Raw genomic sequence first — 57,671 nt, forward strand, 5'->3', positions numbered from 1 at the left:
GGTGACTGTCGTGTCGGTGCTTTGAACTTTCACTACATCTACACGTTCCTGGCTGATGCGATCATTATTGGTGCTTATTTGTAGACGAACTGTTTCGCCGCTCAGGCTAGGGGTAACGTAGAACCCTTGGGTCACATTGCGGTATTCGGTGTTGCTTTGAATGCGCCCATAACCGTCGGTACTGGTGCTGGTGACCGGGATGCTTTGGCCAACCTGGATAAGCGCGGCCTGGCCTTCGCTGGCCTGAACCTGCTGCATGCCGCCTTCGCGGTTGCTGGTGCCGTAGCGGATGACGTGGGCGTTGCCGCGGGTGTCCTGGAAGTTGCTGTCGTTGTTGTCGACGCTGATCAGCAGGCGCTTGGGCGCGGTGTCCAACTGTTGCAGCAGGCTGCGCAGGTCGTCGATGCGCTCGGGGCTGGCATTGACGATCAGCTTGTTCTCGAAGGCGCTGACGGTGCCGTCCTTGCCGATGAACGATTGCGCAGCGGGCAGCAGTTCGGCGCTGCTGCGGTACTGCAAGGGGAGGACCTCGGTGGCGGCGTGAGCGCTGAGGGTGGCAGCCAGCAGCAAGGAAGTGAAAAGCGGGCGTAGCGGCATGTCCATGATCTCCGCAGTGGGTATTAACATGATGGCAAATTTGCCCAGGTTGTGCAGGTTACGCATCGAGGGGCGGCATCCTGCACTTTTGAGCGGTGGCCGCTGTAAGACAAATTCCGTAACATCGCGCCCCTCGATTGCCAGCCCGTCCGCCTGGACCGCCTCACAGGAACTTCATGAAACCCGTACGACTGCGCGCCGACCTGCTCGCCGGCCTGACCACTTCGTTCGCCCTGGTGCCCGAGTGCATCGCCTTCGCCCTGGTGGCGCACCTCACACCGCTGATGGGCCTGTATGGCGCTTTCATCATCTGTACCCTGACTGCACTGTTCGGCGGCCGTCCGGGCATGATTTCTGGTGCTGCCGGATCGATGGCGGTGGTGATCATCGCGTTGGTGGTGCAACACGGGGTGCAGTACTTGCTGGCCACGGTGCTGCTTGGCGGGGTGGTGATGATCTTGTTTGGCCTGCTGCGCCTGGGCAAGCTGGTGCGCCTCGTGCCTTACCCAGTGATGCTGGGCTTCGTCAACGGCCTGGCGATCGTCATCGCCCTGGCTCAGTTGGAGCACTTCAAGCAGGGCGGTCAGTGGCTCAGCGGTTCGCCGCTGTACCTGATGGTCGGCCTGGTGGCCCTGACCATGCTGGTGGTCTACATACTGCCCAGGCTTACCCGTGCCGTACCGCCCGCGCTGGTGGCCATCCTGGGGGTAGGCCTATTGGTGTACCTGCTGGGTTTGCCGACCCGCACCCTCGGCGACATGGCGCACATCGCCGGTGGCCTGCCGCAAGTGACGCTGCCAGATGTGCCATGGAACCTTGAAACGCTCAAGATCATCGCCCCCTACGCGGTGCTGATGGCCATGGTCGGCCTGCTGGAGACCCTGCTGACGCTCAACCTCACCGACGAAATCACCGAAAGCCGTGGCTTCCCAGACCGTGAGTGCGTGGCCCTGGGCGCCGCCAACATGGTTTCGGGCCTGTGCGGTGGCATGGGCGGCTGCGCGATGATCGGGCAGACGGTGATCAACCTCAGCTCCAATGGCCGCGGCCGGCTATCGGGCGTGGTTGCCGGGGTGATGATCCTGCTGTTCGTGTTGTTCTTGTCGCCGCTGATCGAGCGTATTCCGCTGGCTGCCCTGGTGGGGGTGATGTTCGTGGTTGCCCAGCAGACCTTCGCCTGGGCTTCGTTGCGCGTGTTGCACAAGGTGCCGGTGAACGATGTGCTGGCGATCATTGCGGTGACCATCGTCACGGTGTTCACCGACCTGGCCGTAGCGGTACTGTTTGGTATTGTCATCGCGGCGGTGAACTTTGCCTGGCAGCATGCGCGGGAGCTGTATGCCGACAGCCATGAGGAAGCGGGCGGCGGCAAGCGTTATCAGGTGCATGGCACGTTGTTCTTTGCCTCGGTCACGCCGTTCCTCAACCAGTTCGATGCAGCGGGCGACCCGGCCAAAGTTACCTTGGATTGCCAGCACCTGAGCTTTGTCGATTACTCGGCGATTGCGGCCCTCAAGACCTTGCGCGAGCGCTATGCGAAGGCTGGCAAGCAACTGCGGGTGGTGCATCTTTCTGAGCGCTGCAAGAAGCTGCTGAAGCGGGCCGGTGAGCTGCACTAAGGTTTCGCGACGCGATCCACTGTGGGAGCGGCGGTGCGGCGGTCCGACTTGCCCCGCGAACACCGGCGACGCCGGTGCCAGGCGCCTTTAAAGCCTGGGCCGGCCTCTTCGCGGGGCAAGCCCGCTCCCACAGGTCATGCAAATCACTCCCCGCGGTTCTTCTTCACGATCCCGTCAGCAATGCTGGCCGGTGCCTCGGCATAGCGGATGAACTCCATCGTGTAGCTGGCGCGGCCCTGGGTCATCGAGCGCATGGAGGTGGCATAGCCGAACATTTCGCCCAGCGGCACTTCGGCGCGTATCACCTTGCCGGCTGGCGTCTCGTCGCCATCCTGGATCATCCCGCGGCGCCGGCTCAGGTCGCCCATGATGTCGCCCTGGTATTCCTCGGGGGTCACCACCTCAACCTTCATCACCGGCTCTAGCAGCACTGCCCCGCCTTTTTGCGAGAGCTGCTTGGTGGCCATGGACGCGGCTATCTTGTAGGCCATTTCGTTGGAGTCGACGTCGTGGTAGGAGCCGTCGAACACCGCCGCCTTCAAGTTGATCAGTGGGTAGCCGGCGAGCACGCCATTCTTCATCTGTTCTTCGATACCTTTCTGGATGGCCGGGATGTACTCGCGGGGTACCACGCCACCGACGATTTCGTTGATGAACTCCAGGCCTTCCTTGCCTTCGTCGCCCGGGGCGAAGCGGATCCAGCAATGGCCGTATTGGCCGCGCCCGCCGGATTGGCGAACGAAGCGGCCTTCGATCTCGCAGGTGTTGCGGATCTTCTCGCGATAGGCCACCTGCGGCTTGCCGATATTGGCCTCGACGTTGAACTCGCGGCGCATGCGGTCGACGATGATGTCCAGGTGCAACTCGCCCATGCCGGAGATGATGGTCTGGCCGGTTTCCTCATCGGTGCGCACGCGGAACGACGGGTCTTCCTGGGCCAGCTTGCCCAGGGCTATGCCCATTTTTTCCTGGTCAGCCTTGGTCTTAGGCTCCACGGCCACGGAGATCACTGGGTCGGGGAAGTCCATGCGTTCGAGAATGATGGGGTTGTTGATGTCGCACAGGGTATCGCCCGTGGTCACGTCCTTCATGCCGATCAAGGCAGCAATATCGCCGGCGCACACGTCCTTGATTTCGGCGCGTTGGTTGGCGTGCATCTGCACCATGCGGCCGATGCGTTCTTTTTTGCCCTTGACCGAATTCAGCACCGCATGGCCGGAACTGAGCACGCCGGAATACACCCGGGCAAAGGTGAGGGTGCCGACGAAGGGGTCGGTGGCGATCTTGAAGGCCAGGGCCGAGAAGGGCTCTTTGTCGTCGGCGTGGCGCTCCAGGTGCTTTTCTTCGTCGTCGGGGTCGGTGCCTTTGATCGCCGGGATTTCGGAGGGGGCGGGCAGGTAGTCGATGACGGCATCGAGCATCAGCGGCACGCCCTTGTTCTTGAACGACGAGCCAAGGATGGTCGGCACGATTTCGTTGGCAATGGTGCGCTGGCGTATGGCGGCCTTGATCTCGTCGATGCTGAGCTCCTCGCCATCGAGAAACTTCATGGTCAGTTCATCGTTGGCCTCTGCCGCGGCTTCGATCATGTGCGCGCGCCATTCGTCGGCGAGCGCCTGGAGCTCGGTAGGGATCGCTTCTTCGCGGTAGGTGGTGCCGTTGTCGGCATCGTTCCAGTAGATGGCCTTCATCTTCACCAGGTCGATCTGGCCGATAAAATGCTCTTCGCTGCCGATGGCCAGCTGGATCGGCACCGGGTGATGCCCCAGACGCTTGTCGATCTGCTTGACCACGCGTAGGAAGTCGGCGCCCTGGCGGTCCATTTTGTTGATGTAGGCCAGGCGCGGCACGTGGTACTTGTTGGCCTGGCGCCACACGGTTTCCGATTGCGGTTCGACCCCGTCGGCGCCGCTGAACACCACCACCGCGCCGTCGAGCACACGCAGCGAGCGTTCTACCTCGATGGTGAAGTCGACGTGGCCAGGGGTATCGATGATGTTGAAGCGGTACTTGTCGGGGAACTGCTTGGTCGAGCCCTGCCAGAAGGCCGTGGTGGCTGCCGAGGTGATGGTGATGCCGCGCTCCTGTTCCTGGGCCATCCAGTCCATGGTCGCGGCGCCATCGTGCACCTCGCCCATCTTGTGATTGACCCCGGTGTAAAACAGGATGCGCTCGGTGGTGGTGGTCTTGCCGGCATCCACGTGGGCGACGATGCCGATATTGCGATACAGCTCGATGGGCGTTGTACGGGCCATGGCGGACTACCTGCGGATGGGCGGATTCTCCCACGTTAGCAGACCGGAAGAATCCTGCTTTACCGCCGGGCCGTCAGTCGGGCTGAGCCTGCAGCAGCCATTGGCCGTCCACTTCACGGGCCAGGCCGCTAGCAGGCAGCAGGGCCAGCAAGCGCTCGTGCAGGGCGCCGTCGGTGAAGGTCTTGAGCTTGGCCATGTCCAGCGCGCCGACCAGGTTGAGGTCTTCTTTGTGGTACGACAGCCAGGCTTTTTTCAGCACCAGCAGCACGTCGCTGCCAGCGGTGTTGGCGAAGCGGCGGTTGAGCGGGCGGCCTTCGAGGGTGAAGTTGTGCGCGTGGCTGTAGCTGCTCTGGTCGCCACCGTCACGGCAGCGATGGCACTGGCACGGGCCTTCGGCGAACGCGTTGCGCAGGTAAGTGTTGAAGTCCACGACGGGCTTGAGGGACAGGCGTTTGTCGACCTCGAACAGGTCGGCGATCAGGGGTTCTTCGGCGCTCACTCGGGATCCTCGTGTGGTGTGGCGTGCATCGGCGGGCACCCTAACAGATCGGGGCGGGGGAGGCCATTTTGATCTGTTGATGGCGGCCACCCAGGTGCCAGGCATGACGCTGTACCTGTGGGAGCGGGTTCACCCGCGAAGAGGCCAGTAGAGACAACAGACAAAGGCTGCCGTACTCTACGCGCCAAAACGCCTACACATCTAATTGAGGTAACCCCGCTTGAGCAGCAAGTTCCCGTACACCGCCACCGTGACCATCAGCGCTGAAGACCGCGGGGGCGACATCGAGGCCTCGGAAAACCCCAGTATGCGTGTGGGCCTTGAAGCGGTGACCGAAACCCTGAAGAAGGTGCATTTCGTCGGTACGCTCGCAGCTCCCGAAAAGCCGGCCACGCACATCTGCGTTACCCTGGAAAACGGCCTGACCTACTACGGCCCGATCGTCAACGGCCACGCCGAACTCGAAGGTGGCTGGATCGCTTTCGAGTCCGACATGCTCACCCCTGAAGAGCTGGGCCTGTAAGCCTTAGTTCAACTCTGCCAGGCACTGCTCGAGGATATCCAAGCCTTCTTCGAGCACCTCGGCTTCGATGGTCAGTGGTGCGAGCAGGCGGATGATATGCCGCGCCTTGCCGCTGGGCATCAGCAACAGGCCTTTGGCGCGCGCTGCTTCCATGACCTTGGCCAACTGGGCCGGTGCCGGGCTGCCATCGGCGTTGACGAATTCGATGCCGCGCATCGCGCCGACACCGGTCAGCCTCCCGATGAACGGGTGCTGGGCTTTCCAGCGCTCGACGCGGCTGACAATCGCCTGTTCCTGGCGTTCGCCCCAGGTGGCGACGTTCTCGTCGGTCATCTGCGCCAGGCTCGCCAGCGCCGCTGCGCAGGCAATCGGGTTGCCCGAATAGGTCCCGCCCAGGCCACCCTTGGGCAGCGATGCCATCAATTCTTTACGGCCCACGACCGCACCCAGTGGCATGCCGCCCGCGATGCTTTTAGCCAGCAGCAGCAGGTCGGGCTCGATGCCCAGGCGCGGGAAGGCAAAGCGCTGGCCGGTACGGCCAAAGCCCGACTGGATCTCGTCGATGATGATCAAAATGCCGTGCTTGTCGCAGAAGCGGCGCAGTGCCTGGGCGAATGCTGGGTCGAGGGCGAGGAAGCCGCCTTCACCCTGGACCGGTTCGAGGATGAAAGCCGCCACGTCTTCAACCGCCAGCTCGACGCTGAACAGCCGGTCCATGGCCTTGAGTGCCTGTTCGCAGGTGACGCCGGTGTCGGCACTGGGGTAGGGCAGGTGGTAGACCGGGCCTGGCAGATCGCCGACGCGTTGCTTGTACGGGGCGACCTTGCCATTGAGGTTCAGGGTTGCCAGGGTGCGGCCATGGAAGCCACCGTCGAAAGCAATCATCGCGCGCTTGCCGGTGGCGCCGCGGGCCACTTTCAGGGCATTTTCCGCCGCTTCCGCGCCACTGTTGGTGAGCATGCCGGCCAGCGGGTAGCTGACCGGGACAAACTCGCTGAGGCGCTCCATCAGCGCAAGGTACGGGCCGTGGGGGGCTGCGTTGAAGGCATAGTGGGTGAGGCGGGTGGCCTGGGCCTGGATCGCTTCGACCACGGCTGGGTTGCAATGGCCCAGGTTGAGTACGCCGATACCGCCGACGAAGTCGATATAACGTTTGCCGCCGGTGTCCCAGACTTCCGCATTCTTGCCGTGGGAAAGTGTAATTGGGTGAACGATGGCAATGGACTGGCTGATACTTTCCTGATTCATGGTGCACGCGGACCTTGTTCGAGTTTCCCACTATCGAAGCGTGCGGGGGCTGTATTGCGCAAACGAATTATTTGATTGCGATCATTCCTTGGATTCGTGATCTTGTAAGATTTTGTGTTACCTGCACTGGCCTCAATCCCCTTCAGCCACCCGCTCGCGAATCCACTGCACGAAGGCCCTGACCTTCGGCACCTCCGCCGCATGCTCGGCATGGGCGATGAAGTGCCTGCCATTGCTCGGCACCGGGTGGTCCCAGGCCACCACCAGCTTGCCTTCGTTCAACTCCTCAGCCACCAGGTACCGCGGAATCAGGGCAATGCCACAGCCGGCGATTGCAGCCCGGATGCACAGGTAGAACGTGTCGAAGCGCGGCCCGTGGTAGCTGTTCTGGCTGTGCAACCCCAGCCCCAAAAACCATTCATGCCAGGCCTCCGGGCGCGATACACACTGCAGCAGGCGGTGCTCGGTCAGCGCCTCGGCGCTGGTGAAACGGTGGTTGGCGAGCAGCTCTGGGGCGCACACCGGCACCACTTCTTCGCTGAACAGCTCGATACACGTCGCCCCAGGCCAGGTGCCTTGGCCGAAGAAGAAGGCGATGTCGGCCTTGGACTGCACCAGGTCGAAGGGTTCCAGCTCGTTACGGATATCCAGGTGGATACGCGGATAGCGATCACCAAACCCCTTTAGCCTGGGCACCAGCCAGCGCGCGCCAAAGGTCGGCTGGGTGGCGATGCGCAGCACTTCGGTCTCATCGCCATAGCTGAGGATGTAGCGGCTGGAGATGTCGATCTGAGTGAGGATCTTGTTCACCTCGGTCAGGTACAGCGCACCGGCCGGGGTCAGGTGCAGGCGCCGGCGAATGCGCTGGAACAGCGAGTGCGACAGCATGTCCTCCAGTTGCGCGACCTGTTTGCTGACCGCGCTCTGGGTCAGGTGCAGCTCTTGCGCCGCGCGGGTGAAGCTCAGGTGGCGGGCAGCCGCTTCGAAGCACTGGAGGGCGGTGGTCGAGGGCATCAGGCGTTTGGACATGACAGGCGCGTACCGAGCAAAAAAGGAAGAAGTTCATTCCGTATTGGAATCATGTGCTTCGAAAAGGTCGTTTGTTGACCCAGGCCTATAGATTAATACTGACCTGGATCAACGATTACAACCGGTCGTGCGAAGAGGAGGGAAGTAGCCACCGCCGGCATCTACAAAACAACAAAAAACGCACACCAGAAATTAATAAGAATTCTGCTCCATTTTTTAGCCGTCCCACGACGGCGACCCATTCGAGGGTTCTCCATGGCTTCGCTAGAAAACAAGAAACAGCGGTCCTTGCAGCACGGCCTGACGTCCCGTCAGGTTTCCATGATCTCCATCGCCGGCATCATCGGCGCCGGCCTGTTCATCGGCTCCTCCAACGCCATTGCCACCGCCGGCCCGGCCATCCTCATCTCCTACGCCATGACCGGCCTGCTGGTGCTGCTGGTGATGCGTATGCTGGGCGAAATGGCCATCGCCAACCCCAACAGCGGCTCGTTCTCCACTTACGCCTCCGAGGCCATCGGCCCTTGGGCAGGCTTCACCATCGGTTGGTTGTACTGGTGGTTCTGGGTGCTGATCATCCCGGTCGAGGCGATTGCTGGCGCAGACATCCTGCATGCCTACTTCCCCGGCGTGCCATCGTGGTTGTTCGCCTTCCTGATCATGGTCGTGCTGTCGGGTACCAACCTGATCAGTGTGAAGAACTTCGGTGCCTTCGAGTACTGGTTCGCGCTGGTCAAGGTGGTTGCCATCGTTGCCTTCATCATCGTCTGCAGCCTGGCCGTGTTCGGCTTCTGGCCGTTGGCGGAGGTCTCGGGCGTGAGCCGGCTGTGGGACAATGGCGGCTTCATGCCCAATGGCTTTGGCACTGTGCTGGGTGGCGTGCTGATCACCATCTTCTCGTTCTTCGGCGCCGAGATCGTCACCATTGCCGCTGACGAAACAGCCAACCCGAAAGACAAGATCCGCCGTGCCACCAACCTGGTGGTGTACCGCATCGCGATCTTCTACCTGGCCTCGATCTTCCTGGTGGTGTCGCTGGTGGCCTGGAACGACCCGGCCCTGAAAGCCGTGGGCTCGTTCCAGCGGGTGCTGGAAGTGCTTAACGTGCCGGGCGCCAAGCTGCTGGTCGACCTGGTGGTGCTGGTGGCGGTCACCAGCTGCATGAACTCCGGCCTGTACACGGCCTCGCGGATGCTCTACTCCCTGGGTGCCCGTGGCCAGGCGCTGAGCATGACCAAGCGCATTTCGGGTGCTGGCGTGCCAACGGTAGCGGTCATCTTCTCGACCCTGGCAGGCTTTGCCGGTTGCTTCGTCAACTATGTGTTCCCCGGCAAGGTGTTCGGTTTCCTGCTGTCCACCACCGGCGCCATTGCCTTGCTGGTGTACCTGGTGATCGCCGTGTCTCAGCTGCGCATGCGAGCCCGTGCAGACCGTGAGGGCACGCCACTAGAGCTGAAGATGTGGCTGTTCCCTTATCTGACCTGGCTGGTGATCGGCACCATCGTCATGGTCCTGGGCTACATGCTGTTCAGCGATGCCTACCGCTACGAGACGCTGATGACTGCCGGGGTGACGTTGTTCATCCTGCTGGTGTCGCTGACCCAGCGGCGCGGCAAGGTGGTCGCACAGACTGCTTGATCCAGAGGGGGCGCTTAGCGCCCCTTTCTCATTGGCGCTGGCTCAGCGCGGCGCTACCATCGACGCTTGCCTCACTTCCCATTCCAACAAGCACAGGAAGCGTATGAACGAGCACACCCTTTCCCTCCAGCAGTTGGCTGCACCGGAAGGCACCTGCTACGGCTGCGGCTGCTCCCACCCTAGCGGCCTGCACCTGCAAAGCCATTGGGACGCCGACGGCATCCACCTGCTGTGCCGCCACGCGCCGGACAGCACCTTCATCGGCTGGCCCGGCCTGGTTTATGGCGGCTTACTGGCCATGCTGGTCGATTGCCATTCCAACTGGACCGCCATGGCCTACCACTACCGCAACGAAGGCCGTGAACCGGGCAGCCTGCCACGTATCGACTGCGTCACGGGCACACTCAACCTCAGCTACCTGAAACCGACCCCCATGGGTGTCGAGTTGCTGCTCAAGGCACGCGTAGAAGGGGAAGTCGGGCGAAAGAGCCGGGTTATCTGCGAGGTTTGGGCAGACGATGTACTCACGGTGACGGCGGACTCGGTGTTCGTTCGGGTCGACACCGAAAAGCTCAAGCTCAAGGCCCACGGCCAGGCTTGAGCCGCCTGTGCCGATGAAGGGTCGGTGATGGTCAGCCACGCGGGATGTCACTAAAGTGACAGCTCCATTCCCCAGGCAAGGTTGACCATGACCGATCTGAGCGCATTCCCCATCACCCGCAAATGGCCCGCCCAGCACCCCGAGCGCTTGCAGCTGTATTCGTTGCCGACGCCGAATGGGGTCAAGGTGTCGATCATGCTCGAAGAGATCGGCCTGGCGTACGAGCCGCATAAGGTCAGCTTCGACAACGATGACCAGATGAGCCCGGAGTTCATCTCCCTCAGCGCCAACAACAAGATCCCCGCCATCCTCGACCCGAACGGCCCCGGTGGCCAGCCGCTTCCGTTGTTCGAGTCGGGCGCCATCCTGCAGTACCTCGCGGAAAAGAGCGGGCAGTTGCTCAGCCAGGACCCCGCCACCCGTTACCAGACCCTGCAGTGGTTGATGTTCCAGATGGGCGGCATCGGGCCGATGTTCGGCCAGGTCGGGTTCTTCCATTTCTTTGCGGGCAAGGAATACGAAGACAAACGCCCGCGGGATCGCTACGTCAACGAATCCAAGCGCTTGCTGGGTGTGCTGGACCGCCACCTACAAGGCCGCGAGTGGATGGTCGACGAATACAGCATCGCCGACATCGCCATATTCCCTTGGGTACGCAACCTTGTGGAGCGCTACAACGCCCGTGAGCTGGTCGGGTTCGATGCGTTCAAGGAAGTGCAGCGGGTGCTGGCGACGTTTTTGGAGCGGCCGGCGGTTCAGCGTGGCCTGAAAATCCCGGGATGATCGGGCATCCCTGAACCTGTGGGAGCGGGCTTGCCCGCGAATGCTGTGGTAGGCCCACCATCACATTCGTGGGCAAGCCCGCTTCCACAGGTTCTTTAGTGCAGCCTAGAAAATCTGGTTAAGAAGCCAGTACAGGCTACCTGCCAACAGCATTGCCGCGGGCAGGGTCAGCACCCAGGCCATCAGCAGGTTGATCAACGTACGCTGCTGAATCCCCGAGCCATTGGCGACCATGGTCCCAGCCACCCCCGAGCTCAGCACGTGGGTAGTCGAGACCGGCAGCCCGAACATGTCGGCCGCCCCGATGGTGCACATCGCAACCACCTCCGCCGATGCGCCTTGGGCATAGCTCAGGTGGGTCTTGCCGATCTTTTCGCCCACCGTCACCACAATGCGTCGCCAGCCGACCATGGTCCCAAGCCCTAGCGCGATGGCCACGGCCACCTTGACCCACAGGGGAATGTAGCGCGTGGCATCGTCCAGCTGTGTCTTGAACAGTTGCACATGGCTGCGGGTGTCGGCATCGAAGTTTGTCAGCTGGTGCTTGTCGAGCAAGCGGATGGCTTCGCTGGTCAGGTACATGTCATTGCGTACGTTGGCCATGGCTTCGGCCGGCACGCGCTTGAGCGAACCGTAACCCTTCACCTCTTCGCCGATCATGCCGGTGAGGGCGGCCAGGGCTGGTACCAGTTGCGGGTTGGGCTTGGGTTCGGCGATGAACGCGGTCAAGGTTTGGCGCGGGTCTGCGGGCGCCGCTTGCGGGTCATGGCGCACCAGGGCCTGGCGCGTCACTTCGGCCACGGCCGAAAACTGCAGGGCCTGCTCGCTGGGCATGGTCTTGTTCAGCGCATACGCCATCGGCAGCGTGCCGACCAGAATCAGCATGATCAGCCCCATGCCTTTTTGCCCATCGTTGGAGCCGTGGGCAAACGATACCCCGGTGCAGGTCAGGATCAGTACGCCACGGATCCACCACGGTGGCGGCGTCTGGCCTTCCGGCGCCTGGTACAGCTCTTTGCGCTTGACCAGCGCGCGCAGCGCCAGCAGCAACAGGGCCGCGCAGGCAAAACCGATCAACGGCGAGAACAGCAGGGCATACCCCACCTTGCTGGCTTGGGCCCAATCCACGCCGCTGGTGCCGTCGCGCCCATGCATCAGCGCATTGGCCACGCCTACGCCGATGATCGAGCCAATCAGCGTGTGCGAGGAGGACGCCGGCAAGCCCAGCCACCAGGTGCCCAGGTTCCAGATGATCGCGGCCAGCAGCAGGGCGAAGACCATGGCGAAACCGGCCGAAGAACCTACCTGCAAAATCAGCTCGACCGGCAACAAGGCAATGATGCCAAAGGCCACCGCGCCGCTGGAAAGCAGCACCCCCAGGAAGTTGCATAACCCCGACCAGACCACGGCGACCGGTGCCGGCAAAGAATGCGTATAGATAACCGTGGCGACGGCGTTGGCGGTGTCATGGAAGCCGTTGACGAACTCGAAGCCCAGGGCAATCAGCAGCGCCAGGCCCAACAATAGGAAGGGGGTAACGGTGGTGATCACCGTGCCGCTGGCGCTGACGTCCTGTTTCAGGCTCCAGGCGGTGTAGGCGATGCCTGCCAGTAGCAGGCCGAAGAACAAAACCAGGGTGGCACGCCCGGGCTTGTGGGACAGCTGCGGGCGGGAATCGCGTTGGGCCAGTGGCGGCTGGCTGGCCAGGGACGGGGTTGCCATGGGGGCTCCGGTTGGCGTCGGGCGAAGGTGCCGAAGGCTGTGAGCTTAGGAGCAATTCGTGACCGGTCCGTGACCTCGGTCAATGAATTCACTAGGCTCAAGACAGACGGTAAATGCGGGAGAAAGCCATGATCCGCTGCAAACGTGTCTACGAAGCAGCCGCCGACGAAGATGGCCAGCGCGTGCTGGTCGACCGCCTGTGGCCGCGCAACAAACGCAAGGAAGACTTGCAGGGCCAATGGTTGCGCGAGGTGGCACCTTCGGACGAATTGCGGACGGCGTTTCACCAGGGGGAGGTGGATTTTGCCGGTTTCACCCAGCGCTACCAGCAACAGCTGGCCGCCCATCCCGAGCACTGGTACCCACTGCTGGATCTGGCGGCCAAAGGGCCGCTGACCTTGCTGTATGCCGCCAAAAACACCGAGCACAACAATGCCCAAGTGCTCGCCGAGTGGCTGGAGGATGAGCTGGAACGCCGTGGCCCAGGCAGCTCGCCGGTGTGCTACGCCACCTGAGCAGTGCACAATGATGGCCATGAACCTCGTACCTGCCACCGACGCCCACCGCAGCTTTGCCCGCGACCTTACGCGCCGGGCCATGCTGCCGTACTACCGTGAGTTCGACCTGTTGTGGCTCGAAGATGCCTTCGATCAGGCCTGGGGCTGGCGTGAGCAATGGCTGGTGATGGAAGGCGACACGGTGCTGGGCTACTGCAGCCTCAGCCAAGACCGCCAGGCACTGTTCATTCGCGAGTTGCACCTGCTGCCCGAGCACCGCGGGCGCGGTATCGGCAGCCGGGTGCTGGAGTCGCTCGCCGGTTGGGCGCAGCAGCGGCGCCTGCCATTGCTGCGTTTGATGGTGTTCCGCAGCAACCCGGCCAGGCAGTTGTATCAGCGCAGGGGCTTTGTCGAAATGGGCGAGGATGAGTGCTTCGTGCGCATGCAGCGCGCAATCGACTGATAGCTCAGTGATGGCTTGTCGTGGCCGGTGACCATGGGCATAGTGGACCCAGGAATTTACAGCTGCTTACAGGAAGGTGAGCGGCGTTGGATGATGTCTAGGGACTAAGGAGATGCACCCTATGAATGGATTCGGTCCGCGACTGCGGGAAGAACGTGAGCGGTTGGGGATGACCCAGCGGGTGTTTGGTGACATTGGCGGAGTCGAGCCCAATGCCCAGGGTAAATACGAAAGTGGCGAACGCACGCCGCGTGCCGATTACCTGGCCGCAGTGGCCGCCCATGGCGTGGATGCCCTCTACGTGCTCAGCGGTGTGCGCACCCCCGCGCCGCTGGAAAACATGACCCAGGATGAGGCCGAATTGCTGGGGGCCTTTCGGCAATTGCCGCTCGCCGATCAAGCAGCGCTCTGGCACTTGCTGGGGCGTTTGTCAGGTGAGGTCAAAAGCCGCGAAACAGTGAGGCCTTTCACACTTGGCCGTCAGGCCTATCTGACAGAAGTTTTGCGTTAGGCCCGCCATGAAAAATTTTGTTAAGGTGGCGGGATCCAATCGCCCTGTAGACGAGGTGTGTGCTTGATTAGGGTCTTAGTGGTCGATGATCACGATCTGGTACGAACCGGTATTACACGCATGCTGGCCGACATCGACGGCTTGCAGGTGGTGGGTGAGGGGGATTCGGGGGAGGCGGCGCTGAAGCTGGCCCGGGAACTGAAGCCGGACGTCGTCCTGATGGACGTGAAAATGCCGGGCATCGGTGGCCTGGAGGCTACCCGTAAACTGTTGCGCAGCCACCCCGACATCAAGGTGGTCGCGGTCACCGTGTGCGAGGAAGACCCATTCCCCACGCGCCTGCTGCAAGCCGGCGCGGCCGGTTACCTGACCAAGGGTGCCGGGCTCGATGAAATGGTCCAGGCCATTCGCCTGGCCTTTGCCGGCCAGCGCTACATCAGCCCGCAAATCGCCCAGCAATTGGCGCTGAAGTCGTTCCAGCCGCAAGGCTCGCCGTTTGACGCCTTGTCCGAGCGGGAAATCCAGATCGCCTTGATGATCGTCGGCTGCCAGAAGGTGCAGATCATCTCGGACAAGTTGTGCCTCTCGCCCAAGACCGTCAATACTTACCGTTATCGGATCTTTGAAAAACTCTCGGTCACCAGCGACGTCGAACTGACCTTGCTGGCCGTTCGCCACGGTATGGTTGACGCAAGCCTGTAAACCTCATGCCCCAAGCTTTTGATGCCAGCGCGTTCCTGGCGACCTGCAGCGGTCGCCCGGGCGTTTACCGTATGTTCGACGCCGAGGCGCGGCTGCTCTACGTGGGCAAGGCCAAAAACCTCAAGAAGCGTCTGGCCAGCTATTTCCGTAAAACCGGCCTGGCGCCCAAGACCGCCGCGCTGGTGGGCCGTATCGCCCAGGTCGAGACCACCATCACCGCCAACGAGACTGAGGCGCTGCTGCTGGAGCAGAACCTGATCAAGGAATGGCGGCCGCCGTACAATATCCTGTTGCGCGACGACAAGTCGTACCCTTATGTCTTCCTGTCTGACGGCGACTTCCCGCGCCTGGGCATCCACCGCGGTGCAAAAAAAGCCAAGGGCCGTTACTTCGGCCCGTACCCCAGCGCCGGCGCCATTCGCGAAAGCCTTAGCCTGTTGCAAAAGGCCTTTTCGGTGCGCCAGTGCGAAGACAGCTACTACGCCAACCGCACCCGGCCGTGCCTGCAGTACCAGATCAAACGCTGCAAAGGGCCGTGTGTCGGCCTGGTGGATAAAGACGAGTACGCCGACGATATCCGCCATTCGGTGATGTTCCTCGAAGGCCGCAGCCAACAGTTGGGCAACGAGCTCAACGCCGAAATGGAGAAGGCCGCCATGGCCCTCAATTTCGAGAAGGCCGCCGAACTGCGCGACCAGATCGCCCTGTTGCGCCGCGTGCAGGACCAGCAGTACATCGAAGGCGGTACCGGCGACGTCGACGTCATCGCGGCCTTCGTCAACCCCGGTGGCGCCTGCGTGCACCTGATCAGCGTGCGTGGCGGGCGGGTGCTGGGCAGCAAAAACTTCTTCCCACAGGTGGGCATCGAGGAGGAGGTGGCTGAAGTCATGGCCGCGTTCCTGTCCCAGTACTACGTGGGCAACGCCGAGCGTGAGCTGCCAGGCGAGCTCATCGTCAACGTGGTGCACGAAGACTTCGAAGCCATCAGCGAAGCACTGCAGACCCTACGCGGCCGCGAGCTGACCATCACCCACCGGGTGCGTGGCACTCGGGCCCGCTGGCAGCAATTGGCCGTGACCAACGCCGAACAGGCCCTCAACGCCCGCCTGGCCAACCGCCAGCACATGGCCGCGCGCTTCGAGGCCCTGGCCCAGGTGCTGGGCCTGGACGAAGTGCCGCAGCGCCTGGAGTGCTACGACATCAGCCACTCCAGCGGCGAAGCCACCGTGGCCAGCTGCGTGGTGTTCGGCCCCGAAGGCCCGATCAAGTCCGACTACCGCCGCTTCAACATCGAAGGCGTCACCGCCGGTGACGACTACGCCGCCATGCACCAGGCCCTGACCCGCCGCTACGGGCGCATCAAGGACGGCGAGGGCAAGTTGCCCGACGTCTTGCTGGTGGACGGCGGCAAAGGCCAGTTGAACATGGCTCGCGACGTGATGCAGGAGCTGGCCTTCACCGACCTGACCCTGCTCGGCGTGGCCAAAGGCGTGACCCGCAAGGCCGGTTTCGAAACCCTGTACCTCAACGACGTGCACCACGAGTTCACCCTCAAGGGCGACTCACCGGCGCTGCACCTTATCCAGCAGATCCGCGACGAAGCCCACCGCTTCGCCATCACCGGCCACCGTGCCCGCCGCGGCAAGGCCCGTCGCGTGTCCAGCCTGGAAGACGTTGCCGGGGTCGGCCCCAAGCGCCGGCGCGACCTGCTGAAACACTTCGGCGGCCTGCAAGAGCTCAACCGCGCCAGTATCGATGAGATCGCCAAAGCCCCCGGCATCAGTAAAAAGCTTGCCGAGTCGATTTATGCCAGCCTGCATAGCGAGTAGAATGCCGGGCTCAACCCGCAGCCAGTCGTACCGATGAATATTCCAAACCTGCTCACCGTTCTACGCGTCCTGCTCATCCCGATCTTCATCCTGCTGTTCTATATGCCCTATCACTGGAGCTATATGGCCGCCAGCAGTGTGTTCGCCGTTGCCGCTGCCACCGACTGGCTGGACGGCTACCTGGCGCGTCGCCTGCAGCAGAGCACGCCGTTCGGTGCCTTCCTGGACCCAGTGGCAGACAAACTGATGGTCGCCGTGGCGCTGGTGCTGCTGGTGCAGGTACACGCCAACTTCTGGCTGACCTTGCCCGCAGCGGTGATCATCGGCCGTGAAATCGTCGTTTCGGCGCTGCGCGAGTGGATGGCCGAACTGGGGGCGAGGGCGCACGTGGCGGTGTCCAACCTCGGCAAGTGGAAGACCGCGGCACAGATGCTGGCGCTGGTCATTCTGCTGGGCAACCCACCTGCGGTGACGATGTGGGTGATTCTGGGTTACGGCCTGCTGCTGGTGGCGGCAGGGCTGACGCTGTGGTCGATGGCGCATTACCTGCTGGCCGCCTGGCCGCACTTGCGCGAAGGCTCGGAACAAAAATAAAACTTTTTTGAATCAAGGGGTTGACGCCGTTTTAGATATCGCTAGAATGGCACCCATCACGACGCGGGAATAGCTCAGTTGGTAGAGCACGACCTTGCCAAGGTCGGGGTCGCGAGTTCGAGTCTCGTTTCCCGCTCCAAATTCGATCCTCAGTGCGTCGCTGGGATCACAAAGAAGAGGCCTTAGGGCCTCTTTTTTTGTGCCTGGGATTTAGCGGTTACCTTTCTGGGGTGGCGTTTCAGTTTTGGAATCGATTTGTACGTCGCTACAATCACATTCGCCTAACATGCAGGAAGCTCATCATGGACATGATGGCGCTCCAACTGCTTCTTCTACCCTGGCTAAGCGTTGACACCTGGCACACTCGACATCCGAACGATGAAGAGCGCTTTTACCAGGCTCTGCACGTCGTCTTCAAAAAGCTTGGCTACTCAATCGCGTACGAGCAGTTCTACGATGCCATTCAAGCTGTCATCGTCGAGCGCACACCAGGTCATGAGCTGTTCAGGGTAAAAGAAATAGAGCGGTTTGCTCGACCTGCCGAAGTCATCGGCTCCTACCTCTTCCACGTGCGCAACTGCCAATAATGGAGTGATAGCGTGAGATTCGAACGTCATGCCGTGCTGAAGCGGCCTGCGCATTAAGCCTGTAAACAGTTCTGCCAGTTTCAACGACCTTCGCTCAGTGACTGTGCCGACCGACTGCTATGGGTCGATAGCCGCCGTTCGCGACTGACCGCTTTCGACCCAAAGGAGACGCTCGCCAACCACCGCTTCGGCTAAAAAAGCAGTTATCCATATTGCACAGTTTTGACGGCATCTCGCTGAATTTAAAAGCGCCAATTTGGTAGCGTTGAAAAATATAGGGCGGGGTTACCTACCGCCCTATAATTGATTAGCTCCTTACGAATGCGAGCAGATCGGCGTTAATCGTATCGGCATTGGTTGTAGGCATTCCGTGCGGGAAGCCCGGGTAGATTTTCAGCGTACTGTTTTGCAGAAGTTTGGCTGACAGAACACCGGCATTCTTATAAGGAACGATCTGGTCATCATCACCATGCATCACCAGGACAGGAATCTTGATGCTCTTCAAATCTTCGGTGAAGTCGGTCTGAGAAAACGCCACGATCCCGTCATAGTGTGCCTTTGCACAGCCCATCATGCCTTGTCGCCACCAGTTCCAGACGATGCCCTCGGACGGTTTTGAACCCGGGCGGTTATAGCCGTAAAAAGGCCCTGCTGGAACGTCGTGATAGAACTGTGCGCGATTCGCCTGTAGTTGTGCCTGCAAGTCGTCGAAAACTGATTTAGGCAGGCCGCCAGGATTGCTCGGGGTCTGAACCATCAGCGGCGGCACAGCGCTGATGATGGCTGCTTTCGACACGCGGTCTTCGCCGTGGCGTGCGATGTAATGGATGACTTCACCTCCGCCGGTGGAATGACCGACATGGACAGCGCCTTGCACGCCGAGATGATTAACCACTGCCGCGACGTCATCGGCATAGTGATCCATGTCGTGTCCATCCCAGACCTGGCTGGATCGCCCATGACCACGCCGGTCGTGTGCTACAACCCGGAAACCGTTAGCCAGGAAAAAGAGCATTTGCGCGTCCCAATCGTCCGCGCTAAGCGGCCATCCGTGGTGGAAAAAGACTACCTGGGCATCGCGTGGCCCCCAGTCTTTGTAAAATATTTCAACACCGTCTTGCGTAGTGACATACCCCATATTCGTATCTCCAGAATGAAGTGAGGGCCTATACCGAATCGCGTTCGGAGCAGGGCCTTGAATGAACAAAGTGCAGCCCATCCGATAGGCGGTTCAGAGGGCGCGATTGTGGATTGTTGCGCCTGCCCCATGACTTCCATAACGGCTGAGCAACACATTGCATTTGTGCTGCTTGGCCGCCCTATGACTTTAGGTTTAAAGTCAACTTCAAGGTCAATAGATTTTTCAGGGTGGGTTATGAGAATAGGCGAACTGTCGAAAATCAGCGGGTTGGCGCCGTCACGCATCCGGTTCTATGAGGCAAGCGGCCTGATCAGGTCCGTCGAACGCAAAGCAAATGGCTACAGGGACTATGCGCCTGATACCGAGTGGGTTCTGGAGATCATCACCGGAGCGCAGGCGGCTGGTTTTTCATTGGAAGAAATCCGGCAATTGATGCCGATGAATGCCAGCGGCTGGCAGCACGATGAGTTGCTCAGTGGGCTCAAGCAAAAGGTTGAGGAAATCGGTGTTCTACAGGAACGGCTAGCCCAGAACAAAGCGCAACTTCTGCTAGTCATCAAGGGCATCGAGGGTAAGCCCGAAGGCATGGCGTGTGCGGACAATGCGCAAATGCTGATAAATCGTTTGCGTGAAGAAGGGGGTGGCCAAGCTTCCGGCAAGCGTGCGGTAACGTCTTCCACGAGAAAAAACGCCCGCCAGGCTTCCCGCGCCTGACAGGCGTAACAGGTTTCAGCGCTCGCCAACCAGAGTGGCAAGCGGTTTAGGCGCGTAGAGCGCACTCTGGAACTCAGGCACGTATTCGTACTTCATCATTTTCCCGAGTTTCAGGGCACGGAGGTAATTCGACAGGCTGCCGTCACCCAGGGTAAGGGTGGCCGAATCCGCATCGCGGCTGGAGCCGTGGCTGAGCTGGCGGGAAACAGCGTACCCATAGGCCAGTCGGCCCTGATGATCGAGGTTGGTGAAGCTGCTGGTGACGATATCGACATCATGCGAGAGGCCATTGAGCTTCTTCGCTTTGAAGGACACATCGACCTTGCCGGTCTGGCTGTCGGTGATGTCATAGACTACCGATTGCTCACCTTCTTTGCGGTCAATCCCGGTCAGCCATTTCGGCAGGTTATAGCCGACGACACCACGAACCCGCGCAAGCTCTGTATTGACCGGCAGCTTGAGCACATAGCCCCAGAAATCGCCAGACATCGACTGGCCAATCAGCGTGAACGGCCCCAGATTCGATTTGCCGGGCTTGTTGGTGATAATCGACACGGCCACTTCGTTATAGGCGTCGTTATCGCAATGTTCATAGGTGTACGCGGTGAATGCGATCAAACCCCGGCCCGGCCAGACTTGTAAGGGTTGCACGGTGGCCATTACTTCCGGAGGCATCAGGGCCCGCAGTGCGTCCAGATCGGCTGTATAGACCGCCGTAACGCGACTGTTCTGGTAGTAAAAGTTCGGGGAGTATGACTCGAAGCCAATGTCGACCTTGTGCTTTTCCAGTCCTTTGAACCAGCTCAAATCAACATTCGGCAGTTCTGCTGCAATCACTGACAAGGGCGGGTTCGAGCGATAACGGTCGTACAGGCCGCCCTTGACGACCGGCACTGTGTGGCCTGCGATATCGATTGTGTTGGTTTCAGTCGGGCTGAGCATTTCAGGCGTCCCCGCCAACACATAGTTGGCAATTGAGCTGAACAGCAATCCTGTTAATACGGCGCTTGCGAGTTTCAATCGGTCTTTCTCCGGGAGGTGGGAACTACTTCAGGGTTCAGCGAGTTACGTTTTCGCCAGAGAGCACCGCCATCACGGCTTCAGCTACGGCTTTGGGCGATTGAGGGTTTTGGCCGGTGACAAGCCTTCCATCCGTGATGGCAAATGACGTGAATGGCAGCCAACCCTTGCGGTATCGCGCACCCTGGCTCACCAACTTATCCTCAAGGAAGAAGGGAACCTGGCTTTTCATGCCGGAGAACAGCTCTTCGCGATCAGAGAAACCGGTGATGTTCTTGCCCTTGATGATCAACTGGCCTTGTTCATCCTTCAGATCCAACAGACCCGCTACGCCATGGCAGACGGCCGAGACGATGCCACCTTGGTTGTAGATGGTTTCGGCGACACGCCGCAGGTCGGGATTATTGGGGAAGTCCCACATCACTCCATGGCCCCCGGTGAAGTAGATGACGCCGAACTGGGACGGATCGATATCGGCGATCGGCAGCGTGCTTTGCAGGCGAGCGCGAAAGGCCGGGGACTGCAAATGCTCACGGGCGGCCTTGTCCATGTACAGCCAACCTAGGCTGCGCTCGTCCAGTGGCACCGCTCCGCCTTTGGGGCTGGCAAAAACTGTGCTGTAGCCAGCCGCCTCCACTACATCGGTGAAATGCGTTAGCTCAGTCAGCCACAACCCCGTGGTATCGGTTCGCGATGGATACCTGGCGTGATTGGTCAGAATCACCAGAATTTGGCGATTCTTGGCAGTCATTGTGGAAGGGGCGGTGTCAGCATTTGCAAATGTCATGAAAGCGCTACCTATCAATACCAAAGCATAAGAAACAAAGGTCTTGAGCATCATCCGGGTTCCATCAATCAAGCAGGTCAGCGCATGCTCACCTTAAACCTAGCTTTAAGGTCAATCCCCACTACTGCAAATAATTTCCGCCGGTAGTTGCTCACTTCCGCTTGACCCTCAACCTGACTTTAACGCTAGCGTCTGACACTGATTGGGCAAGGCAATAACGTACGTTATCAATACCGTCAGGAGCCATGCATGGGTCAGCAAGACAACCTGGATACGCAGTTCAAATGGATGATCTATGGCGCCAATGGCTACACCGGCGAGTTGATCGCTCGTGATGCTGTAAAGCGTGGACTTAAACCTGTGCTGGCGGGACGCAACCGTGACAAGGTCGAAGCCCTGGGTCGGGAGCTGGGCGTTGAAACCCGAGTGTTCGGACTGGACGATGAAGTGCGGTTGCTGGCTCAGATCAAAGGCCATGGCTTGGTTCTGAATTGCGCAGGGCCGTTTTCAGCGACCGCCACCCCTATGATGGAAGCCTGCTTGCGCGCCAATGCGCACTACCTGGACATCACCGGCGAAATTGCCGTATTTGAGCACGCCCAGTCCTTGAATGAACGGGCGCGCGCGGCGGGTGTGGTCATTTGCCCCGGCGTCGGCTTTGATGTGGTGCCGACTGACTGTGTCGCCGCCGCATTGAAAAACGCACTGCCGGATGCAACGCATCTGGCGCTGGGGTTTGATTCGCGCTCGAGCTTTTCACCCGGTACTGCCAAAACTTCGATTGAAGGCATGGCGCAGGGCGGCAAGGTTCGTCGTGACGGCAAAATCGTCTCAGTACCGCTGGCGTATCGGGTACGGCGTATCGACTTTGGCGCCGGAGAGAAATTGGCCATGACCATTCCTTGGGGCGACGTTTCCACAGCTTGGTATACCACTGGTATTGCCAATATCGAAGTGTTTATTCCAGGCTCTGCGGGGATGATTCGCGGCGCCAGATTCGCCAATTTCATTCGTCCACTGTTGGGTTTGTCCTTCGTGCAGAGCCTGCTGAAGGCGCGCATCGGCAAGACAGTAGTCGGCCCGGATCAGGAAAAGCGTGCCGATCAAGGCACCTATGTATGGGGTGAGGCTAGAAACGCTCGCGGCGAATGCAAAGTCGCACGCGTGCACACCGCAAACGTCTACAGTCTGACGGTTGACGCAGCCTTGGCTGTGGTCGACTACCTGCTACAGATGCGCCCAGCTGGCGGCGCCTACACACCCGCTCGGTTGTTGGGCGCCCATATGGTGACGCGCTTGCCAGGGTCTGGCGCGTTGAACATCGACTGACCTTGAAAAAGGTATTGACCTTAAAGTTTACTTCAAGCTTAAGGTGGCCTCATCTCCAGTTGAGGACTGCTCGATGAATGTGTTCAACACCCTGATGCTTCCCAACGGTTCGACCATCAAGAACCGAATCGCCAAAGCCGCCATGGAAGAGAACATGGCGGATGCTGACCAGGCACCCTCCGAAGAACTCATGCGTCTCTATCAAGCATGGGCCGACGGTGGTGCAGGCCTGATTATTACCGGCAACGTGATGGTCGACGGCCGCGCCATGACCGGGCCGGGTGGCGTGGTGTTGCAGGACGATCAGCAACTGGACAAGTTCAAGCGCTGGGCGCGTATTGGGCGATCCAGCGGTGCGCAGTTCTGGTTGCAGATCAATCACCCAGGTCGGCAGATGCAGTCCAATCTTGGGCAAAAAACCTGGGCACCGTCAGCCGTGCCGCTGGAACTGGGTAAAATGTCCAAGCGTTTTGCCACGCCTCACGCGATGACCGCTGGCGTGATCAAAGAAGTCATTCAGCGCTTTGCGAACACCGCACGTCTGGGCGAACAAGCCGGATTCACCGGCGTGGAAATCCACGCTGCCCATGGCTATTTGTTGAGCCAGTTCCTTTCGCCGTTGACCAACCAAAGGACGGACGAGTGGGGTGGCTCTCTAGAAAACCGGGCACGCCTGTTGCTCGAAATCGTCAAGGCCGTCAGGGCTGTGGTTTCTGCGGATTTTGCAGTGGCGGTCAAACTCAACTCCGCCGATTTCCAGCGCGGAGGATTCACCGCCGATGACGCGAAAAAGGTAGTTGAGTTGCTCAACGACCTGGGCGTGGACATGGTGGAGTTGTCGGGAGGCAGCTACGAAGTACCCGCCATGCAGGGTGACGCGCGCGATGGTCGCACCCTCGCTCGCGAAGCTTATTTCCTTGAGTTCGCCCGTGATCTCCAAACCGTCGCCCAAATGCCGGTGATGGTCACCGGCGGTATACGTCGCCGCCCGGTGGCCGAAAGCGTCGTGCAGAGTGGTGTGGACATGGTGGGCATCGGAACGGCGTTAGCCATCGATCCGCACTTGCCTCGTGATTGGTTGCAGGGCAAAGAGAATGCCCCTCAATTGCCGCCGATCACCTGGAAAAACAAAGCCATCGCATCCTTGGCGAACATGGCAGTAGTGAAGTTTCAATTGCGCAAACTCAGCCGGGCTAAAAAGCCCGATCCGAGCGTTTCACCGTTGCGCGCGCTGATCCTGCAACAGCTCTTCATGGCCTTTCGCACTCGCCAGTACCGGAAATGGATTGAAACGTCTGCGCATTACAACGGCCTGGGAGACGCAAGATGACCGTCGCTGTAGAAGACTCCCCAGTTATCGACATCGCCAATACGCTCGATCAACAAAGAAGGGCATTTCTTAACGACAGGCCACCCAGCCTCAAACGACGCAGGGCCAACCTGATCAAATTGCGCGCGGTGGTGCTCGCTCACAGGCGTGAAGTAGAGGATGCGATCAGTACTGATTTCGGCAATCGCTCCAGGCATGAAACCGACATCATGGAACTGCTTGGCGTGGTTCAGTCCATTGACTACTTGTTACGACACCTGCGCCGTTTCATGAAGCCCGAACGTCGTCATGTCGCGGCGTTTCATCGCGCCGGCCGCGCCTATGTGGAGTACCAGCCTAAAGGTGTGATTGGAGTCATGGCGCCTTGGAACTACCCGTTCTCCCTAACCTTCATCCCATTGGCAACTGCGCTCGCGGCTGGCAACCGGGTGATGATCAAACCCTCCGAGCTTACGCCACGCACCAGCGAATTGATTCAGCGCATGCTGGCGAGCTGCTTTTCTGCCGATGAGGTAGCAGTGGTACCCGGCGGCCCTGAGACAGGCGCCTATTTCAGCAGCCTTCCGTTCGATCACCTGCTGTTCACCGGCAGCACTCAGGTAGGTCGAATGGTAATGCGCGCCGCCAGTGACAATCTGGTACCGCTGACCCTTGAACTGGGCGGCAAGAGCCCCGTGGTCTTGGCGCCAGGCCATACAGGGCGTAACGCATTGGAAAGCATCGTCTTCGGCAAATTATCCAATGCTGGTCAGACCTGCGTTGCACCGGACTACGCCCTGGTTCATGAAGACGACCTGGGCGAGTTCATCACCCAATACCGCGACGCTGTTGCCCGTACTTATCCGCAAGGCCCAGCCAGTCCCGATTACACCTCGATCATCAGCGACAGGCATTACATGCGGTTGCATACGCTCATCAAAGACGCGCGCGCAAAGGGAGCAGACGTGATCGAGGTAGGAGTGACCCCAGAGCGTGCGACAGAGCGACCGCGGACATTGGCTCCGGTGTTGATCGTGGGAGCCGAAGACGATGCATTGGTCATGCAGGAAGAAATCTTCGGCCCACTGCTACCGGTTCGCACCTACCGCTCTCTCGACGAAGTAATTGACTACATCAACGCCAGGCCGCGTCCACTAGCGCTTTACTATTTCGGCAATATGGATGCCGACAGCGAGGCTGTGCTCAAGCGCACCACATCCGGGAATGTCGGCATCAACAACACTTTGCTGCACGTTGCTGTGGATGATCTACCATTCGGCGGCGTAGGGCCGAGCGGTATGGGGGCCTACCACGGCATCGAGGGCTTTCGCTCCATGAGCCATGCCAAGGGAATATTCGTCCAAGGTCGCTGGAGCCTAACTAGCTTGCTCAGAGCACCTTTCGGCAAACTGGCTGAATTCGCCATAGCAATCACGCTTCGGGCGCGGCCATAACTCCGAGTCGAGCGATAGAGGAAGTACACCAGCGCCAAGCTGTTTCAGTCCGTTGGCAGACAAGCTCCGCGACGAGGCATCTGGGGCATCGTGGGCAACAACACGCCAGTGTGCTTCATTCGTGATCAGATAAAGCGCACTTTTGGCTGATTTTTGCCTGTCACGAAGGGCCGCTTCTGGCCGATTGCTGCCCTGCACGAAGGGCCGCTATGGGTCGATTGCGGTCAGTCGCGACGGTCTGCTTTCGACCCTTAGCTGCCATTGGCGAATAGCAGTACCGTAAGAGCACATTGGTGAAGGAACGGTTAGGACCAACTAAAGGGCGTAACACGGCATTGTGCTGATCACCGTTAGCGTGCTGGATATCCGAGCGCCTGGAGTCAGTTGGCGGCAGTGATATAGCAAAGAACGTGTTCGTGCGGGTGGACTGATCTTATCGGCTAGTATCGGCCCTTGCAGGTCTGGCTTGCCCGCCAAGCAGAAATTCCGCCGGCGGGCACGGACTTCGCTCGTGTTCGCTGCATGCCAGCGCCATCAAGGGGCGCGCAAGCTGCTTTCGTGAGCCGCTTAGCTGGCACTGGCTTGCCTCCGGTCAACGAATACCGAGCTTGCAACTGACAGAAGCCACGTTGAAACGTACCTCGTATTGCCGGTATGCGTCTGGCGCAATATGTCGGGGCCGTTGGCCACGGTCTACCGTTCGGTCATAGTCGAGCAGCACATTACACGTAACCCAGTCGTCAATTGGAATGCCGTTGCGCAGTTTCGCCTGTTCAACCGCATTCTCCATGACCACCGGAACTCGGAATGGCTGGGGAACCACGGCCACGTGCACCCCACCCCCATTTCCTGCAAACTTCAAAGTTATGGTGTAAGTACCATCGCGCTCAAGCTGGGTGCTCGTGGACGTACGCGTGGCAAACTGCTGCGTGGTCGCCAACTGCCCCAGGGTTTGTCCCTTTAGTTTCTCCCAGTATTCATTGTTCGGATTGTATGCGTCATAGGCAGGCGCCGCTCGGTCGTAGGGATGACCCGCCTGTTTTAGGGCCAGTTGACGTTGATAGTAACGATCCCGGCAGCCGACATTGTCAGACTCACTCAGCGGACGGCCAGATTTGGCGCTGTAAAGCAGCGCGGAGGCACAAGTGAAGTCATAGCGACCGTTGAAGTACAGGTAAACGCCACCCCCCCGCCGCGCTCTTTTTCGCTAACAGGTCCAGTTCGCCACCACTCGCAGTAGCAAAATTACCTGGGACCACAGCAGCGGGCATCAACGAGGCCAGCGAGTTGGCCGTGTCATCAGAGAAGCGAATCCTGGTTTTGCCATCCGGCATACGCTCGGTGGTCACGCAGCCAGTCATGGTCAATGCGGCCACGATTGGCAAAAGGGGTTTGAGCTTGATCATTCAGCGTCCTTACTTGAAAAACCGTCCACTGGCCATCGTAGGGTGCCAAGCGCGGTAGATTGCGTGAAAAACGGCCAGTCTTATAACAAGAATCGGGTGCATTACAAAGCACCTGGTGTTGGCTGCCCTGTGCCACTCACCATCCGACGCAATGGGTGGGGTAGCGACGGTCGCCATAAGTCAGCTTGCTCCGCCATCATCAATTCATCTTGGGCAACCACTGCTCTATGGCAGTCAATAGTGCGCCTGCATCTCAAATATGAATCACTTTTATTGGTGTTCGTGGGCTCGAAAGCTGGGAACAGAGATTTTCACATTCCGCGGGTTTCTCAAGTGGCGAGAGTCCACTATGGGTCGATAGCGGACTGTAAGAGGAAGGGTACTTGTGACGAATAATCGAAATCACATCCCAGTACTCAGCTTCCGATGGCTGTCGACTGCCTTAACCTCCGACTCAATCCAGGCGTCATACCAGTAACACGCTTGAACGCCCGACTGAACGCTGCTTGAGACGTATAGCCCAAACGCTGCGCGACCTCTTCAATTGGCACCCTTTCTAGCGTCAGCCACTGGCTGGCAAGCCGCATTCGCACTTCGGTGACGTAGCGCAGCGGGGTCATGCCAATCGTCAATTGAAAACGCTCGGCGAAGACCGAGCGGGACGTACTGCATTGCTCTGCCAATAGCTCGACGGTCCAGTCGCGGCCCGGTTGTTGGTGCAGCGCCAGGAGTGCACCTGCTAGCCGCGGATCGCGCAGGGCGGCAACCAGGCCGGATGCGTTGCCACAGGCGCACTCGACCCAACCTCGAACGACCATGGCGGCGACCACGTCGGCCAATCGCGCGAGGATGCCGGCGAAGCCGACGCGTGCGGCGCTGACCTCGCGCTCCATGGTGTTGAGAATAGGCACCAGCCCAGGGTAACGCTGGCCGCCGGTATCAATCAGCATCAAGCCCGGCATCAGCTTGCCTAGGCCATGGAGGCTGGCGAATTCGAACTCCATGCACCCACTGAACAAAATCGTGGTTGGCAAGGGGCCAGCATCGGTTCTGGTGTCTACCGCGCTGACGGCGTCGCCGAGAGGCTCGCCGTCCAGAAGGTCAATTCTCTGCACGGGCACGTGCGTATGTGAGAGCAATTGATGGGCAGCGCCGTGGGAGATGAAGACGGCGTTACCGGCGGACAGCGCATAGGTTGTCCCGTCTTCCAAGCGCAGCACCGCGTCGCCGACAGCCAGGAAGTGGAACCAAGCATGCCCGGGTTTAGCAGCGAAGCCCAAGCCGAAGGTCGGGCCCGCTTGGATACGCCGGTAGTCGACACCGCGCAGGCGCATGCCCCGCAACAGCTCGTTTATGAGATCGGAAGAGAGGGCAAATTGGTCTGTCGGCATTATTCAGGTGTTTTGATCAATAAACTGATTTTTTTGATCATAGATCATCCTGACTCTCGCGCCTACACTACGGGTCGCAATTGAATATTGGGAGATCCATGCAATGACTGACCTTGTGTGCAATGCCGTACCCGACAGCCGCCCGGGCGCCGGGGCGGATGCAGAACCTGCAACCCCCGCGTGGATGGCTGTATTCTCGTTGGCCATGGGCGTGTTTGGCTTGCTGACCGCTGAGTACCTTCCGGCCAGCCTGTTGACGCCGATGGCGACCGAGTTGGGGGTATCCGAAGCGCTGGCTGGCCAAGCGGTAACGGTGACAGCCGTGGTGGCGCTTTTCGCCGGCCTATTGGTACCTGGCCTGACTCGCAGCATTGATCGTCGCTGGGTGTTGCTGGGTTTTTCTACGTTGATGATCGCTTCCAATTTGTTGGTTGCCGTTTCCTCTAGTTTCGCGGTGCTTTTGTTGATGCGTATCTTGTTAGGTATCGCGCTTGGCGGGTTTTGGAGCATGGCGGCGGCGGTGGCGATGCGGTTGGTGCCGGAGGCTTTGTTGCCGCGAGCGCTCTCGATCATTTTCAGTGGCATCGCCATAGGAACGGTGGTTGCGGTTCCGCTGGGTAGTTATCTGGGCGGGCTATATGGCTGGCGCAGTGCGTTCTTCGCTGCAGCGACGGTGGGGGGGGTGACCCTGGCTTTCCAGTCACTCACGCTGCCGAGCCTTGCGCCGCGTCAGCCGGCACGCCTGCGCACGATACTTGAAGTGTTGCAGCGCCCAGGGATTGCTATGGGCATGTTCGGTTGTGTGCTGGTGCACAGCTCCCACTTCGCGATGTTCACGTACGTTCGGCCATTTCTCGAAGGTACGACTGGCATTGGCCCGCAGGGGCTGTCGCTGATGTTGCTGGGTTTTGGAGTGGCGAACTTTGTCGGCACATTGGTGGCCGGGTGGATGCTTACTCGTCACCCATTGGCCACCCTGGTGTTGATGCCCGCGCTGGTGGGCGTTGCTGCGCTGGCGCTGGTCCTGTTGCCGGCGTCGGTGCCAGGGCAGGCCGTACTGCTGGCGATCTGGGGCTTGGCCTTTGGGGGTGTGCCGGTGGCGTGGTCGAACTGGGTCGCCAGTGCGGTCCCTGACCAGGCGGAAAGCGCCGGGGGCATGGTGGTAGCGTCTGTACAGTCGGCCATCGCCACAGGCGCAGCCGCTGGTGGGGCAATGCTCAGCCTCGGAGGCACCGCAGGTGTATTCGTGGCGGCGGCCGTGCTGATGCTGCTGGCCGCGTTGCTGATTGCACTGCGTGTGCGAGTTCCTTCGGTAGATGGTGCTGTGCTGAAACGCTCGGCACTCCACTAATGATTTAGCTCTCCAAGCGGCGCTGATCCGCTTAATCAGGAACTGTTATGCGACCGCTTTGAGTCGCAATCAGATACTCGGAGACCTTACGGCGCTTTAATTAACGCTACAGAAAGCGCACCCGTCGGTTTGCTGCTCCGAGTCAGTGACCCTTCTGGAAAGGCTCACTGCGGTTATTCTTAGACCATGATATGCAGCGCGTTATCAGCCCGAAGAGCTGCGTCAAGTCTGACTCTCAGCTTTTGTCTGACGACGAGTCCCTCTTCTGTTAAGTCTGATAACTGCGGGGTATGGTCGCCTTTCAAATGCCTGAAAAGCTCATGTTAGATGGGTTCTGGCGATTTAGAGCTCTTAGCATTTAATTGGCATGGTAAAAATTCCTACAACTCTATCAGAAGTTTCTCTGCTTGATTCGGCTTGTGCATCTTGGAGGTGTCGCTATTATCAGGAGTGTCGCAATAACGCGACATTTATACGGAGATTCAAAAAATGAAAACTATCAAAATGGAATCTGTAAAACTTGCCAACATGGCTCACCTGGTCAAGAAGGCTCAGTAAGCCTTAGCCGATAAACGCTAAAGCGCAGTGCCGGCCTGCGCTCTAGCTAAAGGAGTGTATATGATCAGTCAAGATTGCTTTTTCATTGTGGTAGATGACTTTCTGGTTTGTTGGGACTTCAAGCGGCATAAGCAGTATCAGCTATCAGTTGAGCACGCAAAACGCTTAGTAAATCTAATTTATAAGAATGACGGTGAAGGAGCAGTCGGTACTATTGATGACGACTTTAAATGTTGTAAGGTATTGGCAGAGTCTGAGGGTGATGGCAGTGTTTGGAGTTGGGATGTTCTCTCTAGGATTTTTCATGTTGGTACTAAGAATGTCATCTTGGAAAACCAACCTACTAACGAGCACGAATGGGCGGCTCAATACCTTGAGCACTGCAATAGTGTTTTGGATAAATCATTGCCTGCTGAGGTGGGGCAGGCAATCATGGGAGGTATCTCACTGCCAAGTTCGAGCTGTGCGAATGAATTAGATTATGTTTTAAGGCGGAGGGCAACTGCTAGGGATTTTCATGCATCACCGATTTCTCTGGTGGATTTGAGCGAACTTCTGCACCTTACTTTAGGTTTTGATGATCATCGTGTGCTTTCTAAAGGGGAAGGAGGGGTTGAGAACTATTCTAGGCGTCGGAGTAGCCCATCAGTGGGTGGCCTAAATGCTACAGAAGGCTATGTATACGTGAATAACGTTACAGGGCTTGCGCCTGGTGTTTACTACTACGATCCTCATCGGCACCACTTACATTGGCGGAGCGAGTTAGAGTTGCTAGGTGACTTGCTCGGTGGGCAACATTTTTCAAATGATATACCTGTGGGGCTTTTTTTAACTTCCCGATTCGACAAGTTGTGGTGGAAATATGAACATTCGCGTGCCTACCGAGTAGCCTTAATAGAGATCGGGCATGTGTCACAGACTTTCCAACTGGCGGCGACTGCTCGCGGAATGAATACTTGGCTAACCGGTGCACTAAATGAATGCCGTATTGAGCCACTCCTGAGGCTTGAAAATCCTAATGAGCAGGTGCTGTTTTTTGTAGGCTGTGGCTATAGCAATGGCTCGGCTACGCCTAGCTGCTTAAAGTCTTTAATAGATTAAGCGCGGTTGAGGTGCGTCATGAAAAATAGACCTAATCGTAGTAGCGCTGTTTTTCGAAACTGGCACTTATCCAGTTCTGTACGCTCGCGCCCATATGCCTATGGCTTTTCATCAGCTGATTTTTCCCAAGCTGAACCTGAACTATGGTTTCCTGTTGTGCTTAGCCCGGCCCTGTCTCATGAGTCGGCAGAGAGCCTGTCAAAGCCAGAGCTGTTGAGAGCGCATCTCTACCATTTAGTATATTTTATGGATTACACAACGGCGCTCGAAATGACTCATGTTAATCAAGCCATAAACTGTATGGTGAGTGGTGATTTAGAAAGATATTTTGATGAGGGTGAGCGCCGTACTGCTTTGAAGCTCTATGCGGATGAGGGATACCATGCGCTGTTCTCAAGGGAGATCGCAGACCAGGTGGCAAGCCACTTTGGTTTGTTGCGAATGAAATCTGCCAGACTAGAAAGATTAGATCAGGTAGTGAGGGAGAGCCCGTTAGAGTTCAGGTGTTTAACCAGATTTTGTATCGCATTCGTGTCTGAAACTTTGATAACTCATGAGTTATATAAGCTGTCTCGTGAGTCTCTTGTTACGCCTGTCGCGCATATGCTTAGTGATCACCTGCACGATGAAGGGCGTCATGCGATATTTTTTTCCGATTGTTTTGCTCGTTTGTGGTCGCAAATTGCTATACGTGAAAAAGACTATATAGTGCAAGTGATAATTCAGGTGCTGGCTGTATTCGGTCGGCCCGATATAATATTTCTGCACTTGGTTTTTAAAAGTCGGCCTGATATTGGAGTGAAAGTTGCTGATGGCCTAGAGGCTAATTGGGTAAAGCGAATGCCCGAGATTTCTGAAATGACGCTTCGAGCAATTCAGGCTACGGATTTACTAGATGATGAGATCTATTTTTCGAAATTCAACGCTGCGGGATTGGTTTTTTGAAGCGGGCTATGGGCTCGGCCAATAATTTTTTTCACTTGATTTTATTGGTTATGTTGTGTCTCTTAGGCGTGTTTCCGTTGGATGTGATCCTTCCATCATTTCCCGCGCTAGCGGATGAGTATCGCGTCGAACCGAAGTATATAGCTTATTCCGTGAGTTTTTTCGCCTTTGGTGTTGCTTTGTCGCAGCTGGTGATAGGCCCATTGTCGGATGTGATGGGGCGTAAAAATTTGTTGCTAGCTGGCCTGGGGATATCCATTCTGGGAGCGGTCGGCTGTATTTTTTCTACAACTTATGAGACATTCATAACGTTCCGCCTAGTACAGGCTGTTGGTTGTGGTAGTTTCGTTTTAGGTCAGGCCCTGGTGCAGGATCTATATGTGGGTAAACGGCGCAACGCCATGCGTATTCTCTTGACGAGCGCAAGTGGGCTGTTTATCTCGTTATCACCAATTGCAGGGGCCTTTATCCAACAGTCTTTTGGTTGGGAAGGTGGTTTTACAGTGTTCGTAGTTATTGCGGTTATTGTTTCATTTCTGTCATGGGTGCTGTTGAACGACACATCAATACTCTGTAGGCGTGCGCTATGCTTACGCATCTTTATTATAATGTTGAGTGACTCGAAATATCTTGCGAATTCAATGCTTTCAGGTCTTGCATTTTCCTGTCACTTTTCCTTTATTGTGATCGCGCCTTTGTTACTAATGGACCTAGTCGGTCTGACGTCTTATCAGTTTTCGATTGTATTTATCGCTTATGGGCTGGCGTACGTAGCCGGAGGAGCAGGTGCGGCTTTCTTGAATAGACGTGTCAGCCCGCAAGCTCAAATCAGAATGGGGTTCATGCTTATCGGCGCTGCGGGAATCATGATTTTGTTTTGGGAGAGAGTGGCAGGGTTAACGGTAGCGGGAATTATGTTGCCGATGATCATATGCACTACCGGGACAATTTTGGTGCGCCCGGCTGCCACTACTCAAGCCTTGGCTCGTTACCCTGAGCAGGCAGGTGCAGCCGCATCACTGAATATGACATTGCTATTCGCAAGTGGCGGCTTTGCTGGCAGTCTCGTTGCATCTGGCCAGAGTGCGCTTCCGATAAGCTTGGGGCTGTTGTTCTTGGCCTGCACAGTAAGCGCATGGCTACTGCTTTTATGCATTAAGGGCGATGAGGTTCAGCGTTGTTAATCGGTTGATTAAGCCCAAAAGCCAAACAGCACCAACGCCGCAACACCCAGCCCAACCGCAATCGAACACCCACCCAACGACAGTGCCGCCCGGCCTTGCCGGTACCAACCGTCATGGCCCAGCTGCCGTGCTGGGGCCAGCAGGCTGCGCCAGCGCATCTCTGTATCGTGAAACGCCTGCAAGTTAGCCTGGTCCGCATCCAGCCAACGGCGAAAGTCGATTCGCTCGCAGGCCGTCACCTGGGGGCTCTGCAACCGCACATACCATTGCCCGGCAACACTCGCCAACACATCGCAGCGGGAACGGCCTGCTTGCAGTGCCTGGTCCATATGCCGCTCGATGCTCGCCAAGGGCAAATCGAGCCGGGCAGCAATGCTGGCAAAGTCCAGTTGGTCGAGGCGGTTGAGCAGGAACACTTGCTGGACACGGCGAGGCAGCCGCTTCAAGGCGTGCAACAGCTCATTGTCGGCATCGTGCTCTGTAGTAGGGGATTCGTGCTCAAGGGGCAGCAGCAGACGGGTCATGGACAGCTCCTTGCTCAAAGGGGAGGGATGGGGGCATCTTCCTTGATGCGTAATCAGCGTAGTAGAAACGAGATTGATTCTCAAGTGCTGATTCCGCAAAGTTTTGTAATGAGCGTTCACGGTCTGACACACTTTTGCTATCATGCCGGCCATTCACGATCTTCATTAGCCTGAAGAGCCAAAAAAAAGACCCGGCAAAAAGCCGGGTCAAAAACCGTGATTAGCCTGATGAGGAGATAATCTGAGAGCGACCTAAGCTCCAGGTTATCCAGCAGATCTCGCGATCAGCTGAGTGCAATAATAATCGTTATCATTTGCCAGTCAAATGATATTTCGCTAATTCGGTAAAAAAGTTTTACCGATGCGCTTCCTTGTCCCGGCAATCGGGGCCATTGCCGTTACACGGCCATCACGTCTCTCCCTTCCTTTTTACCTACAGACCCGTCTGCACGGTGCGTTTGTGCTCCAGCAGTGCGCGTGCCATGTCCATCATGTGCATCAAGGCGAAGGTCAGCTCGCGCTGCGTACCGTGCTGGTGCACGGCGGTTTCTTGTGCGGTGGCGGCGGCGCAGCGGAGCAGGGCGATGGCGTGCTCCTGGGCTTGGTCACCGGTTACGCCTTCGTGCAGCGTCCAGATTTTGTTCTCGATGGTGGGGCGTGGTGGGTTGGGGTTGAGGTAGTAGTCGAGGGCGCGGCGGGCCGCTTCGCTGTCGAGATCTGTTTCTTCGTTTTTCGGTGGTTTCATCCTGATACCTGCAAATGCCAATAGGGAAAAGGTTCAGGTCGATACTAATACCTTAAGTATTTTCATGCTTTCTGATAAATAATACAGGATGTTTATTGAGCGCTTGAAGGCAGTCCGTATCGTGCCAGCGATGAATATGGATAAATGGATTGCCCTCGTCCGTGACCGGATGGAGGAGCTTGGGCTCACCCAAGAGCAGCTAGCCGAACGCGTTGGCGTGTCTCAAGGCAGCGTGGGGCATTGGGTGAACAAACGGCGCCAGCCGAAGATCGAGTCGATGAACCGCACGTTCGTCGAGATTGGCATGCCCCACTACAACGTCAGCTTGCAACTGCGCATTGTGGGCCAGGTAGGCGAGGACCGCGGCAGCTATGACATGGATGACACCGACGATGACCTGGACCTCATGCAATACATCGTGTGCTTCCGCTACCCGGTGCTGGGCTGGGATGAGCTAGAGGGGGCAGAGGCGAGCGTATTCGAGCAGACGGACTACCTGGCCAAGGGCAAGGCGTTCTGGCTGACCGTTGAGAATGAAGCGATGAGCGCCGCCAGTGGCCGCAGTGTGCCGCAGGGGATGCGGATGCTGGTGGACCCTGGGGTGGAGGTTGAGCCGGGGCGTTTGGTTATCGCTCGGCAGCCGGGCAAACCGGCGATTTTCCGTGAGCTCGCTGAGGAAGGTGGGCAGCGGTATCTGAAGGCCTTGAACAGCAATTACCCAACGCTGTTGTGCGAAGACGGCTGTGAGTTTTTGGGGGTGGTCGTGCGGGTGCACGGCAGCTTCTAGCGTACTTGGGCTGCTTTGCAGCCCTTTCCGAACGGCCCGGCGCCCTGGCAAGGCCGCTATTGGATGTACGGCTGGGTTGTCGGGGCGCCTGTGAGATCGAGCGCCGCCCGCGCGGCGCTTCGCAGCACAAGGCTGCTCCTACAGGTGTTTCGGGCCAATTATTCCTGTGGCAAGGGCGCGCGGCCCCTTGGTTTACTCCACCAGTTCGACCAGCACGGTCCCTTCGCTGACCATATCCCCTTCCTGGCAGAACAGCGCCTTCACCGTGCCGGCATGCGGCGCACGAATGCTGTGCTCCATCTTCATGGCCTCCAGCACCACCAGCGCTGTGCCGGCTTCTACCACCTGGCCTGGCTCGACCAATACCCGCACGATGCTGCCGTTCATGGGTGCGCCCAGGCCGCCTTGGTGGCTGTGGCTGGCCTCGGCTTCGGCGATGGGGTCGAAGGCTTCGATGGCATGCATTTCACCGTCCCAGCGCAGGTACAACGTGCCTCCGCGGCGTATCGCCAGGTGCTGGCGGCGCACGCCCGCCTGGTCGTGCACCAGTTGCTCGCCGTTAAGTTGCCAGGTGGATGCCGCGCTACGTTCCAGTGCCACCGCCTGGTCTTGCCCGGCGCTGGTCAGGTGCAGGCTGCTGCGCGCGGGCAAGCCCAGGCGCAGGCCATTGCGTTCAGCCCACGGCGAGCGGTTGTCGTCGTCCCGTTGCTGGCCGGCCTGGCCTTGCAGCCAGGCTTCTGCGGCAGCTTCCCAGAAGGGCGCTGGCAGCGCTTGGGGGGCGGGCAGCAGAACGTCCTGGTGACGTGGGATAAACCCGGTGTCGAGCTCGGCGTCGGCAAACGCTGGGTGCGCGAGGATGCGCCGCAGGAAGGCGATGTTGGTCTTCAGCCCGCCGATGGCAAACTCATCGAGCATCGCCAGCAGGCGCAGGCGTGCCTGCTCGCGGTCTTCACCCCAGGCAATCAGCTTGCCCAGCATCGGGTCGTAGAACGGCGACACCACGTCCCCCTCGCTGACCCCGCTGTCGACCCGGCGCCCTTCGCCCGGCGCCGACTCGCGGTACAACGTCAGCGTGCCAGTGGCCGGCAGAAACTCGTTGGCTGGGTCCTCGGCATACAGGCGCACCTCGATGGCGTGGCCAATCAGCGGTACTTGGTCCTGCGTGATCGGCAACGCCTCGCCACAGGCCACGCGGATCTGCCAGGCCACCAGGTCGAGGCCGGTGATGGCTTCGGTGACCGGGTGCTCGACCTGCAGGCGGGTGTTCATCTCCATGAAGAAGAACTCGCCACGGGCATCGAGCAGGAATTCCACCGTGCCCGCACCCACATAGCCGATGGCCTGGGCGGCGCGCACTGCGGCCTCGCCCATGGCCCGGCGCAGCTCGGGCGACAGGCCGGGTGCGGGGGCTTCTTCAACCACCTTCTGGTGGCGGCGCTGGATCGAGCAGTCACGTTCGTTGAGGTACAGGCAGTTGCCGTGCTGGTCGGCGAACACCTGGATTTCTACGTGGCGAGGCTTGAGTACGTACTTTTCAACCAGCATGCGGGCATCGCCGAACGACGATTGCGCCTCGCGCTGCGCCGAGGCCAGGGCGTCGGCCAGTTGGCTTTCGTCCTCGACCACTTTCATGCCCTTGCCACCGCCACCGGCGCTGGCCTTCAGCAGTACCGGGTAGCCGATGCGTTCGGCGGCGGCGCGGAAGGTTTCCAAATCTTGAGCTTCGCCATGGTAGCCCGGTACCAAGGGCACGCCGGCGGCTTCCATCAGTGCTTTGGCCGCTGACTTGCTGCCCATCGCGTCGATGGCGCTGGCCGGTGGGCCGAGGAAGATCAGCCCGGCGTGTTCGATGGCGCGGGCAAAGCCTGCGTTTTCTGAAAGAAAGCCATAGCCTGGGTGGATGGCCTGGGCGCCGCTGGCTTTGGCGGCGGCCAGCAGTTTGTCGACCTGCAGGTAGCTTTCGGCGGCCTTGGTGCCGCCGAGGTCGACGCGGATATCGGCTTCGCGGCTGTGCCGGGCGTCACGGTCGGTGGCGCTGTGCACGGCGACGGTGGTCAGGCCCATGGCCTTGGCGGTGCGCATCACCCGGCAGGCAATCTCACCGCGGTTGGCAACCAGCAGGGTGGTCAACGGGGTGCGGCTCATGGGCGCGGCTCCTTGTTGTCGTCGGTTTGCCAGGCAGGGCGGCGCTTTTCGAGGAAGGCGCGCAGGCCCTCCTGGCCTTCGGCGCTGACGCGGATGCGGGCGATGGTGTTTTCGCAGTAGCGGCGCAGGGCAGGGCTGAGCTCGCCGTCGTCGACCTCGCGCAGCAGGTCTTTGCTGGCGCGCAGGGCTTGCGGGCTGTTGAGCAGCAGGTTGGTGACCCAGGCCTCGACGTGGGCATCCAGCTCGTGGGCGGGGTACACCTCGGCCAGCAGGCCCAGTTCACGGGCCCGCACGCCGCTGAAGCGCTCGGCGGTGAGGGCGTAGCGGCGGGTGGCGCGTTCGCCGATGGCCTTGACCACGAATGGGCTGATCACGGCCGGGGCCAGGCCGATGCGCACTTCCGACAGGCACAGTTGGGCGTCTTCGGCGCCGATGGCCATGTCGCAGCAACTGATCAGGCCCAGGGCGCCGCCAAAGGCCGCGCCTTGCACCACGGCCAGGGTCGGCGCCTTGAGCCGGTGCAGGGCGTACATCAGCTCGCCGAGCTCGTGGGCGTCATCGAGGTTGGTGTTGAAGTCCAATTGCGCAGACTGCTGCATCCAGGCCAGGTCGGCGCCGGCGCTGAAGTGCCGGCCACGGCCACGCAGCAGCAGAAAACGCAGGCTGCTGTCTTCGGCGATCTGGCCGAGGGCGACGATCAGTTCGCGGATCATCTGTGCGTTGAAGGCGTTGTTCTTGTCTTCGCGGCTGAGCCACAGGGTGGCGAAGCCGCGAGGGTCCTTGACCACTTCTAGGGTGCTGAAATCGCTCATGGGTCACATCCGGAAAATGCCGAATCGGCTCTGTTCGATCGGGGCGTTCAGCGCGGCAGACAACGCCAGGCCGAGCACGTCGCGGGTTTGCGCCGGGTCGATAACGCCGTCGTCCCAAAGCCGGGCGCTGGAGTAGTAGGGGTGGCCCTGGTGTTCGTACTGATCGAGGATCGGCTGCTTGAGCTTGGCTTCGTCTTCGGCGCTGAACGGCTGGCCGCTGCGCTCGCTTTGTTCGCGCTTGACCTGGGCCAGCACGCCAGCGGCTTGTTCGGCACCCATCACGCCGATGCGTGCGTTGGGCCACATCCACAGGAAGCGGGGGTCGTAAGCGCGGCCGCACATGCCATAGTTGCCGGCACCGAAGCTGCCACCGATGATCACGGTGAACTTCGGCACCTGGGCACAGGCCACTGCAGTCACCAGTTTGGCGCCGTGCTTGGCGATGCCGCCTTCTTCGTACTTTTTGCCGACCATGAAGCCGGTGATGTTCTGCAGGAACAGCAGCGGGATGCCGCGCTGGCAGGCCAGTTCGATGAAGTGCGCGCCTTTTTGCGCGGCTTCGGCAAACAGAATGCCGTTGTTGGCCAGGATCGCGATCGGGTAGCCGTGCAGGTGGGCGAAGCCGCACACCAAGGTGGTGCCGAACAGTGCCTTGAACTCGTCGAACACCGAGCCATCGACCAGGCGGGCGATGACCTCGCGCACATCGAACGGTTGCTTGGCGTCGGCCGGCACCACGCCGTACAGCTCATCGGCAGCGTACAGCGGGGCGATGGGCGCCTGGCACTGCAGTTTGCCCAGCTTGTGCCAGTTGAGGTTGGCCACGCTGCGCCGGGCCAGGGCCAGGGCGTGTTCGTCATTGTCGGCGTAGTGGTCGGCCACGCCGCTGATGCGGCAGTGCACGTCGGCGCCGCCGAGGTCTTCGGCACTCACCACTTCACCGGTCGCAGCCTTCACCAGCGGCGGGCCAGCCAGGAAGATGGTGGCCTGCTGGCGCACCATGATTGCTTCGTCGGCCATGGCGGGCACATAGGCGCCACCGGCGGTGCACGAGCCCATGACCACGGCGAGCTGCGGGATGCCCAGCGCGCTCATGTTGGCCTGGTTGAAGAAAATGCGCCCGAAGTGCTCGCGGTCGGGGAACACTTCGTCCTGGCGGGGCAGGTTGGCGCCGCCGGAGTCCACCAGGTAGATGCACGGCAGGCGGTTCTGCAAGGCGATGGTCTGCGCGCGCAGGTGCTTTTTGACGGTCAGCGGGTAGTACGAGCCGCCTTTGACCGTGGCGTCGTTGGCCACGATCATGCATTCCACACCTTCTACCCGGCCAATGCCAGCAATCACGCCGGCGGCCGGTACGTCTTCGCCATACACCTCGTGGGCCGCCAGCTGGCCGATTTCGAGGAAGGGGGAGCCTGCGTCCAGCAGGCGGTCGATGCGTTCACGTGGCAGCAGTTTGCCGCGTGAGGTGTGCCGATCCTGGGCCTTGGGGCCGCCGCCCTGCGCAATGTGCGCGAGCAGGCCACGCAGGGCCTGGACCTGTTCGAGCATGGCCGCGCTGTTGCCGGCGAATTCCGCCGAACGCGGGTTGATCTGGGTATGCAAGGTAGCCATGTGCGCCCGTCCCTTGTGCTCAGCGGGTTTCGTTGAACAATTCGCGGCCGATCAACATCCGGCGGATTTCGCTGGTGCCAGCGCCGATTTCGTACAGTTTGGCGTCGCGCAGCAAGCGGCCCGCCGGGAACTCGTTGATGTAGCCGTTGCCGCCCAGAATCTGGATCGCTTCCAGGGCCATTTGCGTGGCGCGTTCGGCGGTGTACAGGATGACCCCGGCGGCGTCCTTGCGGGTGGTTTCGCCGCGGTCGCAGGCCTGGGCCACGGCGTACAGGTAGGCGCGGCTGGCGTTGAGCTGGGTGTACATGTCGGCGATCTTGCCTTGGATCAGCTGGAACTCGCCGATGCTTTGGCCAAACTGCTTGCGGTCATGGATGTAGGGCACCACCAGGTCCATGCAGCTTTGCATGATGCCGGTCGGGCCGCCGGACAGCACCACGCGCTCGTAGTCCAGGCCGCTCATCAGCACGCGCACGCCGCCGTTGAGTTGGCCGAGGATGTTTTCTTCCGGTACTTCGACGTCATCGAAGAACAGCTCGCAGGTGTTCGAGCCGCGCATGCCCAGCTTGTCGAACTTGTTGCTGCGGCTGAAGCCTTTCCAGTCGCGTTCGACGATGAACGCGGTAATGCCGTGCGCGCCCTTGTCCAGGTCGGTCTTGGCGTAGATCACGTAGGTGTTGGCGTCGGGGCCGTTGGTGATCCAGGTCTTGCTGCCGTTGAGCACGTAGCGGTCGCCGCGTTTTTCGGCGCGCAGCTTCATCGACACCACGTCGGAGCCGGCGTTAGGTTCGCTCATGGCCAGGGCGCCGATGTGCTCGCCGCTGATCAGCTTGGGCAGGTACTTGAGCTTTTGCTCATGGGTGCCGTTGCGGTTGATCTGGTTGACGCAGAGGTTGGAGTGGGCGCCGTAGGACAGGGCGACCGAGGCCGAGGCGCGGCTGATTTCTTCCATCGACACCACATGGGCTAGGTAGCCCAGGCCGGCGCCGCCGTACTCTTCCGACACGGTGATGCCCAGCAGGCCCATGTCACCGAACTTGCGCCACATGTCGGCGGGGAACAGGTTGTCGTGGTCGATCTGCGCGGCGCGCGGCGCCAGTTCGGCGGCGACGAAGGTGCTGACCTGGTCGCGGAGCATGTCGATGGTTTCGCCCAGGGCGAAGTTCAGGGAGGGGTAATGCATGCGGGGGCACCTTCTTGTTCTTGAAATTGGGTAACACCGTAGCTCATGGACTTTTCATCGTCCCCTGTGGGAGCGGGCTTGCCCCGCGAATGCGTCAGCAGGGTCACCGTCATTGCCTGGATGATCGCTTTCGCGGGGCAAGCCCGCTCCCACAGAGTTCGGCTTAAGTCGATAGATGCGATGTCGTTCTCACCTTTACGTTAACGTAAACCTGCCAACAGACACTGTCAATCGCCTCATCACCTTTACGTAAACGTAAATCTGCGCCAGAGTATCTCCCGCTTGCTTCAGTCGTGCCCAGAACAACCACAAGAAGGGACACCCATGAGTCAACCGAGCTATACCCGCGGTCGCCAGGACCGGCCCTTGCTGACCCAGACCATCGGCCAGGCCTTCGATGCCACCGTGGCCCGCTGCGCCGATGGCGAAGCGTTGGTGGCGCGCCACCAGGGCCTGCGCTACAGCTGGCGGCAGTTGGCCGAACAGGTCGATGTGCACGCCCGCGCCTTGATGGCCCTGGGCGTGAACACCGGCGACCGCGTGGGCATCTGGTCGCCCAACTGCGCCCAGTGGTGCATCCTGCAACTGGCCAGCGCCAAGGTTGGCGCGATCCTGGTCAACATCAACCCGGCGTATCGCGTCGGCGAGCTGGAGTACGTGCTGCGCCAGTCCGGCTGCCGCTGGCTGGTGTGCGCCGATGCCTTCAAGACGTCGGATTACCACGCCATGGTCCAGGGCCTGGTGCCGGAGCTGGCCAGCGTTGCCCCCGGTGAATTGGCCAGTGAATGCCTGCCCGAGCTGCGCGGGGTGATCAGCCTGGCTGCCCAGCCGCCGCGGGGCTTCTTGCCGTGGCAGGCGCTGGCCGAGCGGGCAGGGCAGACCACGCTCGAGGCCTTCACGGCCCGCCAGCAAAGCCTGCAGTTCGACCAACCGGTAAACATCCAGTACACCTCCGGCACCACCGGCGCACCCAAGGGCGCCACCCTCAGCCACTACAACATCCTCAACAATGGCTTGATGGTCGGCGAAAGCCTGGGCCTGACCTCGGCCGACCGCATGGTGATCCCGGTGCCGCTGTACCACTGCTTCGGCATGGTCATGGCCAACCTCGGCTGCATCACCCACGGCAGCACCATGGTCTACCCCAACGACGCCTTCGACGCCGAACTCACCCTGCGCGCCGTGGCCGAAGAACGCGCCAGCATCCTCTATGGCGTGCCCACCATGTTCATCGCCATGCTCGACCACCCGGCCCGCCAGGCCATGGACCTCTCGAGCCTGCGCAGCGGCATCATGGCCGGCGCCACCTGCCCGATCGAAGTGATGCGCCGGGTTATCGACCAGATGCACATGGCTGAAGTGCAAATTGCCTATGGCATGACCGAAACCAGCCCGGTGTCCCTGCAAACCGGCCCGGACGACGAGCTTGAACTGCGCGTGACCACGGTCGGGCGCACTCAGCCGCAGCTGGAGAACAAGCTGGTGGATGCCGACGGCTGCATTGTTGCCAGGGGCGAAATCGGCGAGCTGTGCACGCGGGGCTACAGCGTGATGCTCGGGTACTGGGACAACCCGCAAGCCACGGCGGATGCCATCGACCCAGCAGGCTGGATGCACTCGGGCGACTTGGCGGTCATGGACGAACAGGGATTTGTGCGCATTGTCGGGCGCAACAAGGACATGATCATCCGCGGCGGCGAGAACATCTATCCGCGCGAGCTGGAGGAGTTTTTCTATACCCACCCGGCAATCGCGGATGCCCAAGTGATCGGCATCCCGTGCAACCGTTACGGCGAAGAAATCGTGGCCTGGATCAAGCTGCACCCCGGGCACAGCGCCACGGTCGATGAACTGCAGGGCTGGTGCAAGGCACGCATCGCGCACTACAAGGTGCCGCGGCATATCCGCTTTGTTGACGAGTTCCCGATGACGGTGACGGGGAAGGTGCAGAAGTTCAGGATGCGGGAGATCAGCGTTTCGGAAATCAACAGGACCTGTTGATTCAAAGCACCCTTCTTGTTCATAACAGCTAATGCGAGCATGCGCTGATGCTGACCCACAATGCACCAGGCTGCGTTCACCCTGAGTGGTTTCTCAGTATGTACGTAGCCTGGTGCGCGGGGGCTATTCAGTCTCGTTTATCTTATTCAGCAAGTTACCAACGGTCTCAAGATTGGACAGTTCGTGATGGGGGATGTTGAGCCCCTTGAACCTTCTCGCCAGGGCGTTGGCCCATTTAGTTCCATCTTCATTAATGTCAAAGAGCGATGTCGTCTTGTCGATGTCGTCTTTATAGCCTAGATACTCTTCCAAGAACGCTTGGAATGCCTCAAGCGTTGTGTTTTCTGTTGTGCTCATTATTGTGTCCTCGTGTGGGTTGAAATGCATAACCTGTTTACGGCCCGGGGGCTGAAGGCATTACAGGTTCTCAGTCAAGGGGCGCGTCTGTTAGGGGGAATGTATAGCTTGTGTCATAGACCTCGCTTTTTAATGTGAACGTATTATTTTTTTGTCGATACTGATCAGGGTGCCACGGTCGTAATAGGCGTTGCCGTTCCCTGTCCATCGGGTGATTCTGATTTCCTTGTTCATGTTTTTTTCCAGGTACGCAATCTTCTTGGTGATCAGTTCAGCCTCTTGATCTTTTTTAAGCCTGTAAGCGTCTTCTGCTGCCTTGCGGGCGTCGGCGGCTTTTTTCGCTGCGGCTTTCGCCTCGTCGGCCGCGCTTTTTGCTTCCTCCGCCGCTTTTTCTGCGTCATCCGCTGTTGTTGCGTTGTCGGCTTTTTCTCTGGCAGCCTTGGCTTTGCTGGCTGCGGTTTGGGCTTCGGTTACCGCCGTATTGGCCGTTGTCAGTTGATCTGCAGCTTCGGTGGCTTTGAGCGCATCGGCGTTGGCGTCATTCTGCGCGGCCTCACTCCACGCAGCAGCCTCCTGATCAGCCGTCATGGCCTCGGCCAAGGCGCTAGCTCGGCGCTGGATTTCAAGACCCTGCGCAGCCAGGCTTGCAGCTGCTGCGTCAGCGGCTGCTTTGAGTGCGTCGTCTCTCGCCTTTTCTGCTTTGGCGGCTTCGGTATTAGCTTCGTTCACCTTGCCAGAGGCCGCCGCCGCTTCGGTTTTTTCTCTGGCTGTTGTGGCTGCTTTGGCAGCATTCTGTGCAGCAGTGACCGCCTGCGTCGCTTTGCGCTTCTCGCCCGCTGCCACGGAGGCATTCAACGCCGGTGCGTCGGCAGCGGCCTTGGCGGCGAGGTGCGCTGCGATGGCCGCCTGCTCGGCTTCCCTGGCGATGGCCACTGCATTGTCGGCATTGCCAGTCGTGCCAGATGGATTGTCAGTCGTTTCCGATGGATTGTCGCTCGAGTCTGGGGGGTCGGCGACGTCAACACCGGTTTTCTGCAGTAAAGTCTTTACATGCGTGCGGAAAGCCTCCGAGCCGTCCAGCGCGGAGTAGATGACCTGCACGATAATATCGTCAAGCTTACAAGTGTCACCGTTGAACAAGACGGCGTTGTTTTTTGCGCCGCGCGGAAATTCGAGCTTCCAGCTGGAAAGCAATCCGGTGCCTTCGAATGGCTGGTAGCGAGACTTATCGGGGATCGAGGGTTGCAGGTCATAGTTGGAAAATTGTTGTGTAGGTGACCAGATGGCAATCTTCTGGTTGGGGTTCAGATCTCGCAATACGTTTTCTGGGTCGCCACCGTCGACGCCGTAAAGGGACTTCGCGCCTTTGGCATCATCCTTTAGCAAAACCCTGTTGGCGGTCTGGTAGAGCATGCCCGACGGCGAAGTGGGTTTAATTTTAGTACTGTCTTTACTTTTCTTGGCTGTCTTACTGGCCTCACTATCCTTTTTGTATTTGAACGTGAGCCAGATGCGCTCGATCCTGCGCAGATAATGGCCGGGGAAGTGCTTATCGAAGTGGTGGGAAGCAAGGCTGAATTGAATCGTACTGTCTTTAAGCAACTGCTGATGCAGTTGTTCTTTGGTAAATCCAAGGTCATGTACAAGGGAGAGATCTGCATGAATGTCCAGTGGCCGATGGTTTTCGCGGATGGCCGACAGGTCCATCAGCATCAGGTCCCGCGCCAGGGCCTCGCCGGCTAGCATACCGCGCCAGTTATCCAGCCAGGCGCCGGGTTTGATCCAGGTACTCTTGAAATCACCCAGCTCGTACTGCAGGCAAGATTCGGCTATCAGGCACAGTGACAGCGTGGCATCGTAGGCGGCGGCGTAGATTTGCGAGAGTCGGCCGATCAGCCACAGGTAGGTGGTGCGGCTGGGGAATACCGAGGTCATCACCTCATACTCGGCCTGGTGGGCTGCGCGGGTGGCGTGGGCTTCTTGCAGGGCGATGCGGGCGGCCTTGAGCTGCACGTCCCTTTCGCGCAGTTGTTTGTCGAGGACGGTGAGTTCGAGGGTGGCTTGCTCGGCTTCGTACTGCCATTGTTTGGCGCGGAGTTGGAATTCAGCCCTCTTGTCGAAGGTGTTACCCTGCGTTTCTTGTTGTTCTGATATTGATTCGATGAGGTTAGCGATTGCCTCTGGTCCCTCTTCAGGAGAGAAACCGCCAAATGAAGTTCCACCAATAGTGGGTATCACAGACGCAAGGGCAGTAAGCTGATAGAACGGAACAGCGGCTATGCGAGAGCCATACGAAGCAGTCCAATGCCAGAGCGCAGACTCCTCCAAGCTTTTAACCCCGACGTCCTTCAGTTCCTGGTAGTAATCCAAACGTTGCTGCACCATCGCTTTGCTGGTGATTAACGTCTCACGCTCGCGTTTGGCCAACTCCAGCGCCTGTTGCTGAAGCTGGTAAGGGAAGTCCAACAGTTTGATCAGGTTGCGCTTGCTGAGCAATTCAAGCTGCTGGGTGGCTTCGGTCTGGTAATAGCCCAGCAGCGTCTGCCCCATGCCGATCAGCTGTTCCACGGCCTCCCGGGCGAATGTGCGCGCCTGGTCATAACGGCAAGGTGGCACCTGCGGAGGCTTGAGCTTGGCTACCTGACCCTCTCTGGCGCTGGTGTGCCCCTGGGCGAGGCGTTCCAGGAAGTCGGGGTCGAGCATGATCGGCACGGGCTTGCCGTCCAGGCTCAGGCCGTGGCGCAGGTTGAACAGGCGGTTGCGCAGCAGGTTGCGTAGTTCGACCAGTTTGTTGTTCAGCGGCGGGGTGAAATGGCCCGGGGTGGCGTGTTCCAGCGTCGGCGCATCGGCCGGGGCGCTCGACAGGTGCTCGGGCAACAGGCCGATCAGGCGCAGGGCCTTGTCGTAGCATTGCGCGGCGGCCTCCAGCGTGGCCAGGGTGAGCTGGCGGTACAACTCGTCGCCCTCGCGTTGCCAGTTTTCCACCACGAACAGGTGTAGCGCTTTGCGGTAGCGCTCGGGCTCGGCATAGGCGATCAGGTCGGGATCGTCGGTTTCCGCTTTTTTTCGATAGGCGCCATGGTCACCTCGGATCGGCTTGCTCAACCAGTACTGTGGGGTGTCCTGGTCTGTTCTCCAGGTACGGTAGGGGTCGAACAAGTGGCCGGTGCACCATTGCCAGGCACCCCGGTAGTCGCGGTTTTGACGTAGCAGCCAGGCAATCAGCAGCGGGGCATGGAAGAACAATTCCCAGAAATACATGCCATTGGCACTGCGGAAGTCGACGGTACTGCTGGTGCCCCCAGGTTCCAGGCGCGGTTCGGGCAGGTGCTGGGTCGGCCAGGACAACACCTGCGTGACCGACTGCGTGGCCTCAGCGACCAGGCGCTTGCCGAACAGGGTGTTCAGGCGCAGGTAATCGACCGATAGGGCGTTATCGGGGTCCGCTTGATTGACTTCGGACAAATCCAGGTAGAGGGCCTGCTCGGCATTGCGCCTGATGTGTACGCTATCCACGGCATCATCGGCGTCGTCCACGAGATTGTAAGTCAGGGTCGTTTTCAAAAGGTTAGCAAGATAGTAGAGCTCAAAGTCAAATGAATAGCTTGAGATGGCCCGATCACGGCTGATGGGGAGCTGAAAAGCAATCGTGCTCTGGCCATCGAGGGGGACTTCATCGGTGAAGACCGGTGGATGCTCGGGGCCGAAACGGAGCAGGATGCGAACACAGGCCTCAGGTTGAAAGTGCCGAAGGCGAATAAGCGAGTCCAGAAGCTGCAGCAGGGACGGGTCAAGGGACGCTTTTACTTCAGCCAGGATGGCGGACTTTTCCATTGCGATGTACGTGCTGACAGCATCGAGCTGGCCTGCGTGCTGCGCACGAGTGATGGCCGCATGGACCGAAATCCTGCCAGCAGAGCGCTTCGAAACATCTTGGGGCGGGCCCTCGGAATCAGGGTTTGAAGTGTAGCGGACGCTCAAAATGGAGCGCTTTATTTTGCCTAGATCGTCCAAGTGAGTGGGGCTGGTTAAGGCAGATTCTAGGTCTGTTAGACTGTATTCTTTGAGAATGTTTGAGTCTGCGATAGATGAAGGTTGTTGGAGGGTGGCTAGGGTTTCGGCTGTTGGTGAAACTGTGACTGTAAGCGTTGGGGGTGCTAGGGTTACATTAATGTATTGAAGTTCGGCGCTGGTCTGGAGTGAAAGGCCGTCTAAAGTTTTTAGGGTTATCGGTAGTGTGAGATTATTGTAAGTGTTAGGTCTCGGGTTAAAGAACCTAATGTTGCCGCTTGTGTGATTTCTCAGTGTGGGGCTGTTGTAAGAGTCGGAGGCGCGGTCAAATACATTTATGGATGTGCTGTCATCCGGTAGCCCGGCACTTTTAATGGAGATCTCAACTTCCGCGATGTCTGTGTTTGTTATGATTGTTTCGGTTTTGTGTATGGAGTAATAATGTATTCTGGACTCATCATTATTGCCGGGGCCGGAGCTAAGGCGTATTAGTTCTAGGATTTTAATTGTGCCAACGGTCCCCAGTGCATCATTGAATAAAGTGATTTCTGGATGCTGGTATGCTTCGAAGAATTCGGGATTTATTGATGTTTCAACTGTGTATTTTTTTCGTGTATCTGGGTTTTTTATTAAGTGTAAGCTCATCGATAAAGGTAGGGGGGATGTCAATAGTTGGCCTCAAAGAGTATTCCCATGTTGGCTTGCTTTTTTGGACCTCTACGATTTGACGAGGCCCAATATAGGGATGCTGCACCGTGCGCGGGTCACGGAAAAGGGTTATCCAGTTTTTTACCAGTCTTTTCTCAATGGGCCTACCTTTCGAAACGTCCTCATCCAATGTCTTGGTGTCGAGCAGTAGGAGATCCTTGCCAATCAGGAAATATTCGTTGTCACGCTCCCAGGTGCTGGTATTGACGTTGCCCTCCGAATCCTTGACCTTATCCACATCGAACAACATTACCATCAACCAAGGGTCATTTTCGCGCCCCCCCAGTTGATTCACCATCACCATCAAACCCGCCTGGAACTTCTTGGTCTTCAAGAATTTGTTCTGAGTGCCATTTTTATCTTTACCTTCATCAAAATGTCCTGCCGCATTATGCCCATCCAGCCGCATCAACACATTGGCCGGGCTCCAGTTCCTGTCGATCTGCTGGAAGGCGAAGCACACCCGCAGCGCATGGTACTCGCTCGGTTTTTTGTCCGGTCCCATGGGAATTGCCGCGGTGTCCCGCTCGACCCACACCACATACCGGCGGCCGGCGATGATGACCGGACGGATCAGGTCGACTTCCGTGCGTTCGTCATCTGCTTTTTTTTCCAGCTCCAGAAGTTCCTCTGCAAGGGTGTTAGCGGTTTTCTCTTTAGTTGGAGACTCCTTCCTCTTTTCCTTGATTTTATTTTTGATATCCTCGTCCACCGGCAATGGCCCCTTGACCATCTCGCCACTCATTGCCAGCGTGATCTCCTCCCACTCCCCCCAGGCCAGCATGCTCGGTGCGTTGTCGGCGTCGCGTTGTTTCATGTCCAGCGTGCGCCAGTAGTACTCGGGTGGCTCGACATTGCTCTTGCCGATGAAGTGGTAGGTATCGCTCAGAGGATCAATACCGCTGGCGTACGCCGAAAGCGGCTGGATATTGCTGACGTGCTCGAAGGTACTCAGGTAGCCGAGCAGGGCGGTCTGGATTTCGTCCGGTGTGCACTTGCCTTGGGCCAGCTGGGTTTCAAGCTCGGCGAAGGCGCTGCTCGTGCGCGTGCGGCGCGAGGGATCGATGAAGTTCTGCGGTTCGTTCTGGGCATCTTTGCGCAGCTTCCAGCGCTCGAAGCTGCAAGAAAAATCATCCCACTCGTCGCGCATGGCCTGGGGGATTGCCTTATCGCCATAGCCGTCCTCCAGGCGTGAGTGGATCTGCTGCAGGTAGCGCTGCAGGCTGGCGATGGCCGAGAGCACCCGGGTGGTCAGAGGTTCGTGAGAGACCTGCAGGTCTATCAGCAAGTAATCGGCCAGGGCTTCAGGGCTTTTGATCCGCTTCAGGTCCTTGTGCGGGGCGGCCCAGTGCACCAGCATCCATTGCATCAGTGCATCGCGCCAGGCCAGCTTGAGCTGGGCATCCAATGTCTGGCATTGCTGGCTGGAGCAGCTTTGGCGTAGCGCGATGGCCGCTTGTTCGAAGGCGTTGTCATCGGTCGACGCGGTGAGTGCGCCGATGACCAGCAAGCCATCCACCGACAGGCCTTGCCGGCTCGCTAGCTGTGTCAATTGCAGTACCCGGGCTAAGGCGTGCAGCGTGGTGGGCAGAGGGATGCCGAGCTTGGCCAGGCCACCCTGGTAGTGCCCTAGCAGTGCTTCCAGGTCGGCCCAGGCCTTGGCCTTGCCTGGGGCGTCGAGCGTGGTTCGCACCTGCTCGAGGTAACGCAACAAGTCCGGCTCGTGCTTGTCGGTGGCCAGCCCGCCCAGCAGTGTCGTGTAGCCACCAAGCTGGTGCAGGGTGGTGAGGTCGAGCGGGCGAGGGATGGCGCCGAGGTTGAAGTGGTGCGGCATGATCTGGTCAAGGGCGGCATGCCCGATGCCGAACAGGCTGACCGCGCGGCTGTAGCGCTGCAACGTCAACCACTGCGCCCGGTCGTCTGCGGTAAAACACTCGAGCGGTTGGCGTTTGCCTTTTGACTTCTGCACTTCTTGGTGAACGGCATCGATGCGGTTTACCAATACCTCTTCATCGACTGCGACCCAGTGCAGCAGTGGCAGCAGGTGCTCCTTGCTTGGCAGGCCTAGCGCGGTGCTCAGCTCCTGGCGCAGGTCGGGCTTGCCAGAGGCTGGTTTCGCCTTGGACGCGTACAGGCCGAACAAGGTTTTCAACCCAGACTCTTCCAGTGGCCCGTCGTGGAGGAGCACTGCCATGTCCAGAGCGTTGACGTTCTGTTGGGCAAACCACTCCATCGTTGCCATCACCCCGGCGATGGCATCGACAATGTCCGCTTGCGGTTGCTCAGCAACGACGGCGGCGCTGGCGAGGCTCGCCTTGGCATCCTGCGGCAGTGCACTTAAACGCAGGGCTAGCGCGTCGACAACCTGCCCGTTGACGGCCAGCGTTAGCGGTAAGTTCAGGGTGGCTGCGACGTGCTCGACAAGCTCGGCCTTGGTGGGCTCATCCAGTTGGTTCAGTTTGTCGGCGAGCACGTCGACGAGATCGGGTAGGGGCAGGTCCGCCAGCAGGTTCAGCCGGTCCGTGACCAGGTTGAAGATTTGCACCTTGTCCGTGTCGTGCAATGCGATCAACTGAGCGAAGAGCGCGTTGACATCCTGCGCTTCGGATGGATCGTCTTCCACGTCCGACGGGTGTGACCACTCGTCTGGCCCCTCTGGCCCCTCTGGTAGCTCCACGCTGGGCCAGTCTGCGGGCGCATGAGCCAGCAGTTGCTTGACCACCTCGGTGAACAGCTCGGCCTTTTGCGCGTCCTGCAAGGGTTGCGGCTGTGCCCCCAGGCTCGGGCAGCCGGCCAGTTGCTGCTGGTAAACCGGGGACTGCTTCATCAACAGCTTCAGGAGGATCCAGCCGTCCAACTGCGAGGTGCCGAACAGGCGTGTGAGCGTGGCCAGGCGGTAGCAGGCCGACACCACCGCAAGCGAGCGCTGTGGTGTGTCCAGCTTTTGTTCGGTCGTGACGGTGTCGAGAATGGCGCGCAGCACGAGGGGGTCGACTCGCAGCGCCAACCCTAGGCGCTTGACGGTCAAGGCATCCTCACCCGTGGTGGCATTGGGGTCGAACGGCCGGTCATCGAGCACCAGCACATCCGCCAGTTTCTGCCCTTCACTATCGTGCCGGGGCGCGAACACGGTGTCGTAGAACGACAACTGGCGCTCGGTGCCATGGCAGGGGATTTCGTGCAGCAGTGCTGCGAACTGCAGCGGCTGTACCTGGTATTTCTGTTGCAGATGGCGGAACAAGCCCAGGGCGCGCAAGGTGCTGACAGTCAGCTGGTACTGGGCGGGGCGCTGGCGTTCGGCGCGCAAGGCCGCGATGACCAGGGCATCGGCCTCGTCGGGGGCCAGGCCAAGTGCACGCTGCAGGCGCAGGATGCGTTGCAGGCGATCGATATGCTGGGTGCTGATCCCAGCGATCGTGATGGTCTTCTTGGCGGTTTTTTTTGCGCCGGTCGATGGGGCATCGGCCTTCTGGGTCCCGGCGGCTTCCACCAGATACAGAGGGGCGCCGCCACCGTTGATGAACGCTGCGCCGTAGGCTTTGCTCGAAGCCTCGGCCACCGTTTGGCTGGTGACGTAAGGGCTGCGGGTCACCGAGGTGTTATGTTTGCCGAGGGCGCTCACGGCCAGTAGACGGCGCAGCTCCCTGCGTGTCAGGCCCAGTGCCTGGGTCAGTTGGTAGGTGGTATCGAGGTTGCCTTTCGGGCCCGCGGCGGGGATGTGGAACTGCGTTTTGTAGAAGTCCTTCGCTGCGCTGGCGGGTTGCAGCAGCAGGGTCCGCAATTGCGGCGAGAAACCGCTGCTCAGCAGCGCGGCGTTGTGCTGGGCGTTAGGCGTTTTAGCATCGAAGCTGAAGGCGGGCATGCCCATGTTCACGCTGTACAGCAGGTCCCACAGGGGCAGCTGCTTCAAGGCCAGCGTGGCCTTGATCGCTTCCCAGGCGTTGTGGAAGGGAACATTACCCTTGTACAAGCCCTCGGCCACAGCGCTTGGCAAGTCTTTACGCGCCACCCCCGCATGCCGTTCGAGCACCTCGAGCACGATGTCGATTTTCGCCAGGCTTTTACGGATGTTTCTGTTGTTCAGCTTGAGTTGCAGCAGATCCGGGCGGCGAGTCTGCAGCGTCACCGGCTCGGCAACCTTTGCCTTTTTTTGCAGTTCTTCTATCAGGCCCTTGAGATGGACCAAGTAGGCTGGCCGCTCATTGTCTGCCCATGGCGAGGCTGGGGCGCAGCGTTCCCGGGTATCGGGAAACAGGTTCATGTAGGTGGCGGCGTCCGAGCGCTGGGCGGGGGTATTGTTACTGTCCGCGGTGGTGAGGTCGTTCATATCCTGCTCCCTTGCGCTGCGGTCGGCGGCCCAGGCTAGGGCCAGTGATCGAAGCGTATAGGGAGAGCGGAACGTGCACACCTAGCAAAAATGACAGGTGTTGGGTGGGTCGTCAGAGGGGGAATCATTGATAAGCCGGCTGTGTCAGCGAAGCCTTATCGCCTCGTCAAGCGCCTTGGCCAATTCGGCTAGCGTGCGGTAATCGCGATCCAGAACAATACCGTGGCATATCTCCAGCCACATTAACGCGAACTCGCATTTGTCCTTGTCCAGGTACGCAAGACGAGTGCCCGTATCAGGGTCGACCACGCCGGCATTCTGGAAGCAGTCGATTACATGCCGTTCGAACGCGTCTCGTCGCCACTTGGCAAGGATGTCCACAATGATGAGTTCTCCTGTTGGCAGTAAGGAGAACTCATCATCAGCACAACCGGCAGACACCGCTACTGGCAAAAATATCAGTAGCGGTGGTCTACCCTTAAGCCTTCACCGGTGGTTCCTGGCTCGGCGGGTCGCCCACCGTCGGCGGCACGGTTGGCTTGATCGGCAGATCGTCCGGGTCCTCCTCCGGCACGGGTGGCGGCAAGCTGGGGTCGTCGATGTTCGGATCGGGGGTTTCCGGTGGAATGGGAATGTTCATGGCCTGACCTCGCGTGGGTGAATGAAGAGGTGCTGCAGGCTCTGACTGTCAGGGGCTGCCGTTCGCTCAATTTATTTGAACCCCTACGCCCGCGCCCGGCTCTGAACCCTTACCGCCACCAGCCTAAGGGAGCAAGGTCCGATGTCACGAAACGAGCCCTTCGAAAGCGTGCCCATGGCAAACGATCACCCAGACCAGGCCATCAGCCTGGCCCAGGCGCTGCTGGCGCCGCGCATCGTGATCGAAAGCACGCAACCTGCGCTCGACGGCGGCACGTTCGCCACCAAGGCCATCAGCGGCCAGGCGGTCGCGGTCAGCAGCAAGGTTTACAGCGACGGCCATGACCGCCTCGCTGTGATGCTCAACTGGCGCCAGGCCCACAGCCGACGCTGGCACTGCGTGCCTATGCATTCGCCCGGCAATGACCTGTGGCTGGGCGAGTTCACCCCAACTGAGCTCGGCCCGCACCTGTTCAGCATCGAGGCCTGGATCGACCCGTTCGCCACCTATTGCCACGACCTGGAGAAGAAGTACCACGCTGGCGTCGAGGTCAAGCTGGAGCTTGAAGAAGGCCGTCTTCTGTTGGGCAAAGGCGCAGAACGCAGCGAGGGCTTCTTGCGTGAACAGATCGAAGCCTTGCAGGCGCGGCTGCCGACACTGCCTGAGGATGACCAGGTGGCGCTGTTGCTGGGCCCCGAAGCCACACGGCTGATGACCGAAGCCGAGCACCGCAGCTACCTTACGCGCAGCAGCGAGTTCCCGGTCGACGTCGACCGCCCGGCGGCGCAGTTCGCCAGCTGGTATGAATTGTTCCCGCGCTCGATCACCGACAGCCCCGAGCGCCATGGCACCTTCAACGACGTGCACGAACGCCTGCCGATGATCCGCGACATGGGCTTTGACGTGCTGTACTTCCCGCCCATTCACCCGATTGGCAAAAAACACCGCAAGGGCCGCAACAATGCCTTGCAGGCAGAGCCCAATGACCCAGGCAGCCCTTACGCCATCGGCAGCCCGGAAGGTGGGCACGACGCCATTCACCCGGAACTGGGCAGCCGCGAAGACTTCCGCCGCCTGGTGGCCGCGGCTGCAGAGCATGGCCTGGAAATCGCCCTGGACTTCGCCATCCAGTGCTCGCAAGACCACCCTTGGCTGAAAGAACACCCCGGCTGGTTCAGCTGGCGCCCCGACGGCACCATCCGCTATGCGGAAAACCCGCCGAAAAAGTACCAGGACATCGTCAACGTCGACTTCTATTCCCCAGAGGCCGTGCCTTCCCTGTGGTTGGCCCTGCGTGACGTGGTGGTTGGCTGGGTCGAGGAGGGCGTGAAGACCTTCCGCGTCGACAACCCGCACACCAAACCGTTGCCATTCTGGCAATGGCTGATCGCCAATGTGCGCAGCCAGCACCCGGACGTGATTTTTCTGGCCGAGGCCTTCACCAAGCCGGCGATGATGGCGCGCTTGGGCAAGGTCGGTTACACCCAGAGCTACACCTATTTCACCTGGCGCAACAGCAAGCAGGAGCTGCGCGAGTTTTACGAAGAGCTCAACCAGCCGCCGTGGAGCCTGTGCTACCGGCCCAACTTCTTCGTCAACACGCCAGATATCAACCCGTTTTTCCTGCACACCTCGGGGCGGGCGGGTTTTCTTATTCGCGCGGCCTTGGCGACCATGGGCTCGGGGTTGTGGGGTATGTATTCGGGCTTCGAGCTGTGCGAAGCCACGCCGCTGCCCGGCAAAGAGGAATACCTGGACTCGGAGAAGTACGAAATCCGCCCGCGTGATTTCACCCAACCCGGCAACATCATTGCCGAAATCGCCCAGCTCAACCGCATCCGCCGGCAGAATCGCGCCTTGCAGACTCACCTTGGGGTGGCGTTTTTCAATTGCTGGAACGACAACATCCTGTACTTCGCCAAGCGTACGCCCGAGCGCGACAACTTCATTTTGGTGGCGATCAGCCTCGACCCGCACAACGCCCAGGAAGCCAGCTTCGAGCTGCCGCTGTGGGAGTTGGGCCTGGACGACAACGCCGACACTGTTGGCGAAGACCTGATGAACGGCCACCGCTGGACCTGGCATGGCAAGACCCAGTGGATGCGCATCGAGCCCTGGCATCAGCCGTTTGGTATCTGGCGTATCGAGAAATTCATTTAGGGGGGGGCGCTGCGCGCCCCATTCGCGGGACAAGCCCGCTCCCACACACGCACACGGGCAGTGCAAGCCCTGGGGTTGTGAGCAAGGCAGTTTACAAGATCCACACACATCCTGTGGGAGCGGGCTTGTCCCGCGAATGGGCTGCAACGCAGCCCCACGAAGACTATCCGGTCTTGCAGAATTGAAAGGAGTCACCCATGGCCAAGCGTTCCCGACCAGCAGCCTTCATCGATGACCCGCTGTGGTACAAGGACGCGGTGATTTATCAGCTGCACATCAAGTCGTTCTTCGACGCCAACAACGACGGCATCGGCGATTTCGCCGGGTTGATCAGCAAGCTCGACTACATCGCCGAACTGGGCGTCAACACCCTCTGGCTGCTGCCGTTCTACCCCTCGCCACGGCGCGATGACGGCTACGACATCGCCGAATACAAAGCCGTGCACTCCGACTACGGCAGCATGGCCGATGCCCGACGCTTCATCGCCGAGGCGCACAAGCGCGGCCTGCGGGTGATTACCGAACTGGTCATCAACCACACCTCCGACCAGCACCCGTGGTTCCAGCGCGCCCGCCTGGCCAAGCGGGGCAGCAAGGCACGCGACTTCTACGTGTGGTCGGATGACGACCAGAAGTACGACGGCACCCGCATCATCTTCCTCGACACCGAGAAGTCCAACTGGACCTGGGACCCAGTCGCCGGGCAGTACTTCTGGCACCGCTTCTATTCGCACCAGCCAGACCTGAACTTCGACAACCCGCAAGTGCTCAAGGCGGTGATCGGGGTGATGCGCTTCTGGCTCGACCTGGGCGTCGACGGCCTGCGCCTGGACGCCATCCCCTACCTGATCGAGCGCGACGGCACCAACAACGAAAACCTCCCCGAGACCCACCGGGTGCTCAAGGCGATCCGTGCCGAGATCGACGCCAACTACCCCGACCGCATGCTGCTGGCCGAAGCCAATCAATGGCCCGAAGACACCCGCCCGTACTTTGGCGAGGGCGATGGCGACGAATGCCACATGGCCTTTCACTTCCCGCTGATGCCGCGCATGTACATGGCCCTGGCCATGGAGGACCGCTTCCCGATCACCGACATCCTGCGCCAAACCCCGGAAATCCCCGCCAACAGCCAGTGGGCGATTTTCCTGCGCAACCACGATGAGCTGACCCTGGAGATGGTCACCGACCGCGAACGCGATTACCTGTGGAACTACTACGCCGAAGACCGCCGCGCCCGCATCAACCTTGGTATCCGCCGCCGCCTGGCGCCGCTGTTGCAACGTGACCGACGGCGCATCGAACTGCTGACCAGCCTGCTGCTGTCGATGCCCGGCACCCCGACCTTGTACTACGGCGATGAACTGGGCATGGGCGATAACATCTACCTGGGCGACCGCGACGGCGTGCGCACCCCCATGCAATGGTCGCCGGACCGTAACGGCGGGTTCTCTCGCGCCGACCCGCAGCGCCTGGTGCTGCCACCGATCATGGACCCGCTGTACGGCTACCAGACAGTCAACGTCGAGGCCCAGTCCCACGACCCGCATTCGCTGCTCAACTGGAACCGCCGCCTGCTGGCGGTGCGCAACCAGCAGAAGGCGTTTGGCCGTGGCAGCATCCGCATGCTCACACCGAGCAACCGGCGCATCCTCGCGTACATCCGCGAGTACACCGACCAAGAGGGCAACAGCGAAGTGATTCTTTGCGTGGCCAACGTGTCCCGCGCCGCCCAGGCCGCAGAACTCGAGCTGTCGCAATACGCCGATAAAGTACCGGTGGAGATGCTGGGCGGCAGCGCCTTTCCCCCGATCGGCCAGCTGCCGTTTTTGCTGACATTACCGCCCTATGCTTTTTACTGGTTCCTGCTGGCGTCGCATGACCGCATGCCCAGCTGGCATATCCAGGCCACCGAGGGGTTACCCGAATTGACCACACTGGTGCTGCGCAAGCGCCTGGAAGAGCTGCTCGAGGCGCCTTCCAGCGAGATGTTGGAAAGCTCGATCCTGCCGCAATACCTGCCCAAACGGCGCTGGTTCGCCGGCAAGGAAGGGCCGATCGACCAGGTTCGCCTGCGTTATGGCGTGCGTTTTGGCACGGCCACCACGCCGGTATTGCTCGGCGAACTGGAAGTGCTCAGCGATGGCGTCGCCAACCACTATCAACTGCCGTTCGGCCTGTTGCCCGATGAGCAGATCAACAGCGCCTTGCCCCAGCAGTTGGCATTGTCGCGCGTGCGCCGTGGCCGACAGGTTGGTTTGATCACCGACGCC

At 59.6% G+C, this 57,671-nt stretch carries 46 protein-coding genes and 1 tRNA gene (2 of these 47 running past the window's edge); 25 read left to right on the top strand and 22 right to left on the bottom strand.

What is annotated here, in order from left to right:
- Window positions 1-597: the 5' portion of a secretin N-terminal domain-containing protein gene (locus MFF34_RS15145; protein ID WP_238215088.1), read on the bottom strand. Its footprint begins 138 nt before the window's first position; only the first 597 of its 735 coding nucleotides appear in the window; its start codon is at window positions 595-597; its stop codon lies beyond the left edge, outside the window.
- 176 nt (window positions 598-773) lie between these two features.
- Here MFF34_RS15145 and MFF34_RS15150 point away from each other — a divergent pair, with 176 nt between their 5' ends.
- A complete protein-coding gene (locus MFF34_RS15150) occupies window positions 774-2,216 on the top strand; it encodes a SulP family inorganic anion transporter (protein ID WP_238214991.1) in 1,443 nt (480 codons plus the stop codon).
- A gap of 143 nt (window positions 2,217-2,359) precedes the next feature.
- Here the strand turns inward: MFF34_RS15150 and fusA are convergent, their stop codons facing one another.
- On the bottom strand, window positions 2,360-4,471 hold the full coding sequence (gene fusA, locus MFF34_RS15155) for an elongation factor G (protein WP_238214994.1): 2,112 nt from the start codon (window positions 4,469-4,471) through the stop codon (window positions 2,360-2,362).
- Between the two features lie 73 nt (window positions 4,472-4,544).
- Window positions 4,545-4,970, bottom strand: coding sequence for a hypothetical protein (locus MFF34_RS15160; protein ID WP_238214997.1), 426 nt, complete (start codon window positions 4,968-4,970; stop codon window positions 4,545-4,547).
- A gap of 220 nt (window positions 4,971-5,190) precedes the next feature.
- On the opposite strand from MFF34_RS15160, the gene MFF34_RS15165 reads away from it, so the two are divergent.
- Complete coding sequence (locus MFF34_RS15165) at window positions 5,191-5,493, top strand: hypothetical protein (RefSeq protein ID WP_027592804.1); 303 nt, start codon at window positions 5,191-5,193, stop codon at window positions 5,491-5,493.
- A 3-nt stretch (window positions 5,494-5,496) separates the two neighbouring features.
- Here the strand turns inward: MFF34_RS15165 and MFF34_RS15170 are convergent, their stop codons facing one another.
- Window positions 5,497-6,741, bottom strand: coding sequence for an aspartate aminotransferase family protein (locus MFF34_RS15170; RefSeq protein WP_238214999.1), 1,245 nt, complete (start codon window positions 6,739-6,741; stop codon window positions 5,497-5,499).
- Window positions 6,742-6,873: 132 nt separating this feature from the next.
- Window positions 6,874-7,770, bottom strand: coding sequence for a transcriptional regulator GcvA (gene gcvA / locus MFF34_RS15175; protein ID WP_027592802.1), 897 nt, complete (start codon window positions 7,768-7,770; stop codon window positions 6,874-6,876).
- A 255-nt stretch (window positions 7,771-8,025) separates the two neighbouring features.
- Here gcvA and MFF34_RS15180 point away from each other — a divergent pair, with 255 nt between their 5' ends.
- The 3 genes from MFF34_RS15180 (at window position 8,026) to MFF34_RS15190 (ending at window position 10,792) form a co-directional block, all read left to right on the top strand.
- Entirely contained in the window at window positions 8,026-9,408 is a 1,383-nt protein-coding gene (locus MFF34_RS15180) for an amino acid permease (protein ID WP_027592801.1), read from the top strand.
- Between the two features lie 103 nt (window positions 9,409-9,511).
- Window positions 9,512-10,009 (top strand): PaaI family thioesterase, encoded by a 498-nt coding sequence (locus MFF34_RS15185; protein ID WP_027592800.1) that lies wholly within the window; start codon window positions 9,512-9,514, stop codon window positions 10,007-10,009.
- Window positions 10,010-10,096: 87 nt separating this feature from the next.
- The gene (locus MFF34_RS15190) at window positions 10,097-10,792 is read left to right on the top strand and encodes a glutathione S-transferase N-terminal domain-containing protein (RefSeq protein WP_238215000.1); all 696 of its coding nucleotides are present in this window, start codon (window positions 10,097-10,099) and stop codon (window positions 10,790-10,792) included.
- Between the two features lie 105 nt (window positions 10,793-10,897).
- Here MFF34_RS15190 and MFF34_RS15195 read toward each other — a convergent pair whose 3' ends face one another.
- Window positions 10,898-12,514, bottom strand: a complete 1,617-nt coding sequence (locus MFF34_RS15195) for an inorganic phosphate transporter (protein WP_027592798.1) — start codon at window positions 12,512-12,514, stop codon at window positions 10,898-10,900.
- 128 nt (window positions 12,515-12,642) lie between these two features.
- On the opposite strand from MFF34_RS15195, the gene MFF34_RS15200 reads away from it, so the two are divergent.
- The 8 genes from MFF34_RS15200 to MFF34_RS15235 all read left to right on the top strand — a co-directional run bounded on the left by MFF34_RS15200 (window position 12,643) and on the right by MFF34_RS15235 (window position 17,697).
- Window positions 12,643-13,029 (top strand): DUF488 domain-containing protein, encoded by a 387-nt coding sequence (locus MFF34_RS15200; protein WP_238215003.1) that lies wholly within the window; start codon window positions 12,643-12,645, stop codon window positions 13,027-13,029.
- Window positions 13,030-13,042: 13 nt separating this feature from the next.
- A complete protein-coding gene (locus MFF34_RS15205) occupies window positions 13,043-13,474 on the top strand; it encodes an N-acetyltransferase (RefSeq protein WP_238215004.1) in 432 nt (143 codons plus the stop codon).
- Between the two features lie 121 nt (window positions 13,475-13,595).
- Window positions 13,596-13,985 (top strand): helix-turn-helix domain-containing protein, encoded by a 390-nt coding sequence (locus MFF34_RS15210; RefSeq protein WP_027592795.1) that lies wholly within the window; start codon window positions 13,596-13,598, stop codon window positions 13,983-13,985.
- A gap of 63 nt (window positions 13,986-14,048) precedes the next feature.
- Window positions 14,049-14,687, top strand: a complete 639-nt coding sequence (uvrY, locus tag MFF34_RS15215) for a UvrY/SirA/GacA family response regulator transcription factor (RefSeq protein WP_027592794.1) — start codon at window positions 14,049-14,051, stop codon at window positions 14,685-14,687.
- A 5-nt stretch (window positions 14,688-14,692) separates the two neighbouring features.
- The gene (gene uvrC / locus MFF34_RS15220; RefSeq protein WP_027592793.1) at window positions 14,693-16,516 is read left to right on the top strand and encodes an excinuclease ABC subunit UvrC; all 1,824 of its coding nucleotides are present in this window, start codon (window positions 14,693-14,695) and stop codon (window positions 16,514-16,516) included.
- A 33-nt stretch (window positions 16,517-16,549) separates the two neighbouring features.
- Window positions 16,550-17,110 (top strand): CDP-diacylglycerol--glycerol-3-phosphate 3-phosphatidyltransferase, encoded by a 561-nt coding sequence (gene pgsA, locus MFF34_RS15225; RefSeq protein ID WP_027592792.1) that lies wholly within the window; start codon window positions 16,550-16,552, stop codon window positions 17,108-17,110.
- 63 nt (window positions 17,111-17,173) lie between these two features.
- Window positions 17,174-17,249, top strand: a tRNA-Gly gene (locus tag MFF34_RS15230).
- Window positions 17,250-17,412: 163 nt separating this feature from the next.
- Complete coding sequence (locus tag MFF34_RS15235) at window positions 17,413-17,697, top strand: hypothetical protein (protein WP_238215006.1); 285 nt, start codon at window positions 17,413-17,415, stop codon at window positions 17,695-17,697.
- Window positions 17,698-18,004: 307 nt separating this feature from the next.
- On the opposite strand, the gene MFF34_RS15240 is transcribed toward MFF34_RS15235, so the two are convergent.
- On the bottom strand, window positions 18,005-18,835 hold the full coding sequence (locus tag MFF34_RS15240; RefSeq protein WP_238215007.1) for an alpha/beta fold hydrolase: 831 nt from the start codon (window positions 18,833-18,835) through the stop codon (window positions 18,005-18,007).
- Between the two features lie 237 nt (window positions 18,836-19,072).
- Between MFF34_RS15240 and MFF34_RS15245 the strand changes: the two genes are divergently transcribed.
- Entirely contained in the window at window positions 19,073-19,552 is a 480-nt protein-coding gene (locus MFF34_RS15245; protein WP_238215091.1) for a MerR family transcriptional regulator, read from the top strand.
- 15 nt (window positions 19,553-19,567) lie between these two features.
- On the opposite strand, the gene MFF34_RS15250 is transcribed toward MFF34_RS15245, so the two are convergent.
- The gene (locus tag MFF34_RS15250) at window positions 19,568-20,494 is read right to left on the bottom strand and encodes an acetoacetate decarboxylase (ADC) (protein WP_238215094.1); all 927 of its coding nucleotides are present in this window, start codon (window positions 20,492-20,494) and stop codon (window positions 19,568-19,570) included.
- 115 nt (window positions 20,495-20,609) lie between these two features.
- On the bottom strand, window positions 20,610-21,413 hold the full coding sequence (locus MFF34_RS15255) for a type 1 glutamine amidotransferase domain-containing protein (protein ID WP_238215008.1): 804 nt from the start codon (window positions 21,411-21,413) through the stop codon (window positions 20,610-20,612).
- Between the two features lie 195 nt (window positions 21,414-21,608).
- On the opposite strand from MFF34_RS15255, the gene MFF34_RS15260 reads away from it, so the two are divergent.
- The 3 genes from MFF34_RS15260 (at window position 21,609) to MFF34_RS15270 (ending at window position 25,451) form a co-directional block, all read left to right on the top strand.
- Window positions 21,609-22,688 carry a trans-acting enoyl reductase family protein gene (locus MFF34_RS15260; protein ID WP_238215009.1) on the top strand — a complete coding sequence of 360 codons (1,080 nt, stop codon included), beginning with the start codon at window positions 21,609-21,611 and terminating at the stop codon, window positions 22,686-22,688.
- Window positions 22,689-22,761: 73 nt separating this feature from the next.
- The gene (locus MFF34_RS15265) at window positions 22,762-24,018 is read left to right on the top strand and encodes an NADH:flavin oxidoreductase/NADH oxidase family protein (protein WP_238215011.1); all 1,257 of its coding nucleotides are present in this window, start codon (window positions 22,762-22,764) and stop codon (window positions 24,016-24,018) included.
- Complete coding sequence (locus MFF34_RS15270) at window positions 24,015-25,451, top strand: coniferyl aldehyde dehydrogenase (RefSeq protein WP_238215014.1); 1,437 nt, start codon at window positions 24,015-24,017, stop codon at window positions 25,449-25,451. The genes MFF34_RS15265 and MFF34_RS15270 overlap by 4 nt, the downstream gene beginning before the upstream one ends.
- A gap of 1,151 nt (window positions 25,452-26,602) precedes the next feature.
- Here the strand turns inward: MFF34_RS15270 and MFF34_RS15280 are convergent.
- A complete protein-coding gene (locus MFF34_RS15280; RefSeq protein ID WP_238215015.1) occupies window positions 26,603-26,857 on the bottom strand; it encodes a hypothetical protein in 255 nt (84 codons plus the stop codon).
- A 416-nt stretch (window positions 26,858-27,273) separates the two neighbouring features.
- Window positions 27,274-28,248 (bottom strand): AraC family transcriptional regulator, encoded by a 975-nt coding sequence (locus MFF34_RS15285; protein ID WP_238215017.1) that lies wholly within the window; start codon window positions 28,246-28,248, stop codon window positions 27,274-27,276.
- A 103-nt stretch (window positions 28,249-28,351) separates the two neighbouring features.
- Here MFF34_RS15285 and MFF34_RS15290 point away from each other — a divergent pair, with 103 nt between their 5' ends.
- From MFF34_RS15290 to MFF34_RS15305, 4 genes are all read left to right on the top strand, one after another.
- Window positions 28,352-29,599, top strand: a complete 1,248-nt coding sequence (locus MFF34_RS15290; RefSeq protein ID WP_238215019.1) for an MFS transporter — start codon at window positions 28,352-28,354, stop codon at window positions 29,597-29,599.
- Between the two features lie 618 nt (window positions 29,600-30,217).
- Entirely contained in the window at window positions 30,218-31,258 is a 1,041-nt protein-coding gene (locus MFF34_RS15295) for a SagB family peptide dehydrogenase (protein WP_238215025.1), read from the top strand.
- Window positions 31,259-31,276: 18 nt separating this feature from the next.
- Complete coding sequence (locus tag MFF34_RS15300; RefSeq protein WP_238215033.1) at window positions 31,277-32,203, top strand: diiron oxygenase; 927 nt, start codon at window positions 31,277-31,279, stop codon at window positions 32,201-32,203.
- Window positions 32,200-33,387, top strand: a complete 1,188-nt coding sequence (locus MFF34_RS15305; protein ID WP_374707408.1) for an MFS transporter — start codon at window positions 32,200-32,202, stop codon at window positions 33,385-33,387. The genes MFF34_RS15300 and MFF34_RS15305 overlap by 4 nt, the downstream gene beginning before the upstream one ends.
- An 8-nt stretch (window positions 33,388-33,395) precedes the next feature.
- Here MFF34_RS15305 and MFF34_RS15310 read toward each other — a convergent pair whose 3' ends face one another.
- Together MFF34_RS15310 and MFF34_RS15315 are read right to left on the bottom strand one after the other, a co-directional pair.
- Window positions 33,396-33,911, bottom strand: coding sequence for a DUF4880 domain-containing protein (locus tag MFF34_RS15310; RefSeq protein WP_238215036.1), 516 nt, complete (start codon window positions 33,909-33,911; stop codon window positions 33,396-33,398).
- 433 nt (window positions 33,912-34,344) lie between these two features.
- Complete coding sequence (locus MFF34_RS15315) at window positions 34,345-34,656, bottom strand: DUF6124 family protein (protein WP_027592789.1); 312 nt, start codon at window positions 34,654-34,656, stop codon at window positions 34,345-34,347.
- A gap of 88 nt (window positions 34,657-34,744) precedes the next feature.
- Between MFF34_RS15315 and MFF34_RS15320 the strand changes: the two genes are divergently transcribed.
- Window positions 34,745-35,443, top strand: coding sequence for a LexA family transcriptional regulator (locus MFF34_RS15320; protein ID WP_033693983.1), 699 nt, complete (start codon window positions 34,745-34,747; stop codon window positions 35,441-35,443).
- A gap of 192 nt (window positions 35,444-35,635) precedes the next feature.
- Here MFF34_RS15320 and MFF34_RS15325 read toward each other — a convergent pair whose 3' ends face one another.
- Genes MFF34_RS15325 through MFF34_RS15340 form a run of 4 tightly spaced genes read right to left on the bottom strand, consistent with a single transcriptional unit; the run spans window position 35,636 to window position 41,194 of the window.
- Window positions 35,636-37,588, bottom strand: a complete 1,953-nt coding sequence (locus MFF34_RS15325) for an acetyl/propionyl/methylcrotonyl-CoA carboxylase subunit alpha (protein WP_186703725.1) — start codon at window positions 37,586-37,588, stop codon at window positions 35,636-35,638.
- Window positions 37,585-38,400 carry a gamma-carboxygeranoyl-CoA hydratase gene (locus MFF34_RS15330; protein ID WP_238215038.1) on the bottom strand — a complete coding sequence of 272 codons (816 nt, stop codon included), beginning with the start codon at window positions 38,398-38,400 and terminating at the stop codon, window positions 37,585-37,587. The genes MFF34_RS15325 and MFF34_RS15330 overlap by 4 nt, the downstream gene beginning before the upstream one ends.
- Before the next feature lie 3 nt (window positions 38,401-38,403).
- Window positions 38,404-40,011 (bottom strand): carboxyl transferase domain-containing protein, encoded by a 1,608-nt coding sequence (locus MFF34_RS15335; protein WP_186703726.1) that lies wholly within the window; start codon window positions 40,009-40,011, stop codon window positions 38,404-38,406.
- A gap of 19 nt (window positions 40,012-40,030) precedes the next feature.
- On the bottom strand, window positions 40,031-41,194 hold the full coding sequence (locus MFF34_RS15340) for an isovaleryl-CoA dehydrogenase (RefSeq protein ID WP_027592784.1): 1,164 nt from the start codon (window positions 41,192-41,194) through the stop codon (window positions 40,031-40,033).
- 324 nt (window positions 41,195-41,518) lie between these two features.
- Between MFF34_RS15340 and MFF34_RS15345 the strand changes: the two genes are divergently transcribed.
- Complete coding sequence (locus MFF34_RS15345) at window positions 41,519-43,195, top strand: AMP-binding protein (protein ID WP_238215040.1); 1,677 nt, start codon at window positions 41,519-41,521, stop codon at window positions 43,193-43,195.
- Window positions 43,196-43,318: 123 nt separating this feature from the next.
- Here the strand turns inward: MFF34_RS15345 and MFF34_RS15350 are convergent, their stop codons facing one another.
- The 5 genes from MFF34_RS15350 to MFF34_RS15370 form a co-directional block, all read right to left on the bottom strand.
- Complete coding sequence (locus tag MFF34_RS15350; protein WP_238215041.1) at window positions 43,319-43,552, bottom strand: hypothetical protein; 234 nt, start codon at window positions 43,550-43,552, stop codon at window positions 43,319-43,321.
- A 129-nt stretch (window positions 43,553-43,681) separates the two neighbouring features.
- The gene (locus MFF34_RS15355; protein WP_238215043.1) at window positions 43,682-47,386 is read right to left on the bottom strand and encodes a hypothetical protein; all 3,705 of its coding nucleotides are present in this window, start codon (window positions 47,384-47,386) and stop codon (window positions 43,682-43,684) included.
- A gap of 769 nt (window positions 47,387-48,155) precedes the next feature.
- A complete protein-coding gene (locus tag MFF34_RS15360; RefSeq protein ID WP_238215045.1) occupies window positions 48,156-52,679 on the bottom strand; it encodes a neuraminidase-like domain-containing protein in 4,524 nt (1,507 codons plus the stop codon).
- A 63-nt stretch (window positions 52,680-52,742) separates the two neighbouring features.
- A complete protein-coding gene (locus MFF34_RS15365; protein WP_238215048.1) occupies window positions 52,743-52,979 on the bottom strand; it encodes a hypothetical protein in 237 nt (78 codons plus the stop codon).
- 97 nt (window positions 52,980-53,076) lie between these two features.
- Window positions 53,077-53,238, bottom strand: coding sequence for a hypothetical protein (locus MFF34_RS15370; protein WP_238215049.1), 162 nt, complete (start codon window positions 53,236-53,238; stop codon window positions 53,077-53,079).
- A gap of 141 nt (window positions 53,239-53,379) precedes the next feature.
- Between MFF34_RS15370 and MFF34_RS15375 the strand changes: the two genes are divergently transcribed.
- Together MFF34_RS15375 and treS are read left to right on the top strand one after the other, a co-directional pair.
- Entirely contained in the window at window positions 53,380-55,398 is a 2,019-nt protein-coding gene (locus MFF34_RS15375; RefSeq protein ID WP_238215050.1) for an alpha-1,4-glucan--maltose-1-phosphate maltosyltransferase, read from the top strand.
- 197 nt (window positions 55,399-55,595) lie between these two features.
- Window positions 55,596-57,671, top strand: the 5' portion of a protein-coding gene (gene treS / locus MFF34_RS15380) for a maltose alpha-D-glucosyltransferase (RefSeq protein WP_238215051.1). It continues 1,242 nt past the right edge of the window; 2,076 of the gene's 3,318 nt are visible here — the first part of the coding sequence; the start codon lies at window positions 55,596-55,598; its stop codon lies off the right edge, out of view.

This window comes from Pseudomonas sp. PAGU 2196 (genome assembly GCF_022179005.1).
Lineage (GTDB): Bacteria > Pseudomonadota > Gammaproteobacteria > Pseudomonadales > Pseudomonadaceae > Aquipseudomonas > Aquipseudomonas kermanshahensis.

What these genes read in the sequence shown, in the direction of transcription:
- MFF34_RS15320 (WP_033693983.1), top strand. Translation starts at nt 34,745, where the DNA reads ATGTTTATTGAGCGCTTGAAGGCAGTCCGTATCGTGCCAGCGATGAAT.
- MFF34_RS15330 (WP_238215038.1), bottom strand. Translation starts at nt 38,400, where the DNA reads ATGAGCGATTTCAGCACCCTAGAAGTGGTCAAGGACCCTCGCGGCTTC.
- MFF34_RS15195 (WP_027592798.1), bottom strand. Translation starts at nt 12,514, where the DNA reads ATGGCAACCCCGTCCCTGGCCAGCCAGCCGCCACTGGCCCAACGCGAT.
- MFF34_RS15310 (WP_238215036.1), bottom strand. Translation starts at nt 33,911, where the DNA reads ATGACCCGTCTGCTGCTGCCCCTTGAGCACGAATCCCCTACTACAGAG.
- MFF34_RS15210 (WP_027592795.1), top strand. Translation starts at nt 13,596, where the DNA reads ATGAATGGATTCGGTCCGCGACTGCGGGAAGAACGTGAGCGGTTGGGG.
- MFF34_RS15315 (WP_027592789.1), bottom strand. Translation starts at nt 34,656, where the DNA reads ATGAAACCACCGAAAAACGAAGAAACAGATCTCGACAGCGAAGCGGCC.
- MFF34_RS15240 (WP_238215007.1), bottom strand. Translation starts at nt 18,835, where the DNA reads ATGGGGTATGTCACTACGCAAGACGGTGTTGAAATATTTTACAAAGAC.
- MFF34_RS15270 (WP_238215014.1), top strand. Translation starts at nt 24,015, where the DNA reads ATGACCGTCGCTGTAGAAGACTCCCCAGTTATCGACATCGCCAATACG.
- MFF34_RS15255 (WP_238215008.1), bottom strand. Translation starts at nt 21,413, where the DNA reads ATGATGCTCAAGACCTTTGTTTCTTATGCTTTGGTATTGATAGGTAGC.
- uvrC (WP_027592793.1), top strand. Translation starts at nt 14,693, where the DNA reads ATGCCCCAAGCTTTTGATGCCAGCGCGTTCCTGGCGACCTGCAGCGGT.
- MFF34_RS15150 (WP_238214991.1), top strand. Translation starts at nt 774, where the DNA reads ATGAAACCCGTACGACTGCGCGCCGACCTGCTCGCCGGCCTGACCACT.
- MFF34_RS15170 (WP_238214999.1), bottom strand. Translation starts at nt 6,741, where the DNA reads ATGAATCAGGAAAGTATCAGCCAGTCCATTGCCATCGTTCACCCAATT.
- MFF34_RS15180 (WP_027592801.1), top strand. Translation starts at nt 8,026, where the DNA reads ATGGCTTCGCTAGAAAACAAGAAACAGCGGTCCTTGCAGCACGGCCTG.
- MFF34_RS15260 (WP_238215009.1), top strand. Translation starts at nt 21,609, where the DNA reads ATGGGTCAGCAAGACAACCTGGATACGCAGTTCAAATGGATGATCTAT.
- MFF34_RS15325 (WP_186703725.1), bottom strand. Translation starts at nt 37,588, where the DNA reads ATGAGCCGCACCCCGTTGACCACCCTGCTGGTTGCCAACCGCGGTGAG.
- MFF34_RS15345 (WP_238215040.1), top strand. Translation starts at nt 41,519, where the DNA reads ATGAGTCAACCGAGCTATACCCGCGGTCGCCAGGACCGGCCCTTGCTG.
- MFF34_RS15300 (WP_238215033.1), top strand. Translation starts at nt 31,277, where the DNA reads ATGAAAAATAGACCTAATCGTAGTAGCGCTGTTTTTCGAAACTGGCAC.
- MFF34_RS15205 (WP_238215004.1), top strand. Translation starts at nt 13,043, where the DNA reads ATGGCCATGAACCTCGTACCTGCCACCGACGCCCACCGCAGCTTTGCC.
- MFF34_RS15185 (WP_027592800.1), top strand. Translation starts at nt 9,512, where the DNA reads ATGAACGAGCACACCCTTTCCCTCCAGCAGTTGGCTGCACCGGAAGGC.
- pgsA (WP_027592792.1), top strand. Translation starts at nt 16,550, where the DNA reads ATGAATATTCCAAACCTGCTCACCGTTCTACGCGTCCTGCTCATCCCG.
- MFF34_RS15340 (WP_027592784.1), bottom strand. Translation starts at nt 41,194, where the DNA reads ATGCATTACCCCTCCCTGAACTTCGCCCTGGGCGAAACCATCGACATG.
- MFF34_RS15335 (WP_186703726.1), bottom strand. Translation starts at nt 40,011, where the DNA reads ATGGCTACCTTGCATACCCAGATCAACCCGCGTTCGGCGGAATTCGCC.
- MFF34_RS15290 (WP_238215019.1), top strand. Translation starts at nt 28,352, where the DNA reads ATGACTGACCTTGTGTGCAATGCCGTACCCGACAGCCGCCCGGGCGCC.
- MFF34_RS15355 (WP_238215043.1), bottom strand. Translation starts at nt 47,386, where the DNA reads ATGGAAAAGTCCGCCATCCTGGCTGAAGTAAAAGCGTCCCTTGACCCG.
- MFF34_RS15235 (WP_238215006.1), top strand. Translation starts at nt 17,413, where the DNA reads ATGGACATGATGGCGCTCCAACTGCTTCTTCTACCCTGGCTAAGCGTT.
- MFF34_RS15200 (WP_238215003.1), top strand. Translation starts at nt 12,643, where the DNA reads ATGATCCGCTGCAAACGTGTCTACGAAGCAGCCGCCGACGAAGATGGC.
- MFF34_RS15190 (WP_238215000.1), top strand. Translation starts at nt 10,097, where the DNA reads ATGACCGATCTGAGCGCATTCCCCATCACCCGCAAATGGCCCGCCCAG.
- MFF34_RS15250 (WP_238215094.1), bottom strand. Translation starts at nt 20,494, where the DNA reads ATGCTCAGCCCGACTGAAACCAACACAATCGATATCGCAGGCCACACA.
- fusA (WP_238214994.1), bottom strand. Translation starts at nt 4,471, where the DNA reads ATGGCCCGTACAACGCCCATCGAGCTGTATCGCAATATCGGCATCGTC.
- MFF34_RS15245 (WP_238215091.1), top strand. Translation starts at nt 19,073, where the DNA reads ATGAGAATAGGCGAACTGTCGAAAATCAGCGGGTTGGCGCCGTCACGC.
- MFF34_RS15280 (WP_238215015.1), bottom strand. Translation starts at nt 26,857, where the DNA reads ATGATCAAGCTCAAACCCCTTTTGCCAATCGTGGCCGCATTGACCATG.
- gcvA (WP_027592802.1), bottom strand. Translation starts at nt 7,770, where the DNA reads ATGTCCAAACGCCTGATGCCCTCGACCACCGCCCTCCAGTGCTTCGAA.
- MFF34_RS15350 (WP_238215041.1), bottom strand. Translation starts at nt 43,552, where the DNA reads ATGAGCACAACAGAAAACACAACGCTTGAGGCATTCCAAGCGTTCTTG.
- MFF34_RS15370 (WP_238215049.1), bottom strand. Translation starts at nt 53,238, where the DNA reads ATGAACATTCCCATTCCACCGGAAACCCCCGATCCGAACATCGACGAC.
- MFF34_RS15375 (WP_238215050.1), top strand. Translation starts at nt 53,380, where the DNA reads ATGTCACGAAACGAGCCCTTCGAAAGCGTGCCCATGGCAAACGATCAC.
- MFF34_RS15295 (WP_238215025.1), top strand. Translation starts at nt 30,218, where the DNA reads ATGATCAGTCAAGATTGCTTTTTCATTGTGGTAGATGACTTTCTGGTT.
- MFF34_RS15285 (WP_238215017.1), bottom strand. Translation starts at nt 28,248, where the DNA reads ATGCCGACAGACCAATTTGCCCTCTCTTCCGATCTCATAAACGAGCTG.
- MFF34_RS15265 (WP_238215011.1), top strand. Translation starts at nt 22,762, where the DNA reads ATGAATGTGTTCAACACCCTGATGCTTCCCAACGGTTCGACCATCAAG.